55 protein-coding genes (1 of these 55 running past the window's edge) are annotated in these 57671 nt (G+C 51.0%); 39 read left to right on the plus strand and 16 right to left on the minus strand.

Annotated elements, in window-relative coordinates; genetic code table 11:
- The first annotated feature begins 11 nt into the window (after positions 1 to 11).
- Positions 12 to 107, plus strand: a complete 96-nt coding sequence (locus AC1DF0_RS26520; RefSeq protein ID WP_477573710.1) for an IS3 family transposase — start codon at positions 12 to 14, stop codon at positions 105 to 107.
- An 82-nt stretch (positions 108 to 189) separates the two neighbouring features.
- On the opposite strand, the gene AC1DF0_RS26525 is transcribed toward AC1DF0_RS26520, so the two are convergent.
- From AC1DF0_RS26525 to AC1DF0_RS26535, 3 genes are all read right to left on the minus strand, one after another.
- Positions 190 to 837, minus strand: coding sequence for a DUF1054 domain-containing protein (locus AC1DF0_RS26525; RefSeq protein ID WP_442051180.1), 648 nt, complete (start codon positions 835 to 837; stop codon positions 190 to 192).
- Between the two features lie 34 nt (positions 838 to 871).
- On the minus strand, positions 872 to 1549 hold the full coding sequence (locus tag AC1DF0_RS26530; RefSeq protein ID WP_442051181.1) for a response regulator: 678 nt from the start codon (positions 1547 to 1549) through the stop codon (positions 872 to 874).
- Between the two features lie 74 nt (positions 1550 to 1623).
- Positions 1624 to 2754, minus strand: a complete 1131-nt coding sequence (locus AC1DF0_RS26535; protein ID WP_477576293.1) for a sensor histidine kinase — start codon at positions 2752 to 2754, stop codon at positions 1624 to 1626.
- Between the two features lie 262 nt (positions 2755 to 3016).
- On the opposite strand from AC1DF0_RS26535, the gene AC1DF0_RS26540 reads away from it, so the two are divergent.
- The 6 genes from AC1DF0_RS26540 (at position 3017) to gndA (ending at position 10884) form a co-directional block, all read left to right on the plus strand.
- Positions 3017 to 3961 (plus strand): ABC transporter ATP-binding protein, encoded by a 945-nt coding sequence (locus AC1DF0_RS26540; RefSeq protein ID WP_477576295.1) that lies wholly within the window; start codon positions 3017 to 3019, stop codon positions 3959 to 3961.
- Between the two features lie 46 nt (positions 3962 to 4007).
- On the plus strand, positions 4008 to 5174 hold the full coding sequence (locus AC1DF0_RS26545; protein ID WP_477576297.1) for an ABC transporter permease: 1167 nt from the start codon (positions 4008 to 4010) through the stop codon (positions 5172 to 5174).
- A complete protein-coding gene (locus AC1DF0_RS26550; RefSeq protein ID WP_442051185.1) occupies positions 5167 to 6324 on the plus strand; it encodes an ABC transporter permease in 1158 nt (385 codons plus the stop codon). The genes AC1DF0_RS26545 and AC1DF0_RS26550 overlap by 8 nt, the downstream gene beginning before the upstream one ends.
- A gap of 367 nt (positions 6325 to 6691) precedes the next feature.
- Positions 6692 to 8401, plus strand: a complete 1710-nt coding sequence (locus tag AC1DF0_RS26555) for a proline--tRNA ligase (protein WP_477576300.1) — start codon at positions 6692 to 6694, stop codon at positions 8399 to 8401.
- A gap of 188 nt (positions 8402 to 8589) precedes the next feature.
- Entirely contained in the window at positions 8590 to 9186 is a 597-nt protein-coding gene (locus AC1DF0_RS26560) for a hypothetical protein (protein WP_442051187.1), read from the plus strand.
- Between the two features lie 285 nt (positions 9187 to 9471).
- Complete coding sequence (gene gndA, locus AC1DF0_RS26565; RefSeq protein ID WP_337098709.1) at positions 9472 to 10884, plus strand: NADP-dependent phosphogluconate dehydrogenase; 1413 nt, start codon at positions 9472 to 9474, stop codon at positions 10882 to 10884.
- A 25-nt stretch (positions 10885 to 10909) separates the two neighbouring features.
- Here gndA and AC1DF0_RS26570 read toward each other — a convergent pair whose 3' ends face one another.
- Positions 10910 to 11221 (minus strand): hypothetical protein, encoded by a 312-nt coding sequence (locus AC1DF0_RS26570; RefSeq protein WP_442051188.1) that lies wholly within the window; start codon positions 11219 to 11221, stop codon positions 10910 to 10912.
- Between the two features lie 149 nt (positions 11222 to 11370).
- Between AC1DF0_RS26570 and AC1DF0_RS26575 the strand changes: the two genes are divergently transcribed.
- The 9 genes from AC1DF0_RS26575 (at position 11371) to ptsP (ending at position 21302) form a co-directional block, all read left to right on the plus strand.
- A complete protein-coding gene (locus AC1DF0_RS26575; RefSeq protein WP_442051189.1) occupies positions 11371 to 11901 on the plus strand; it encodes a shikimate kinase in 531 nt (176 codons plus the stop codon).
- Positions 11902 to 11937: 36 nt separating this feature from the next.
- A complete protein-coding gene (aroA, locus tag AC1DF0_RS26580) occupies positions 11938 to 13233 on the plus strand; it encodes a 3-phosphoshikimate 1-carboxyvinyltransferase (protein WP_442051190.1) in 1296 nt (431 codons plus the stop codon).
- Positions 13234 to 13296: 63 nt separating this feature from the next.
- Positions 13297 to 13722 (plus strand): CoA-binding protein, encoded by a 426-nt coding sequence (locus AC1DF0_RS26585; RefSeq protein ID WP_442051191.1) that lies wholly within the window; start codon positions 13297 to 13299, stop codon positions 13720 to 13722.
- Positions 13723 to 13865: 143 nt separating this feature from the next.
- Entirely contained in the window at positions 13866 to 14564 is a 699-nt protein-coding gene (locus AC1DF0_RS26590; RefSeq protein WP_442051192.1) for a response regulator transcription factor, read from the plus strand.
- Positions 14561 to 15949, plus strand: coding sequence for an ATP-binding protein (locus AC1DF0_RS26595; RefSeq protein WP_477576305.1), 1389 nt, complete (start codon positions 14561 to 14563; stop codon positions 15947 to 15949). Before AC1DF0_RS26590 ends, AC1DF0_RS26595 begins: the two co-directional genes overlap by 4 nt.
- 66 nt (positions 15950 to 16015) lie before the next feature.
- Positions 16016 to 16621 carry a PepSY domain-containing protein gene (locus tag AC1DF0_RS26600; protein ID WP_477576307.1) on the plus strand — a complete coding sequence of 202 codons (606 nt, stop codon included), beginning with the start codon at positions 16016 to 16018 and terminating at the stop codon, positions 16619 to 16621.
- Positions 16622 to 16744: 123 nt separating this feature from the next.
- Positions 16745 to 17401 carry a PepSY domain-containing protein gene (locus tag AC1DF0_RS26605; protein WP_477576309.1) on the plus strand — a complete coding sequence of 219 codons (657 nt, stop codon included), beginning with the start codon at positions 16745 to 16747 and terminating at the stop codon, positions 17399 to 17401.
- A gap of 275 nt (positions 17402 to 17676) precedes the next feature.
- Entirely contained in the window at positions 17677 to 19563 is a 1887-nt protein-coding gene (locus tag AC1DF0_RS26610) for a glucose PTS transporter subunit IIA (protein ID WP_477576311.1), read from the plus strand.
- Entirely contained in the window at positions 19560 to 21302 is a 1743-nt protein-coding gene (ptsP, locus tag AC1DF0_RS26615; protein ID WP_477576313.1) for a phosphoenolpyruvate--protein phosphotransferase, read from the plus strand. The genes AC1DF0_RS26610 and ptsP overlap by 4 nt, the downstream gene beginning before the upstream one ends.
- On the opposite strand, the gene AC1DF0_RS26620 is transcribed toward ptsP, so the two are convergent.
- A complete protein-coding gene (locus tag AC1DF0_RS26620; RefSeq protein ID WP_475820456.1) occupies positions 21299 to 21829 on the minus strand; it encodes a DJ-1/PfpI/YhbO family deglycase/protease in 531 nt (176 codons plus the stop codon). The two genes, ptsP and AC1DF0_RS26620, sit on opposite strands and share 4 nt — an antisense overlap.
- Positions 21830 to 21891: 62 nt before the next feature.
- Here AC1DF0_RS26620 and AC1DF0_RS26625 point away from each other — a divergent pair, with 62 nt between their 5' ends.
- The 4 genes from AC1DF0_RS26625 to AC1DF0_RS26640 all read left to right on the plus strand — a co-directional run bounded on the left by AC1DF0_RS26625 (position 21892) and on the right by AC1DF0_RS26640 (position 24815).
- Positions 21892 to 22344, plus strand: a complete 453-nt coding sequence (locus AC1DF0_RS26625; protein ID WP_477576315.1) for a VanZ family protein — start codon at positions 21892 to 21894, stop codon at positions 22342 to 22344.
- A 151-nt stretch (positions 22345 to 22495) separates the two neighbouring features.
- Positions 22496 to 22909, plus strand: a complete 414-nt coding sequence (locus AC1DF0_RS26630; RefSeq protein ID WP_442051200.1) for a hypothetical protein — start codon at positions 22496 to 22498, stop codon at positions 22907 to 22909.
- A 197-nt stretch (positions 22910 to 23106) separates the two neighbouring features.
- On the plus strand, positions 23107 to 24111 hold the full coding sequence (gene ccpA, locus AC1DF0_RS26635) for a catabolite control protein A (RefSeq protein WP_442051221.1): 1005 nt from the start codon (positions 23107 to 23109) through the stop codon (positions 24109 to 24111).
- A 5-nt stretch (positions 24112 to 24116) separates the two neighbouring features.
- The gene (locus tag AC1DF0_RS26640) at positions 24117 to 24815 is read left to right on the plus strand and encodes a 5'-methylthioadenosine/adenosylhomocysteine nucleosidase (protein ID WP_442051201.1); all 699 of its coding nucleotides are present in this window, start codon (positions 24117 to 24119) and stop codon (positions 24813 to 24815) included.
- A 155-nt stretch (positions 24816 to 24970) separates the two neighbouring features.
- Here the strand turns inward: AC1DF0_RS26640 and AC1DF0_RS26645 are convergent, their stop codons facing one another.
- Together AC1DF0_RS26645 and AC1DF0_RS26650 are read right to left on the minus strand one after the other, a co-directional pair.
- The gene (locus tag AC1DF0_RS26645) at positions 24971 to 26152 is read right to left on the minus strand and encodes an acetoin utilization protein AcuC (RefSeq protein ID WP_477576318.1); all 1182 of its coding nucleotides are present in this window, start codon (positions 26150 to 26152) and stop codon (positions 24971 to 24973) included.
- A gap of 53 nt (positions 26153 to 26205) precedes the next feature.
- Positions 26206 to 26841 carry a GNAT family N-acetyltransferase gene (locus AC1DF0_RS26650; RefSeq protein WP_477576320.1) on the minus strand — a complete coding sequence of 212 codons (636 nt, stop codon included), beginning with the start codon at positions 26839 to 26841 and terminating at the stop codon, positions 26206 to 26208.
- Between the two features lie 247 nt (positions 26842 to 27088).
- On the opposite strand from AC1DF0_RS26650, the gene acsA reads away from it, so the two are divergent.
- Complete coding sequence (gene acsA, locus AC1DF0_RS26655) at positions 27089 to 28813, plus strand: acetate--CoA ligase (RefSeq protein ID WP_477576322.1); 1725 nt, start codon at positions 27089 to 27091, stop codon at positions 28811 to 28813.
- A 63-nt stretch (positions 28814 to 28876) separates the two neighbouring features.
- Here the strand turns inward: acsA and AC1DF0_RS26660 are convergent, their stop codons facing one another.
- On the minus strand, positions 28877 to 29269 hold the full coding sequence (locus tag AC1DF0_RS26660) for a VOC family protein (RefSeq protein ID WP_442051205.1): 393 nt from the start codon (positions 29267 to 29269) through the stop codon (positions 28877 to 28879).
- A gap of 138 nt (positions 29270 to 29407) precedes the next feature.
- The gene (locus AC1DF0_RS26665; protein ID WP_477576324.1) at positions 29408 to 32479 is read right to left on the minus strand and encodes a transglycosylase domain-containing protein; all 3072 of its coding nucleotides are present in this window, start codon (positions 32477 to 32479) and stop codon (positions 29408 to 29410) included.
- A gap of 301 nt (positions 32480 to 32780) precedes the next feature.
- Here AC1DF0_RS26665 and AC1DF0_RS26670 point away from each other — a divergent pair, with 301 nt between their 5' ends.
- Together AC1DF0_RS26670 and AC1DF0_RS26675 are read left to right on the plus strand one after the other, a co-directional pair.
- Positions 32781 to 33311, plus strand: coding sequence for an NfeD family membrane protein (locus AC1DF0_RS26670; protein ID WP_477576326.1), 531 nt, complete (start codon positions 32781 to 32783; stop codon positions 33309 to 33311).
- Positions 33312 to 33340: 29 nt separating this feature from the next.
- Positions 33341 to 34843, plus strand: coding sequence for a flotillin family protein (locus AC1DF0_RS26675; RefSeq protein WP_477576328.1), 1503 nt, complete (start codon positions 33341 to 33343; stop codon positions 34841 to 34843).
- 119 nt (positions 34844 to 34962) lie between these two features.
- Here the strand turns inward: AC1DF0_RS26675 and AC1DF0_RS26680 are convergent, their stop codons facing one another.
- Positions 34963 to 35094, minus strand: a complete 132-nt coding sequence (locus tag AC1DF0_RS26680; protein ID WP_442051209.1) for a hypothetical protein — start codon at positions 35092 to 35094, stop codon at positions 34963 to 34965.
- A 177-nt stretch (positions 35095 to 35271) separates the two neighbouring features.
- A complete protein-coding gene (rpsD, locus tag AC1DF0_RS26685; protein ID WP_477576331.1) occupies positions 35272 to 35871 on the minus strand; it encodes a 30S ribosomal protein S4 in 600 nt (199 codons plus the stop codon).
- 466 nt (positions 35872 to 36337) lie between these two features.
- On the opposite strand from rpsD, the gene AC1DF0_RS26690 reads away from it, so the two are divergent.
- The 5 genes from AC1DF0_RS26690 to AC1DF0_RS26710 all read left to right on the plus strand — a co-directional run bounded on the left by AC1DF0_RS26690 (position 36338) and on the right by AC1DF0_RS26710 (position 41205).
- Positions 36338 to 38293, plus strand: a complete 1956-nt coding sequence (locus AC1DF0_RS26690) for a sensor domain-containing diguanylate cyclase (protein ID WP_477576333.1) — start codon at positions 36338 to 36340, stop codon at positions 38291 to 38293.
- 224 nt (positions 38294 to 38517) lie between these two features.
- The gene (locus tag AC1DF0_RS26695; protein WP_442051211.1) at positions 38518 to 39153 is read left to right on the plus strand and encodes a hypothetical protein; all 636 of its coding nucleotides are present in this window, start codon (positions 38518 to 38520) and stop codon (positions 39151 to 39153) included.
- 101 nt (positions 39154 to 39254) lie between these two features.
- Positions 39255 to 40376, plus strand: coding sequence for an aminopeptidase (locus AC1DF0_RS26700; protein ID WP_477576335.1), 1122 nt, complete (start codon positions 39255 to 39257; stop codon positions 40374 to 40376).
- 162 nt (positions 40377 to 40538) lie between these two features.
- A complete protein-coding gene (locus AC1DF0_RS26705; RefSeq protein WP_337098736.1) occupies positions 40539 to 40781 on the plus strand; it encodes an HPr family phosphocarrier protein in 243 nt (80 codons plus the stop codon).
- 136 nt (positions 40782 to 40917) lie between these two features.
- Positions 40918 to 41205 carry an Fpa/YlaN family protein gene (locus AC1DF0_RS26710; RefSeq protein WP_307203900.1) on the plus strand — a complete coding sequence of 96 codons (288 nt, stop codon included), beginning with the start codon at positions 40918 to 40920 and terminating at the stop codon, positions 41203 to 41205.
- A 57-nt stretch (positions 41206 to 41262) separates the two neighbouring features.
- Here AC1DF0_RS26710 and cax read toward each other — a convergent pair whose 3' ends face one another.
- A complete protein-coding gene (gene cax / locus AC1DF0_RS26715; RefSeq protein ID WP_475820469.1) occupies positions 41263 to 42321 on the minus strand; it encodes a calcium/proton exchanger in 1059 nt (352 codons plus the stop codon).
- A 180-nt stretch (positions 42322 to 42501) separates the two neighbouring features.
- Here cax and AC1DF0_RS26720 point away from each other — a divergent pair, with 180 nt between their 5' ends.
- Positions 42502 to 42879 carry an Asp23/Gls24 family envelope stress response protein gene (locus tag AC1DF0_RS26720; RefSeq protein WP_337098739.1) on the plus strand — a complete coding sequence of 126 codons (378 nt, stop codon included), beginning with the start codon at positions 42502 to 42504 and terminating at the stop codon, positions 42877 to 42879.
- A 28-nt stretch (positions 42880 to 42907) separates the two neighbouring features.
- Here the strand turns inward: AC1DF0_RS26720 and ftsW are convergent, their stop codons facing one another.
- Both ftsW and AC1DF0_RS26730 read right to left on the minus strand, forming a co-directional pair.
- Positions 42908 to 44110 carry a putative lipid II flippase FtsW gene (gene ftsW / locus AC1DF0_RS26725; RefSeq protein WP_442051215.1) on the minus strand — a complete coding sequence of 401 codons (1203 nt, stop codon included), beginning with the start codon at positions 44108 to 44110 and terminating at the stop codon, positions 42908 to 42910.
- An 11-nt stretch (positions 44111 to 44121) separates the two neighbouring features.
- Positions 44122 to 44466, minus strand: a complete 345-nt coding sequence (locus tag AC1DF0_RS26730; protein WP_442051216.1) for a YugN family protein — start codon at positions 44464 to 44466, stop codon at positions 44122 to 44124.
- A gap of 270 nt (positions 44467 to 44736) precedes the next feature.
- Between AC1DF0_RS26730 and AC1DF0_RS26735 the strand changes: the two genes are divergently transcribed.
- Positions 44737 to 45927: an amidohydrolase gene (locus tag AC1DF0_RS26735; RefSeq protein ID WP_477576339.1), complete on the plus strand. Its 1191-nt coding sequence runs from the start codon at positions 44737 to 44739 to the stop codon at positions 45925 to 45927.
- A gap of 93 nt (positions 45928 to 46020) precedes the next feature.
- The gene (locus tag AC1DF0_RS26740) at positions 46021 to 46461 is read left to right on the plus strand and encodes a CBS domain-containing protein (RefSeq protein WP_442051218.1); all 441 of its coding nucleotides are present in this window, start codon (positions 46021 to 46023) and stop codon (positions 46459 to 46461) included.
- Positions 46462 to 46517: 56 nt separating this feature from the next.
- On the opposite strand, the gene AC1DF0_RS26745 is transcribed toward AC1DF0_RS26740, so the two are convergent.
- Positions 46518 to 47369 (minus strand): thermonuclease family protein, encoded by an 852-nt coding sequence (locus AC1DF0_RS26745; RefSeq protein WP_442051219.1) that lies wholly within the window; start codon positions 47367 to 47369, stop codon positions 46518 to 46520.
- Between the two features lie 160 nt (positions 47370 to 47529).
- Here AC1DF0_RS26745 and AC1DF0_RS26750 point away from each other — a divergent pair, with 160 nt between their 5' ends.
- From AC1DF0_RS26750 to AC1DF0_RS26780, 7 genes are all read left to right on the plus strand, one after another.
- Positions 47530 to 49230 (plus strand): DNA repair helicase XPB, encoded by a 1701-nt coding sequence (locus AC1DF0_RS26750; RefSeq protein WP_477576342.1) that lies wholly within the window; start codon positions 47530 to 47532, stop codon positions 49228 to 49230.
- Positions 49227 to 51278: a helicase-associated domain-containing protein gene (locus AC1DF0_RS26755; RefSeq protein ID WP_477576344.1), complete on the plus strand. Its 2052-nt coding sequence runs from the start codon at positions 49227 to 49229 to the stop codon at positions 51276 to 51278. The genes AC1DF0_RS26750 and AC1DF0_RS26755 overlap by 4 nt, the downstream gene beginning before the upstream one ends.
- 73 nt (positions 51279 to 51351) lie before the next feature.
- Entirely contained in the window at positions 51352 to 51843 is a 492-nt protein-coding gene (locus tag AC1DF0_RS26760) for a YlbF/YmcA family competence regulator (RefSeq protein ID WP_442051579.1), read from the plus strand.
- Between the two features lie 26 nt (positions 51844 to 51869).
- The gene (locus AC1DF0_RS26765; RefSeq protein ID WP_337098748.1) at positions 51870 to 52133 is read left to right on the plus strand and encodes a YlbG family protein; all 264 of its coding nucleotides are present in this window, start codon (positions 51870 to 51872) and stop codon (positions 52131 to 52133) included.
- Between the two features lie 201 nt (positions 52134 to 52334).
- On the plus strand, positions 52335 to 52772 hold the full coding sequence (locus AC1DF0_RS26770; protein ID WP_337098749.1) for a hypothetical protein: 438 nt from the start codon (positions 52335 to 52337) through the stop codon (positions 52770 to 52772).
- Between the two features lie 134 nt (positions 52773 to 52906).
- Positions 52907 to 53818 (plus strand): selenium metabolism-associated LysR family transcriptional regulator, encoded by a 912-nt coding sequence (locus AC1DF0_RS26775; protein WP_442051581.1) that lies wholly within the window; start codon positions 52907 to 52909, stop codon positions 53816 to 53818.
- Positions 53809 to 54678, plus strand: a complete 870-nt coding sequence (locus AC1DF0_RS26780; RefSeq protein ID WP_477576348.1) for a PHP domain-containing protein — start codon at positions 53809 to 53811, stop codon at positions 54676 to 54678. The genes AC1DF0_RS26775 and AC1DF0_RS26780 overlap by 10 nt, the downstream gene beginning before the upstream one ends.
- A gap of 81 nt (positions 54679 to 54759) precedes the next feature.
- On the opposite strand, the gene AC1DF0_RS26785 is transcribed toward AC1DF0_RS26780, so the two are convergent.
- On the minus strand, positions 54760 to 56496 hold the full coding sequence (locus tag AC1DF0_RS26785) for an Rqc2 family fibronectin-binding protein (protein WP_477576350.1): 1737 nt from the start codon (positions 56494 to 56496) through the stop codon (positions 54760 to 54762).
- Positions 56497 to 56696: 200 nt separating this feature from the next.
- Here AC1DF0_RS26785 and AC1DF0_RS26790 point away from each other — a divergent pair, with 200 nt between their 5' ends.
- A protein-coding gene (locus AC1DF0_RS26790) for a calcium-translocating P-type ATPase, SERCA-type (RefSeq protein WP_477576352.1) crosses the window boundary here: on the plus strand, positions 56697 to 57671 show its beginning. It continues 1806 nt past the right edge of the window; 975 of the gene's 2781 nt are visible here — the first part of the coding sequence; the start codon lies at positions 56697 to 56699; its stop codon lies beyond the right edge, outside the window.

Below are 57671 nucleotides of genomic sequence, written 5' to 3' on the forward strand. Positions count from 1 at the left end.
TAAAGAACGATATTGATGATTACATCCACTTTTACAATTACGAACGATTGCAGAAAAAACTAAACGGCCTCAGTCCCCTTGAATTTAGGGCTAAGGCCGCTTCATAGATCTTTATTTTTTGTACTGTCTACTTGACGGGGTGCAGTTCACTAATAGCGCAGGGCGGCCTTTCGTGTATATACAAGCCGTTTATACGAGCGACATGCGGTAAAGAGGCATAAGCGTCTCGAACGTCGAGGAAGCGAATTTCAGCAAAATATCGCCGCTGCGCAGCAACATGTCATCCGCCGGAATGTGGCGGCCGATCAGCAGCTCCGCTTTCTTCACGTCGCGGAACCGGACGAGCGCCTTGTTCCAATCCTCGGCGCTCATATCTCCGGTTCTCGTCGCTTCCTTCATCGTATGGTCAAGAGAGATCATATAGTTGTCAGGCACGGAGGCGATGACGTCATCGAGCTTGTCCAAATAAGCGGTAGCAATCTGCGATTTGTTCGGCACTTCATAGATGAGCGCCAGCCACAGGAACAGATGGTCATCGAACAGGCCTAACTGGAAATGCGGATGAGATTTGTATCCGCGTTTGTTGTTGCAGATGCTGAGCCAAGTATCCTTCGGAGGATTGACCGTGCGTCTGGCGTGTTTCGCGATATGCAGATACATTTCGTCGCCGGCATGGACGGCAAGCTCGCCAGCCAGCCGTTCGCCGATAGCTTGGAATTTCGGCTGAATAAGCTCTTGAATGCCAGCCATGCGTTCCTCCAAGCCTTCCAGTTGAAATACGTCAAAATCCTCTTGCGTGAAGCCGACTAGTCCGGCTGTTGCTGTTTTCGTTGCCATAATATAATTTCTCTCCTCTATGTCTGTGATGGACTTACAAGCCCTGCAAGAGCTTCAAATAATAGATCGCAAGCTGCGTCCGATCCCGCAATTCAAGCTTGTTAAGAATTTCGGAAATGTAATTCTTAATCGTTCCTTCGCTTAGAAAGAGCGACGAAGCAATTTCCTTGTTCGACTGCCCGTCCGCTACGTGACGGACAATCTGGCATTCCGCCACCGTCAAGCCTTGCTCGGCTAAGCTTTTGCTCGCTTGATCGAATAGATAGGATGGCTCAGCCGAAGAACCGCCGCGAGGCGATTCAAGCATGCCAGCCAGTTTGCGGGCAATGTCGGGATGAATGAGCATCGTGCCTTGATGAACGGTCTTAATGCCATTAATAATTAGGCTCGGCGAAACGTTCTTAAGCAGGTAGCCGTTCGCACCATTGCGAATGGCCTGCGCAATATAATCGTCATCGTCGAATGTCGTCAGAATGAGGACGGCAGGCGGATTCGGCAAGGCACGAAGCAGCTTCGTGCCTTCCACGCCGTCGCAGACCGGCATTCGAATATCCATCAACACGACATCAACAGGGTGAACAGCCGCGAATTCGGCGGCTTCTTTGCCGTTTTGACTAACGCCGACGACTTGAAGTTCCTTATCCAGATCCAAAATCACTTGCATGCTTTCCCGAATGAACGGATCGTCATCGACGACAAGAACCTTGATCATCGTATGCACCTCCTTATTTATGGCGCTCGCATATGTAATTCCGTATCACGCCGACGCCTTCCGATTGACGTAACCTACTTCGTTAACAGCGGCAAAATAGTTGTGATGGCAAATTGCTCCGCGGTCGCAACCTCCAGTCTTCCGCCAATGAGGGCGATCCGCTCTCGCATGCCGCGTATGCCAAGTCCGGCTTCTACAGGCTCGCTTGGCAGCATGCCGTCATTCGCAACCGTCAAGGACACGCTGTCGCTCTCGAACCTGAGGTCGACGGTAATGACCGTTGCTTCGCCGTGCCTAACCGCGTTCGTTATCGCTTCTTGCGCGTTCTTGAACAATATAAGCTCCATGCTCGGGTAAATCGGCCTCGGATTGCCGTGCACCTCGAAGCGGACCTCGTAGCCTTGTCCGTCTACCGATTCGGCCATTAACCGATCCAGCGCGTAACGACGCGGTTCGCTATCGCTATCCGAAGCGAGCTTGCGCACGGTTCGGCGCATGCGCTCCATGCTGTCCTGTAATTGATCGCGGATTTGCTCGAGAATGCCGCGGGCTCTATCCGTATCGACGTCAAACAGATGCAGCGCGGCTTCCGACATCATTTTCACGCGAATGAGCCGGTGCCCGAGATCGTCATGGATATCCTTGGCAATTCGATTTCGTTCTTCGGTCTGGGCGTATTGCTCGATTTGGGCGGCGTAATCTTTCATACGGTCTTTGGCGGCATCCAATTGCTCATTGCTAATCGTGAGCGCTTCATACAGCTCTTCGAACTTAAACCTCTTTTTCTCAAAATCATTCGTAACGAAGAGCATGCCCGCGGCCGTTCCCCATAAGACGAGGAGAGAAACAATCAACTCAAGCTCTCTGCCGTACAGTCCGACCGTAAGCGCCGCACAGCCGATGGCCGTCCAAGCCGCGCACTCTCGCACGGTCGCTCCTCTGCGCAATGCCGCAATGAGCGTAGCGAAAGGCAGGAGGTATAAAATTCCGCCGTACGTATAAGAAAACCAGCTAAAGAAGACGAGCTCCGCAATCAGTATCGGTCCTGCTAATCGAGGCATGATGATGTCGGCTTTGCTAATTAAGAGGGCGATCAGTGCGAATGCGGTATACGGGGCGTATGTTCTTGCTTCAATATCTATGATGGTTACAAGTGCCGGTATAGCTATGAGCAAGCTTCGCATTCGGAGCAGTATGACATTCATATGGAATGGTCTCCCGAAACTGAATTTGTTCCCAATCTATGCTTTTTTGACGGCGTTAGCCATATCTGCTTCCATATACTGCGATAGGCGTTTTCTCATTATATCACAGACAGTCAACCTGGTCGCCGGTATCGCAGGCATGCATCATTTTGGCAAAAATGACTTTCGTCACCTCGAACTCATGACTTTGGAGACCTGACTGCATCCAGTTCCTTCCGTATAATCAGAGTTAACAAGGGCGCAAGAGAGAGGATGAACAGACATGAGTTTGGTTTCATTTCGAGATGTGGTCAAAAAATACGATACGAAGGTGACGGTCAATCATTTGTCGCTCGAAATAGGCGAAGGCGAAGTGTTCGGTTTGCTTGGTCCGAACGGAGCGGGCAAAAGCACGACAATTAGCATGCTGGCCGGACTATTGAATGCCACCAGCGGGGACATTACCGTCGGCGGTTACTCGATCGGCAAGCAGCCGCTGGAGGTCAAGCGAAGAATCGGTCTCGTGCCGCAGGAGCTTGCGATCTACGAGACACTGACGGCCAAAGAAAACGTTACTTTCTTCGGAAAGCTGTATGGACTTAGAGGCAAGCTGCTTAAGGAGCGTGTGGCGGAGGCGCTGCAATTCGTCGGATTGCTGGAGAAGGCGGGCGATCAGCCTAAGACGTTCTCCGGCGGCATGAAGCGGCGGCTGAACATCGCTTGCGCGATTATGCATCGGCCGAAGCTCATTATAATGGACGAACCGACGGTCGGCATCGACCCGCAGTCCAGAAATCATATTTTGGATTCGGTGCGCGAGCTTAATAAGCTGGGTTCGACCGTTATCTATACGAGTCATTACATGGAAGAGGTTGAAGCGATCTGCTCGCGCGTAGGGATACTGGATAACGGCAAGCTCATTGCATGCGGAACGAAGGAGGAGCTGAAGCAGCAGGCTGGCCAAGACGAGAAGCTGATCTTCGAGATCGACCGCCAGCTGGGGCAAGCGATGGAAGAGCTGAAGCAGCATCCGGGCGTTCGCCAGATCGATGAGCAAAACAATGGAACGACATTAGAGGTGACGGTCAAGGAGTCGACTTCGATGCTTCAGGATTTGCTGTTCATCCTTCAAAAACACGGCATTACGCTTCGGAAGCTGACGCGGGTCGAGCCGAATTTGGAATCGATGTTCCTGCAAATGACGGGTCGCACGCTGCGGGACGATTAGCGGAAATGCCGAATGCTCGGTTAACAAGCTTGGGAGGGAACGATAAATGCGGATTTGGTGGACAACGGCTTATTACGAGCTGCTTAAATACAGTCGCAAAAAATCATTGATTTTAATATTGATCGTATTGCCGCTTATTCTTATTTATATGCTCGGAAGTGCTTTCGATACGGAGATTAAGCCTGCGAAAGTGATCGTATACAACGGCGATCAGGGAGAGCTGCGGGCGAGCGTGGACGCCTTCTGGGAAAATGATGCCATCAAACCTTACGTTCGGCTTATTGCCGCGGAGGAAGAAGGAGACGTACAGCCGTCCGTGACGGAATCCGAGTCCGACTATGGCATCGTCATTCCGACTGATTACTCCAGTCGTGTTCTTAGCGGCGAGAATGTCTCGTGGCGCACGTATTCGGGAAGGTACGCGGAGAAAAATTTGGCCGTGGAATCGGTCATCAACAGTTACTTGGCGGAGGTCAACAGAGAAGTGGCTGCGCAAGCCGTTCTTGGGCCGGAGGCAGGAAGCGGGCAGGCGGCAGGCGGYGATACGGATTCAAACGAACCGCTCGTAAAGGTCGGCATGCTTGGCGTTGACAGCAACCAAATCTTCCACTCCGTATCCGCGATGCAATATTATGCGGCGACTTACTTGATTATGTTCCTTCTGTATGGCGGCATGCTGGCGGCCATCGAGCTGTTGAACCAGCATAAGAACGGCACGCTGCAGCGCATGTTCACGCTGCCGCTATCTTTCGCCGGGCTAGTTCTCGGCATCATCACGGGCTCCTTCCTCGTTGCGGGGCTGCAGGCTGTTATTATCGTCGTATTCACGACTTACGCATACGGCGTCGACTGGGGCTCGAATTACGTTTGGCTATTCCTCATCAGCTTGCTCACAACGGCTATCGGAGCGGGCATCTCGATTATCATTGCCTCCTTCGCCAAGACGGTCAAGACAACGCAAACGGTGTTCGGTATCGTGGCATTCACCATGACCTTTGTAAGCGGAGGAATGATCGCGGATATTGACGTCATCATCGGAGATGTCTCCAAGTGGACGATTAATCACTGGGCCAATGAGGGGCTCCGGGCGATTATGAACGGTTCAGGTTGGTCCGCTTATAGCCAAGCGGTAACGATTCTGGCTATTATCGCGGTCGCACTATCCGCACTTGCCGTGATCAGATTGCCTAAGGTGGTGAAGCAGGATGCCTAGTATCCATATTGCTCTGCAGTTAATCAGACGGACAATGGGCTCAAGACGGGGGTTATTCCTCAACATGCTGCTTCCGGCTATCATATTATCCGTGTTGACGGGTCTGCTCGGCGCGCAAGGTCAACAAGCCGTTATCGCTGTTGCGAATGCGGATGCCGGCGAGCTAGGCGCTTACGTAAAAGAAGCTTTATCGCGCGAAAAGCTGTATGATGTCCGCGATGTGACAGGGAGTACCGAGGAGGAAATCAAGCAGCAGGTGCTTGATGGAAAAGCCGATGCCGCCGTATTCATTCCGTCGGATTATACAGCCGCTTTGCTCGAGGGCAATCACGTTCCAGCCGTGATGTACCGGATGAATATTCAGCTTTGGAACGCCTCGCTGGCTACGACGCTGGAAGCGGAGACGAAGAAGCTGTCCGCATCCGCCGCGATGGTTGTGGGTACGGTAGGAGTCGATAAGGAGGGGATCATGCCGCTCCTCAAGGAACTATTGGCCGCGCAGGAGAAGCCGCTGGTCACGACGGAGCATGTCGGGACGAAGCTTGGCAATATTTTGTCCAGTCCGATTATGGTCGGTATTCTGCTCATGTTCGTCATGATGCTAGTCAGTCAATCCATCGGGTTCATCATGGAGGACAGAGAGCTTCGCACGATGGCGAGGATGTATACGGCGCCGGTCAGAGCGATCGACATCTCGCTCGGCAACTTTATGGGCAGCATGGCCGTCGGTACGCTGCAGCTTCTTATCGTGCTAAGCTTGACGTACTTTGTGTTCCAATACGATCCTGGCGTTTCGTTCGGCTATATGCTGCTGGTGCTTGAGTTTTTCTTGCTGGCTGCCGTCGGTCTTACGTCGGCTATTGCCGGGCTGGTCAGAGACAGCCGGCAACTTACGCAAATTAATAACCTCGTCATCATGCCAAGCTGCATGGTCAGCGGTTGCTTCTTCCCCTTGTCGATGCTGCCGACGTTCATGCAGAAGCTGGCGAACTTTTTGCCGCAGAAATGGGCTCTTCAAGCAATCGACCGGCTCGGCGGCGGCGGTAGCGTTGCGGATATCGGCTTGCAGCTAGCCATTCTGGTCTTGTTCGCGGCCGTACTCATCGCCTTCGGTTCGGCGGTGCTTAGGCCGAGCAAACAAAGTCTGTAGGCTGAAGTCGGAAGCGTCTTGACTTGTGGCAAGCGAATATTGTAAATTATTCAAAAGCTTATCTTACGATATCACAATAGCATTGACCAAGGTTATGCTGATCGGAACAACGTTCGCGACAGAGAGGAAGCCCGCCGGTTGAAAGGCTTCCGCGAATGGCCGATAGGCTCCCTGCCTTGCGAGCTGCGTTGGCTGCCAGACGATCGTTATGGGAGCTTATCGCCGGAATGTCAACATTCCGTTATTGAATGAAGAACTGCCGTTTTCTTGGGCGGTCAGAATTAGGGTGGTACCGCGAACGCATTCGTCCCTGACGAACGCGTTCTTTTTTTTATGCTCAAAATCCACGAAAATCGGGGGAATTCTCATGCGTCAAAGTAAAATGCTAATGCCTACATTACGTGAAGCGCCGGCTGAGGCGGAAGCAGTCAGCCATCAACTGCTGCTGCGAGCCGGTCTTGTCAGACAGCTTGCCGCCGGCATCTATACGTACTTGCCGCTCGGACGCCGCGTACTGCGGAAGCTGGAGGGAATCGTACGCGAGGAAATGGATAAGGCTGGCGGGCAAGAGGTGCTCATGCCGGCGCTGCAGCCCGCGGAGCTTTGGCGGCAATCCGGTCGTTATGAGGTGTATGGACCGGAGCTTGTCAGGCTGAGAGATCGTCATGATCGGGAATTCGCGCTTGGTCCGACGCATGAAGAGGTTATTACGGCGCTCTTGCGCGGCGAGATCAGTTCGTATCGCCAATTGCCGGCGACACTCTATCAGATTCAGACCAAATTCCGCGATGAGCAGCGTCCGCGCTACGGGCTGCTGCGAGGCAGAGAGTTTTTGATGAAGGACGCTTATTCATTCGATGCAGATTGGGAAGGGCTTCATCGGAGCTACATGGCCATGTATGACGCCTATCACCGCATATTCACGCGCTGCGGTCTCAACTTCCGTGCGGTAGAGGCAGATGCGGGCTCCATTGGGGGCGAAGGGGGCACGCACGAGTTTATGGCTCTCGCCGATATTGGCGAGGATACGATTGCCTCATGTACCTGCTGCAATTATGCGGCCAATCTGGAGAAGGCGGAGTACGGCATCGCACATATGGATGCCGCAGTAGTTGAACCAGAAGCGCCTAAAAGGCTGCATACGCCAGGCATCAAAAAAATCGAGCAGCTTACGGAATCGCTTGGCCATGACGCATCCGTATTCATTAAGACGCTTATCTTCGTAGCGGATGGCAATCCGGTAGCCATTCTCGTACGCGGAGATCACGAGGTGAACGAGATTAAGGTGAAGCAGGCACTGGCCGTTGACTCGCTTGCGCTCGCTGATCAAGAGACTACAGAACGGGTAACAGGCGCGCCTACAGGCTTTGCGGGACCAGTCGGACTGGCGATCCCGGTCTTTGCTGATTTTGCGGTTACGCAAATGGCTGCAGCCATTGTCGGTGCTAACGAAGCGGACTATCACCTTGCCAATATACAGCCGGGCGTTCACTTCAACAGTAAGGCGAGCGGCGATTACCGCAATGCGGCGGAAGGCGACCGATGTCCCCGTTGCGAAGAGGGGCGGCTTCAATTCCATCGAGGTATCGAAATCGGACATGTGTTCAAGCTGGGGACGAAATACAGTGAAGCGATGGAAGCCACTTTCCTCGATGCTTCAGGTAAAGCGCAGTCTCTTATTATGGGCTGTTACGGCATTGGCGTGTCGAGGCTGCTCTCGGCTGTCATCGAGCAGCATGCCGATGATCAAGGCATTGTGTGGCCGGCTTCAATCGCGCCGTACCATGTCCATATCGTGCCTGTGTCGGCAAAGGATGACACTCAGATGGCGCTAGCCTCGCAGCTGGCAGAACKACTTACGGCTGCCGGCATTGAAGTGCTGCTCGACGATCGGGATGAGCGGCCGGGCGTTAAGTTCAAGGATGCCGATCTGATCGGCATTCCGCTGCGCTTGACGGTCGGCAGGCAGGCGGCGAACGGCATCATCGAAGCGAAGCTTAGGACAGAAGCGGCGGCTAAGGAATTGACGATCGAAGAAGCGCTTACAATGGCGTCGTTGCTGAGTGCCGGTCAATAGTTGTACAGATAAGGGACAAACCGCTTAACATAGGCGGACTTGCCCCTTTTTTTTACAAACAGGCGCCCGATTCTATAAAATTAGTCAATAATCCAAGTTGCCATTACATAAGATGGAGTATAAGATAATGGTAAGAACAAATTATCAGATTATTTCGTCAACTATCATGAAGCAAGGGAGGGATTGCCGTGAACAAGAGCTATGAAGTCGAATATTGCAATCTAGAACTGCGATTTGACCGCCGGCAAATCCAAAATCTCATCCGTGATCTGATTCAGGAAGGGTACTCCTTATACTGGAGCGAGACGGAGGGCCAGTTTCTCGTATCCATCCGCACCGGCCGCAAGCTCGTCAAGCTTCGGTTTCAGCGAATGAAGAGTCGGTATAAAATTGTCGGAGATTATATCATTAAGGACGAAAAGTTGTCTGAGTTGATCGAGAAGCTGATTAATGACACGCGTGGACATGCGGTAGTGAAGCGAATCAAAGATCGTCAAATCGTCATTGAGAGCATTATGTTCGGTGAGATTATACGACTCGTGGAGGTGTCAGGTATGGAACATCGCATTATTTATCAAAAGAAGCCTTTCGTGACAATAGAGGAAATGATTAAAGCTTTCCAGTCGAAGAGAGCGGAAGAGCGAGCAATCGTCCTGCGCTACGAGCTTGATTACGAGCTGTCGATGTTGTTCGACGCGCTGCAGGACGGCAATGAGGAGGCGGCAAACGCATCGAAGGGGAAGCTGGCTGTTCTTCGAACAGAAATGTTGCAATTAGAGTTATAGAGATGAAAATTTTTTTCATACTAAAATGCTAAACGATTGAATGCTGCTCCGATGAGGCACAGCGTTTGATCGTTTTTTTGTTGTGCGGCAAGCAAAGGACAAATGCCTGGAAGCCGCGTCACGCTTGATTTTTTGATTAAATAGAAGGGGATCTTTCACGAGCGGTCAATTTTATTAGTAACCAAAAGAAATTTTTTTTCATCCAAACGGTTTTCTTCTGCCAGCAAAAGGAGTAGAATAAAGTCATTGCAAAACAAATAAATAACAAAGGATGGACGAAACCAAATGTCGAAACAGCAAATTGGCGTAATTGGATTGGCAGTAATGGGCAAAAACTTGGCACTCAATATCGAGAGCAGAGGTTTCACGGTATCGGTGTTCAACCGTTCCCGCGAGAAAACAGACGATCTTGTACAAGAAGCAGCAGGCAAAAACCTCGTTCCTACTTATACGATCGAAGAATTCGTTCAATCGCTTGAAGTACCGCGCAAAATCCTGATCATGGTTCAAGCAGGAGCAGGCACAGACGCAACAATCGACTCGCTCGTTCCGCATCTGGAGCAAGGCGACATTATTATAGACGGCGGCAACGCTTATTTCCCTGACACCGTTCGCCGCAGCAAAGACCTTGAAGCCAAAGGCTTCCGCTTCATCGGCACGGGCGTTTCCGGCGGCGAAGAAGGCGCTTTGAAAGGCCCTTCGATCATGCCGGGCGGCCAAAGGTCCGCTTACGAGCTTGTAGAGCCAATCCTTACGGCTATCTCCGCGAAAGTCGGCGAAGACGCATGCTGCACATACATCGGACCAGACGGTGCCGGCCACTACGTGAAGATGGTTCATAACGGCATCGAGTATGGCGATATGCAACTGATCTGCGAAGCTTACGACCTGCTTAAGAACGTTCTTGACGTTAGCGCCGAAGAGCTCCACGAGATCTTCACGGAATGGAATAAAGGCGAGCTCGACAGCTATCTGATCGAGATTACGCGCGACATCTTCTCCAGATACGATGAAGAGACTGGCAAACCAATGGTAGACGTCATTCTTGACTCCGCTGGCCAGAAGGGTACTGGCAAATGGACAAGCCAAAGCTCGCTTGATCTTGGCGTACCTTTGTCGATCATTACGGAATCGGTATTCACACGCTTCCTGTCCGCTATGAAGGAAGAGCGCGTTGCAGCAAGCAAAGTGCTTAGCGGTCCTGCTAAGAAGCCTTTCCAAGGCGACAGAGCGGCATTCATCGAATCCGTTCGCAAAGCATTGTTCGCATCCAAAATTTGCTCGTACGCGCAAGGCTTCGCACAAATGCGCGCTGCTTCCGAAGAGTACGGCTGGGATCTTCGCTACGGCGACATCGCAATGATCTTCCGCGGCGGCTGCATCATCCGTGCTCGCTTCCTGCAAAACATCAAGGACGCATATGATCTTGATCCAGGCCTTCGCAACCTGCTCCTTGATCCTTACTTCAAGGAAATCGTCGAGTCGTACCAAGGCGCATGGCGTGAAGTTGTATCGATCGCAGTTGCTAACGGCGTACCGGTACCGGCTTTCGCAAGCGCGATCGCATACTTCGACAGCTACCGCACGGAGCGTCTGCCAGCTAACCTGCTGCAAGCGCAACGCGACTACTTCGGAGCGCATACGTTCAAACGCATCGACAAAGAAGGCACGTTCCACTACAACTGGATTCAATCCTAATCGTCAGCGCCCGCGCTGCGATCGATTACCTTGCTTTGTTCGAGTTGATGCCGTATGAGGCTTCCCTGAGCCAATCGCGTAATCGATCGGCTTCTTGATCGCAGTAATGCTTGCGGTTAATGAGGGACATAGCCACTTCGGCAAAGTAATGAAAGTTCTGTAACAAGCGTGGCTGCGAGAGATCCATTAAGGCGGGATCCTCGTCAGCCACCTTTTTTTTGATATATTGAAGCATCCATACGACATCTGAGCGGCATAACGGATGGTCGGGATCCATTATGCGGTCGATATGCGATTCGGTTCGGTGCGGCGGAGGTAAATCCAGCTTGCTATTCATCTCTAGCTTCACTCCTGTCCGGAAGTTATGCATCTTTAACATCCATACGGCATATGCAACTTTTTTATACCCTAGTATTCAAAAAAAATGATATGATGTTGTGGAATATGTGCGAAGATACAATGGTTATAAAGGGTGGATCAGCTACAATGGAACGGCAGCTTGGCAACAAATTGATTTTGGTCGGCTTTATGGGGACGGGTAAATCAACCGTCAGCAAACTGCTCGCCGGCCGCCTAGAATGGGAACGCGTTGATGTCGACGAGCAGATCGTAAGCAGAGCAGGACAAGCGATTTCGGATATCTTCGCCGAGAGCGGGGAAGAAGGCTTCCGGGATATCGAGTCGGATGTGCTTGCGAGCATACTGGCAGATGAGGCTTCATCGGTTGTAGCTACTGGCGGCGGAGCTGTGCTTCGCGAAGCGAATCGCAACCTGATGCTGGCATCGGGACTCGTCGTTGCTCTTAAGGCGGATGCTGCCCAGATTATTGACAGAGTTCAATCGGACGACGCTCGTCCGCTGCTTCAAGGAGATGCCGCAAGCCGGGTGAATACGCTGCTCGAGCAGCGGAAGCATGCGTATGACTTTGCGCATATCACCGTGGATACGACAAGCTTGACGGCAGACGAGGTTGTAGCCGCTATAATGGAACGTTGGGGCAACGGCAAGCAGCAGTAGAGGATACTATTATAGTAAAAGGAGATCATACGAACTATGGACGTGTTAGTGACACCTACTCCAAAGCTACAAGGGGAAATTCAAGCGCTTTCCTCCAAAAACTATACGACGCGCTACTTGCTGGTAGCCGCGCTTGCTGAAGGAACAAGCACGATTTATTATCCCGCGCATAGTGAGGACAGCGATGCGATGCGCCGCTGTATCCGCGATCTTGGCGCTATCGTGGAAGAGGATGACGAGAAAATCGTCATTACCGGCTTCGGCCGCAATCCGAAGCCTGCCGAGCAGCTTGATGTAGGCAATGCGGGAGCGGTGCTTCGTTTCTTGATGGCAATCGCGGCGCTATGCCCTGACGTTACGTTTATTAACCGATACCCGGACTCGCTCGGCAAGCGTCCGCACGATGATCTGATCGAATCGCTGAGCTCGATGGGCGTTAAGATTGATCATAACGAAGGCAAGCTGCCGATTCGCATTCAAGGCGGCAAGCCGAAGGGCGGCCACATTCAAGTATCCGGCAATATTAGCTCGCAGTTCCTTAGCGCGTTGCTATTCCTTACTCCATTGCTTGAGGAAGACAGCGAGATTGAAGTGCTTCATGACTTGAAGTCGAAAGTCGTTGTAGGCCAGACGCTGGAAGTGTTGGAGCAGGCAGGAATCGTTATCCATGCCGACGAGGACTACATGCGCTTCCGCGTTCCCGGCAACCAAAGCTATGCGGCGAAGACGTACTCCGTGCAAGGCGACTACCCGGGCTCGGCTGCGATTCTGGCTGCTGCTGCGGTTACGGAATCCGACGTGATCGTACATCGTCTCGAAGAGCGCAGCAAGCAGGGCGAGCGCGCAGTCGTGGATGTACTTAAGATGATGGAGACTCCTCTGACTCATGAGAACGGCATCGTTCATGTGAAGGGCAACGGCAAGCTGAAGGCCGTTGAATTCGATGGTGACCACGCAACCGACGCTGTACTTGCGATGGTAGCGGCTGCCGTATTCGCAGAAGGCACATCGCGCTTCTATAATGTAGAGAACTTAAGATACAAGGAATGCGACCGCATAACCGACTACTTGAATGAGCTGCGTAAAGCAGGAGCGAACGTCGAGGAGCGTCAAGCGGAAATTATCGTGCACGGACGTCCCGAAGGCGTTGAGGGCGGCGTGGAGATTAATGCGCATTACGACCATCGCGTAATTATGGCGCTTACGATTGTAGGCTTGCGCTCGAAAGAGCCGATCCGCATTCGTGACGCGCATCATGTCGCTAAGTCTTATCCGATTTACTTCGACCATCTGAAGGCGCTTGGCGCGAACGTAGAATGGATTGAAGCGTAAAGGGCGCAAGAATTCGGTTATTCGAACTTACAGCAATTCAATATGATGAATTGAGGTGCGGCAATGGCCTATCAACATCCGTCTCGCGAGGAAATCAAGTCGATTCTGAAGGGAAGTACAACAATTGCAGTTGTCGGGCTGTCCGATAAGCCTGACCGTGTATCGTATATGGTATCCGAGGCGATGCAAGCCAAAGGGTATACGATTATTCCGGTGAACCCGAACGCGGAATCGATTCTCGGTCAGAAGAGCTATGCTAGTCTTAAAGAGATTCCCGTGCCCGTCGATATCGTGAACGTCTTCAGACGGAGCGAGCATACGCCGCCAGTGGCTGAAGAAGCCGTTGCGATCGGGGCGAAGACGTTGTGGCTGCAGCTTGGCATCGCAAGCGAGGAAGCAGCTTCCATTGCAGAAGCAGGCGGCCTGAATGTCATTATGGATCGTTGCATTAAGGTAGAGGATTCCATCCTTCTTCCAGACGGCAAATAATAATACGGTACAAAGAGCTTTTTAACCGCACTTCGGTTAAAAAGCTTTTTTGTTGTGTCCTTACCGGACCGGCAGGTTAGACGAGCACGACTCTTTCCGCTATGCTTATAAAATAAAATAGTAATGCTGGGAGGGAATTGCCAGTGAGCGATACGATACTGATTGTAGAGGACGAGCGCCGGATCGCCCGTTTGCTGCAAATCGAGCTCGAGAGCGAAGGGTACGGGGTAAGGCTTGCGCCAGATGGCGTGGAGGGCTGGGCAGAATATAAGGCAGGGGGAATCGCCCTCATTTTGCTCGATGTGATGCTTCCAGGGATTAGCGGAATTGACCTGCTGCAGCGTATTCGCGCTGTGGATGCAAACACTCCCGTCATTATGCTCACTGCCAAGAGCGCATTATCGGATAAAGTAACCGGTCTTGATCTGGGCGCTAATGATTATATGACGAAGCCGTTCGAGATGGAGGAGCTGCTCGCCCGCATTCGCGCAGCCTTGCGCAAAGCTGCCGGGCAAGTCACGGGGGACCAGCAGCCCGGCCAGTGGATGACGGCGTCCGATCTCCGGTTGAACGAAAGCACGCGCGAGGTGGAGCGGGCCGGGCAGTCGATTACACTTACTCAGCGGGAGTTCGACCTGCTAGCCTATTTGCTTCGCAACAAAAAACTGGTCTTAAGCAGAGATCAGCTGCTCGCCGAGGTATGGGGTTATGATTATGCGGGCAATACGAATGTCGTGGATGTTTATATCCGCTATGTACGCAAAAAAATAGACGAAGGCTATGATACGGAGCTTATCCATACGGTGCGGGGCATCGGCTATTGCATTAAGGACGCGACATGAAGCTGCGAAGCAAAATACATCTGTATTCGTCGGTATTGTTCACGGTGCTGCTGCTGCTTGCCAATGCAACGGTATACACCATGTTCTCTTCCATGATGCTGGAGCGCGAGCTGAACAATCTCGCGGCGGAAACCCGCCAGGCGGCAACTGCATTACGTCAGGCAGACCACAATGCTGCATTAGTGGAGCTGCTTCGCGCATACGTGCCGCTTAACGGCATGCTTAGGTGGGTGCCTGAAGGGGCGGACGGCGGCGGAACGCTCGTTACTTCAGCCTCGGAAACAGATTTAAGCCGCCAAGCGGCTGTATATTCCAGCGAGCAGAAGCAGCATCGATTGAATATCGCGGGCAAAAGCTACGGCTTCGTGTCCATTCCGGTTATCGGAGGGGATGGGGCGGTTGCGAACGTGCAGGCGACGGCGAGTCTCGAGGAGCTTAAGGAGCTCCTGCGGATATTGCGGCTTGTGCTGATCAGCGTTTCGGCAGCGGTGCTGATACCTGTGCTCGTTTCCAGCGTCGTATTAGGCAAGGTGCTGATGCGTCCTATTTCTGCTATGACGAGAACGATGCGTCAAATTGCCCGCAGCGGCGAGTTCGTCAAGCTGAAGCAGCAGGGACGCTCCCGCGACGAGCTCGTGGAAATGGGAGAAACGTTCAATGAGATGATCGGGCTGCTGGAGGAAAGCTTTGCGAAGCAGGAGCAATTCGTGTCTAACGCTTCGCACGAGCTGAAGACGCCGTTAACGATTATCGAAAGCTACGCCAGTCTGCTCAAGCGAAGAGGACTTGATCGGCCGGAGCTGTTCGAGGAATCGATTGAAGCGATCCATTCCGAAGCCGTGCGAATGAAAGGGATGACGGAACAGCTGCTGCTGCTCGCGACGTCCCGGCGGGAGTGGAAGGTGGAACGGGAGCCGCTGGAGCTGCTGCCGTTCGCCGAGCAGACCGCCGAGTTTTTCCGCAGCGCATATAAGCGCGATGTCCGGGTGGCAGCGCTGGATCTTGCTGACGTGACGGTTAGCACGGATCAAGACATGCTTAAGCAGATTCTTTTCATTTTGTTGGACAACGCTCGCAAATACAGCAGCGAGATGATTCAACTTGAGGTGGGACGCGTGCAGAATGCCGGGTATATACGAGTGAGGGATCATGGAATCGGGATTCCTGCAGAAGATCTCAAGCAAGTATTCGAGCGCTTCTATCGCGTCGATAAAGCCCGCAGCCGTGATCAGGAGCCGGTGGGCGGCGCAGGGCTCGGCTTGTCGCTTGGCAGGGAGCTTGCGCACGCCATTAGCGCCGAGCTTGTGCTGGAGAGCGTGCCTAGCATTGGCACGACGGCAACAATCGTCATTCCTATCGAGGCGTCAGGCGGTCGTTCTCAGTAAATTGTAAGAAAAGGGAGCTAGAATAGACGGTATAAAGGAATAGGAATGACTGGAGGGATGGATTGCATGAATTACGCAAAATGGCGGCTCGGTGCAGCGGCAGCAGCCGTCATCGTTATTGTTGCCGCTGGAGTTATTTATTTGGTGGTCCGGGCCGATAGCTCGCCCGAACTTACGCTAGCTGCGGCCGAGGAGGAGGTACTCGGACAATATTCGGGTGAGATCGTTGGAAGCAAACCGTTAGGCGAAGGGTACGCGATCCAGCTCCGATCAACGCAAGGTTTGTATGAGCTGACAGTCGAGCCGGCGGGTATTGCCGCTATTCGAACGTTGGAACGCTACGGCATCGAAGAGGGGGGCGCGTCTCCGGAACCGGGTTCGCCCGAACCGTCGCTTTCGCCTCCGCCAACGGCGACGCCTAAGCCGACTCCTCCTCCACCTGCAAGCAGTCCGTCAACCAATCCGTCCATTCTGATTACCGAGCAGAAGGCAACCGAGCTGGCTCTGGGCAAAATTCCTGGCAGGGTCAAGGATATCGACATGGAGCAAGAGGGCGGAAAGTGGTACTATTTCGTGGAAATCGAAAACAAAGACGGACGTGAAGCGGACGTACAGCTGAATGCCGCTTCCGGTAAGGTCGTATCTGTAACTTGGGACGACGATGACGACTAGCTTTATCATCAAATTCTAATGTTTCTGTAATGGTTCTCTTAGATTGCGGGTGTAAGTTATAGATGTAGCAGCAAGAGCCGGCAACGGTTCGCAATCAGAGAATGGTAAAGGAGATGTTAGAGTATGATGAATAGAAAAATCTGGATGATCGGATTGGGACTTATCGTGGTGCTAGGAGGGGCGAGCGCGGCCGTGGCTGCCGAAGGGGCAACTTCCTATATCGGCAAGACCAAGGCGAAGCAAATCGTCTTAAACGCAGCTCCAGGGACCGTGACGGATATTGAATTGGAGCGTGAACGCAACACGGTGTACTACGAGGTGGACATCGACCGCAAGGACACCTTCCAGGAAGTGGATGTCCATGTAGATGCGGCAACCGGTAAAGTGCTGAAGGTTAAAAACGATGACGATGATGCTCCGCGTACTACGGTTGCACCAACAACGTCGCCGACAACAGCACCGTCAACAGCACCGTCAACAGCACCGACAAGTGCTCCGTCAGCCGAATCGGCATCGACGACGATTACGAAAGAACAAGCCGGCAAGCTGGCTCAGCAGAAGGTGAAAGGCGAAGTCATCCGGGTGGAGACAGATTGGGATGACGGCATCAAGAAATTTGAAGTCAAGCTAAGAACAGCTGCAGGAAGGGCAGAAGTGGACATTGCAGCCGCAACAGGCAAGGTACTGGATGTCGATTACGATAATGATGATGACGACAATGACGATGACGATGATTACGATTCTGATGATGACAAGCATGATGACGACGATCGTGATTAATCCCATGGATCAAGCGCGAGTACCGAGGCTGACGAAACCTCAGGTGCTTGCGTTTTTTTTGACGTATAGGAAAGTATATGATTTTGCACATACGTTCTCTATACGTTTCGACGAAGCGTTGGCGTCCATAGATAGGACGCCGCTAGGAATGATTTCAAACAGCTAGACTAAAGAGAGGCGGGTTTTGTTTTGACAAAACGGACATATGCGCTTAACATCGTAATAGACATTTTGGTTCCATATCACAATAGACGCAAACGGTTAGGGGGTGCGTAATGATCTCCATTGGGAGCTTTCAACAGCTCGGCAGAGCGATCATGCTGCCGATGGTTGTGCTGCCTGCGGCAGCTATATTTTTAAGCTTAAGCACGCTGCCATGGGATATGGTCGGGATGCCCGGCATGTCCGGCTATTTGCAAGCGGCGAGCGAAGCTGTATTTATGTTTTTGCCTTACATATTTGCCGTCGGCATCGCGCTGGGCATGACAGGCAATGCGTTGTCGGCCGGTATGGCTGCCCTTGTTGGGATGTTTATTTACGAAGGGATTACGGGCTCCGTAGAAGCGCAGATTGAGCCGACCGTGCTCATCGGCACCCTTATAGGCGTGGCATCGGGTTTAAGCCATGCACAGTTCAAAAATCTTAAGCTGCCTGAGTACATACAGTTTTTTGGCGGTCCTCGGTTCGTACCGCTGTTCGTCAGCTTTATTTCGCTTCTGTTCTCAATAGGAATGGTCGGTGTAGCTCCTTATTTGCAGCAGTTACTGATTGATCTTGGCGACATCGTTGCCTCAGGCGGCGGATTCGGCGTGTTCTTGTACGGCTTCGTTCATCGAATACTCGTCGTATTCGGCCTGCACCATCTCGTCAGCCATGTGTTCTGGTTCCAGATTGGCGGCTATGAGACAGCAACAGGCGAGATGGTCTATGGCGATTTGCCGCGTTTCTTCGCCGGCGATCCAACGGCCGGATCATTCATGGCGGGTATGTACCCTACGATGATGTTCGCATTGCCTGCGATTGCGTTCGCGATCATTCATGAAGCGCGCGAGGATTTGAAACCGAAAATCCGCAAAACGTTTATGTATGCGGCATTGTCTTCTTTCTTGACAGGGGTTACCGAGCCTGTCGAATTCGCTTTCTTATTCGTAGCGCCGTACTTGTACGTCGTTCATGCGATTCTGTCGGGCGTTATTATGTGGGTAACGTATGAGTTAGGCATTAAACACGGCTTTTCGTTCTCGGGCGGCGCGATCGATTACCTTATTAATGAACATTTGGCTACGCGCGGGTGGCTGCTCATTCCGATTGGCATCGTCGTTGGTTTGGTTTATTATTTTCTGTTCCGCTGGGCGATTCGGAGATTCCGCATTCCAACGCCGGGACGCGAGGAAGGGTCGCAGCTCGATGAATGGGCAGGCGATATTCCTTACCGCGCGCCGCTCATTCTCCAAGCGATCGGCGGCAAGCAAAATATCGTGCAAATGGAGTCCTGCATTACTCGCCTGCGGCTTAAAGTATCAAACGAGAGGCTAATAGATACGAACGCACTGCGCAATCTCGGCGCGGCAGGCGTTATCAAGCTTGGAGGCGGGCATGTTCAAGTCGTCTTCGGGACCTATTCCGAGCTTATACGCGAGGAAATGAACAAGACGATCCAGCGCGATCAGGCGCAAATCTTGTTCAATTCCCCGATGCAGGGCAGAATGATTCCGCTCGAGGAAGTGCCCGATCCAATCTTCGCCGGCAAGCTTGTCGGACAAGGGGTGGCCTTCATTCCCGACCGAGGGGAGCTCGTATCGCCGGTCAAGGGTGTCGTCATTCACATTTATCCGACGATGCACGCCATAGGCATCAAGACTGGGGAAGGACTTGAGGTGCTGCTTCATATCGGTATCGATACGTCGAAGCTTGCTGGCAAGTCGTACTTCAACGCTGTCGTGAAAGAAGGGGACGAGGTTACGCCGGGCATGCTGCTTATCCGCTTCGATCTGCAGCGCGTTAAGAAGGAGAGCAAGTCGCTTGCAACTCCAATGGTCATTACGAACTCCGATCTCGTACACTCCTGGCGCTTTGCGCCGTTCAAAGYGGTGAAGAAAGGTCAGTCTTCGGTGATGTCGGTTGTACTTAAAGAGAGAAATGGTGGAGGGGAAGCACAATGATTCAAGGAATAGGAGCGTCAGCTGGCATTGCGATCGGGAGAGCGTTCGTGCTGCCTAATTGGGAGTGGGAGCTTCCGGAGCAAAAAATTGACGTTGCCGATTTTGCGCGGGAGTTCGAGCGTGTATATGAAGGCATTCGGACGTCCAAAGTCGAAATCGAGCAAATCAAGGATGAGCTTCGAGAGGTTGTCGGTTCGGAGGAGACGCATATATTTGACGCGCATCTCGCTATTTTGGACGATCCTGTATTCATGAATGAAATTCAAGGCATCATCCAGCGCCAATACAAGGCGGCTGAAGTTGCTGTGAAGGAAGCGATCGATCATTTCGTGACGATGTTCGATCTGCTGGACGATGAATATATGAAGGAACGCGCGCTGGACATTAAGGATGTCGGCAACCGGCTGCTCAAGCACTTGTTAGGCGCACCGGAAATTACGCTTCCTTCCGACACGCAGCCATTTATTCTGATAGCGAAGGAGCTGTCCCCTTCACAGCTCGCTCATATTAATCCACAGCATGTGCTTGGCATTGTGACGCTGCAAGGCAGCACGACTTCCCATTCTGCCATAATGGCGCGAGCGCTAGGCGTTCCGCTAGTCGTTGGCGTCGAGATCTCTTTAGAGGAGCCGCTTCAGACCGGTCAGACAATCATAATCGACGGTAGTGACGGCAAAGTATTCATGGAGCCGACGCAACAAATTATTGAGACCTACACGCAGCTGCACAGCCGGCAGAAGGAGGCGAAGAAGAAGCTTCATAACATTGCTGGACATCGCCCGATGACGCCGGACGGCAAGACGCTGGAGCTTGCTGCTAACATCAGCTCCCTCAAGGAGCTGGAGATTGCGATGGCAAGCGGGGCGCATGGCGTTGGTTTGTTCCGAACCGAATTTCTATACATGGACCGCAATCGATTCCCAAGAGAAGATGAGCAGTTCGACGTATATAAAGGTGTAGCCGAGAAGTTGGCAGGAGATGCGCTCGTCATTCGAACGCTCGATATCGGCGGCGACAAGCAGCTTGATTATTTCGAGCTTCCGGAAGAGGACAATCCGTTCCTTGGCTATCGTGCGATTCGTATATCGCTTGATCGGCAGGACTTGTTCAAGACACAGCTTCGAGCGATTCTTCGAGCGAGCCATTACGGTCAGGTGAAGCTGATGTACCCGCTTATTTCCTCGGTCGACGAAGTAAGAGCGGCGAATGCCATACTGGAACAAGCGAAGCGGGAGCTGGAGCAGGAAGACATCCCATACGATAAAGAAATTAAGATCGGGATTATGATTGAGGTTCCTGCAGCGGTCATGATAGCCGACATGCTCGCGAAGGAGGTTGACTTCTTCAGCATCGGAACGAATGATCTCGTTCAATTCACGTTAGCGGTCGATCGGATGAACGAGGAAATTTCACATCTGTATGAGCCATTCCATCCTGCGCTGCTTCGAATGCTGATGTTGACTGTAGACGCGGCAAAGCGCAATGGAATCAAAGTAGGCGTATGCGGTGAACTGGCGGGGGATTTGCGGGCGCTGCCGATATGGCTAAGCCTAGATGTCGAGGAACTGAGCATGTCCTCGCACTCGATCTTGCCTGTGAAGGAGAGACTGCTCAGCACGACGCAGAATGAGAGCCGCGAGGTGCTCCATCAGGTGCTGGAATGCCGCACAAGCAATGAGATTATTGGTGTGCTGACTCGTTTCATGGAACGTGTGGACGTAAAGACAGCGAATGGTTAACCCATTCGCTGCTCTAATGCGTCTACGAAAGCCTTTGCGTATTCCGGCAGATCCGGCGGACGTCTGGCCGATATGAGATTGCCATCGACAACGACGGCTTCATCATACCAGGTCGCGCCTGCGTTCTCCATATCGTCGCGAATGCCCGGAGTCGACGTGACTTTGCGTCCTTCGAGTATTTTGGCAGAGATGAGCACCCAGCCGGCGTGGCAGATTTGTCCGATCGGCTTATTTTGCGCATTTAGCTCTTGTACAAGCTGGAGCACCTTCGGATAACGGCGGAGCTTATCCGGCGCCCATCCGCCAGGAACGAGCAAGCCGATGATATCTTCGCTGCTCACCTCATCGAACGAGAGGTCGGCAACAGCGGGAACGCCATACTTGCCGATATGCTTCTTGCCCTTCTCGGGTCCAGCATAGAGCACCGTTGCTCCGGCTTCACGGGCGCGATATACCGGATACCACAATTCCAAATCTTCAAATTCATCATCCAGCAAGCAAATGACCGTCTTATTATGTAAGGACATTTCGATTTTCCCCTCCAACGTGTACGTTTAACCATCTCTATTATTGTAGCGAAGGAGTTTCAATGAAGCAAACAGAACAAATAATGATGCAGACTCAACGGCGTATTTCCATTTATCGATTTATTCCCGCTTTCCTTTGGATGGCGATTATCTTTATATTATCCTCACGAACAGGCGAACAGCTGGATACCGTGCTTCCGCTGTTTCAGAAGCTGTTTCCATTCATGGATAATTTCAATTGGGGTCACTTTGTTTCCTACTTTTTGCTTGCCATGCTGCTCGACTATGGTTTTGGACGCCGCTCGGAGCTTTTATCCTACAAGCTGCTCGTGATCTTATTATGCGGCTTATACGGCATTACGGATGAGTATCATCAGTCATTCGTTGGAGGCCGGATGCTTGATCCGCATGACCTAAGGAACGACCTAATTGGAGCAACTATATGGGTTGTTATCGGGTTACTGCCGCCCGTGAAGCGGTTAAGATCGAAGTTGTCCAGAGCGAATAGTCAATAGGCTGGCGATTAACGCTTGTTGCCTGCTGTAGTAAAAATTACATAGACGACACAAGAAGGATTTTTTGCGAAAAAGGTCGAATTACCTATCTATCTCTTTGTGCCTAGATTTCTACTTAGGCTCAAGCTGCCATGAGAAGGAGTGGACCACTTTGCAAAAGCGGTGTCATTGCGGCGACATTATGACGATGAAGCTGCGAACAGTTATATTTTCCGGAAAAGTAGAAATTGATAACGTTCCGATATTCTCCTGCACGATATGCAACCGGAGCGAGGTTATTCCCGAGGTTAAGCCCGATTTGACTGGACTAATCGCCCAGCTAGGGGCAGAACCCGATAAGCAAACGTTTTTGTTTAACGAATGCAATGAATGGGCAAGTTTGTTAGTAGAAGCGAAATCCTATAAGCAGCATACGGATCGCAGCGCGGTCGAGCGCCTCTTCGAGGAGCGCGTCAATCAATTGCTAGATCTATATTTGCTTGCGCAAACGCTGAAGGACGAAGCATGGATTCAAGATTTGGATAAGCGGTTGAAACAGCTTAGCCGCCGCACGCTTCTTACATAACGGTACAACGACTGCACTTTTAGCCAGATCTACCCGGGTGGGCGATGTGTAATTAAATCGTTCATACGGCTATTTTACTTACACCGTAAGCGTAAACGATAAGCGTTAACATTGCGAAAAGTAATATTTTGTCGTATCATTACTGTAATATGCGGCGTACGTAACAATAAAAATCTGAGCTAATGGAGAGAAGGACCGTGACTGTAACCATTTATGATGTAGCAAGAGAAGCAGGAGTATCCATGGCAACGGTTTCTCGGGTTGTGAACAACAATCCTAACGTAAAGCCTGCAACACGCAAGAAGGTATATGAGGCGATTGAACGGCTAGGATATCGTCCGAATGCGGTCGCACGCGGATTGGCAAGCAAGAAGACGACAACGGTAGGCGTCGTCATCCCCGATATATCGAATGCTTTGTATGCAGAGGTAGCGAGGGGCATAGAAGATATAGCTAATATGTATCATTATAATATTATTTTGGCTAATGCGGACAAGAAGAAGGACAAGGAGATTCGCGTTATCAATACGCTGCTAGAGAAGCAAGTCGACGGTTTGCTGTTTCTAGGAGCGCCTGTAACCGAAGAGCACTTGCAAGCGTTCAAGACGGCCAATGTGCCAATCGTGCTATGCGCGACTACGGATGAGAGCGGACAAGTTCCATCGGTAGACATTAATCACGAGAACGCTGCTTTCGACGCAGTCATGAGCTTGGTTGGGAAAGGCCACAAGCGCATTGCGATGATTAGCGGAACGCTGCAAGACCCGGCTAACGGCTATGCTCGTTTCCAAGGATATAAGCGCGCGCTGGAAACTTCCGGCATTCCATATGACGATTCACTCGTTCGAATCGGCAACTATCGTTATGAGTCCGGTGCTGACGCAATGAAATATTTCATTGAGCTTTCTGAACGTCCTACGGCCGTATTTTCAGCTACGGATGAGATGGCGATCGGCGCTATTCATGCGATTCAAGATGCGGGACTGAAAGTGCCTAACGACTTCTCCGTTATTAGCGTGGACAATAGCCGTATGGCTTCAATGGTAAGACCGCAGCTAACAGCTGTAGCTCAGCCTATGTATGATATTGGCGCAGTATCGATGCGTTTGCTTACGAAGCTGATGAAGAAAGAAAACGTGGAACAATCTCAAGTGGTTTTGCCTCATGAAATGGTTGTGCGTCAATCAGTTGGAGGAATTTAATAGAAATGCCGTTTAACAAAATCGGAATTATTGGCGCTATGGTTGAAGAAATTGAATTGCTGCATAAGCATACGGAAGTAGCTTCCGAGGTGACGAAGGCAGGGATTACGTATTACGAGGGCAAACTGCACGGCAAGGAAGTTATCTTCTGCAAGTCGGGTGTAGGTAAAGTGAATGCCGCCGTATGTACGCAAATTTTGCTTGATCTCGGTGCAGACTGTGTGTTGTTCACAGGCGTTGCAGGCGCGGTTGATCCCAGGCTTAACATCGGCGATATCGTCGTATCGACAACCAGCATTCAGCACGATATGGATTGYTCGCCGCTTGGCTTTGCTAGGGGCACGATACCTTTCCATAACCGTTCGGAGTTTCCTGCCGACGACAGATTGATCGAGCTTGCTGTATCGGCTAGCGATCGTCATTTCCCAGGCCGCAGTCTAAAGGGAATCGTATTGTCTGGCGATCAGTTCATTGCAAGCCGCGAGGCGGTCAAGCTGCTGCATGAGACGTTCGATGGCGCATGTGCAGAGATGGAAGGCGCGTCCGTTGCGCAAGTTTGCGACATGAATGGGATCCCATATGTCGTCATTCGTTCCATGTCGGACAAGGCCGATGGATCTGCTCATGTGAATTTTGCGCAATTTACGATTCAAGCCGCCAATAACTCGTACCAGATCATTGATGAGATGGTCAAGCATATGTAATTATTATGATTAGACACATAAGCACCCGCCAGTTGATCGCTTTCGATCGACCGGCGGGTGCTTTTTAATTATCTCCCTTAGAGCTGTATCAGCCTTTTGATTGGAATTTCTAAATTGCATGAGATACAGGCAAAACATAATTCTATTAAATAGTTCTACAAATCCTGAATGGCAATTTGCTGCGTCACGCGATTTTTGAGTGTAATTTCTTCACGTCGCGGAATAGGCGGGATGTGCGTCAGATCATCCAACCAGTGTGAAGGAAGCTCATGCGGACATGAAGATGACCAGTGCTCCAGCCAATCCGCTGGCAGTTGCGGCATTGTAAGAGTGTCTTGGAGCTCTGTCGTTACAGGATGCTCGGTCATCGTCAGCCACACGAGCGCCCAAGCTCTTGGAACGACACGCCATATATCGTAACCTCCGCCGCCAAGCGCAACCCACTTGCCGTTCGTATAATCATGCGCGAGCTCATGAATGATGGCCGGGATTTCCCGATAGATGCGCATGCTGCAATGCATATGGGAGAGAGGATCATAGGCGTGAGCGTCGCAGCCATGCTGGCTGATGATGACATCCGGCTTATGAGCGGCAATGACTTTGCGAAGCGTCACATTAAAGCTCTCCAGCCATGAGTCATCTTCGGTATAGGGCTCGAGCGGCACATTGAAGCAAGCGCCAAAACCGCTATCCGCGCCTTTCTCATGAACGAAGCCCGTTCCCGGGAACAGGAAACGCCCGGTTTCGTGAATCGAATAGGTGCATACGTCCTGATCGGCATAGAATACCCACTGTACGCCGTCGCCATGATGGACGTCCGTATCGATGTAGAGCACTCTTGCGCCGTATGTACGGCGTATATGTTCGATTGCGATGGCGGCGTCATTGTAGACACAGAAGCCCGATGCGCGCTCAGGGAAGGCGTGATGCAAGCCTCCAGCGAGGTGGAACGCATGAAGCGACTGTCCGCTCATGACGGCATCAGCAGCGGCTACGGAGCCGCTAACGATCGCAGAAGCGGCTTGATGAATGCCGGCAAAGAACGGGGTGTCTTCGGTTTGCAGACCGTATTTCTCGGCAAGCGTGTCGCTATGATCGACAGATGCGCTTAATTTCGTAACGGCGTCCACGTAATCCTGCCTATGCACTAACGCAAGAAGCTCCTCATTTGCGCTTAGATGGGGCTGCCTGATTTGATCGTCCGTCAACGCGCCCATTCGTCTCAGCAGATCAATCGTCAATGTAAGACGCATCGGATCAAAGGGATGCTCCTCTCCGAATTTATAGTTCTCGGAACCCGGATGGTGAAAAAATATTGCGTTTGCTTTTGAAGACATTCCCCTTATAGCCTCCTAGAAAGGTTAAGCCTATATCTTAAGCTCTAACCGTGTTAGTACATGAATCGCTGACGGAACCGGACGCGGTCGAATTGTTCAACGGAGCTTAGCGGCACTTCCTTGCCGATCTTCACCATTAGACAGTTAGCAGGGTGGGAGCAAATCTCGGGATCATCCGTTGCGAACCAGATCATGCCTACCGACTTCATCAGCTTCTCCATCATATTGCGATATTCCCATACATTAAGCTTCGTACCCTCTAAGTCCCAATGCCAATAATATTCGGTTGTAAATACAATCATATTGTCCAGCTGTTCTTCAGCAAAAGCGATATTTATCATCTTCTTGCCGAGTCCATACGAGCGGTAATCGTCAGCAACCTCAATCGCGCCGAGCTCGATTAGGTCGTTCATCCCGCCCTCAGACCAGCGCTCAAGCTCATCTGCATAATGGAATGTTACATAACCGACAATTGTATCTGCTTCCCGTACGAGTATAATTCGTCCCTCGTCAAGCGCTGCGATTTCTACCAAAGCCTCATGCTGGTCGCGCGGCCTTCTGAACGCGTCAAGCGCAGGATGCATAACGAGCTGTGCAACTTGCTCAGGCGGTACAGGACCTTCAATGACAAGCTCACGATTGCCAGGCAGCTCGATACGCTCATGCTGCAACCGTTTTCGATGTTCCAAAGCAAATCCCCCTTTCGTCTACTCATGCAGCCCGTGCTCAAGGCGATGCTCTATTAATGGTTATAACAAACATTGCGGGAAATGAAAAGCATAGTCGAGATGAAAAAGGTTATGCTATAATAGTTGTGGCGGTTAAATGCCATACGAATCGTTTAGGTTAGTCGGCTTGTTTGCCTGCAAGAATAGACTACTTTATGAAAGCGTATTCTATGGTAGCAATAGACAGATTTGATGGGAGAGTGATAGAATGATCAACTTGCATCAAGAGCGTATTCCAGCAACGGCGACAAATGCGAATTTGACGAACTATGAGGATGCGGCAGCTAACTTTAAATGGGAACAAATCGAAAGTCAATTCAGCTGGTATTCAACTGGCAAAGTAAACATGGGTTATGAAACGATAGATCGTCATGTGGAGCAGGGCAAAGGAAGCAAAATCGCGCTTCACTACAGCGACAACGACCGCGATGAGTCCTACACGTATGAGGATCTTAGCAAGCAGTCGAATCGATTCGCGAATGTGCTTCGGAAGCATGGCATAACGAAAGGCGAGCGTGTATTTATTTTCATGCCTAGAACGCCTGAATTATATTTCAGCGTGCTCGGCGCGCTGAAGGTGGGTGCAATCGTTGGACCGCTGTTCGAAGCATTTATGGAGACAGCTGTAAAAGATAGACTGCAAGACAGCGAAGCAACGGCAATCGTTACGACTCCTTCCTTGCTTGGACGGATCAAACGCGAGGAGCTGCCTGCGCTTAAACATATTTTCGTATTCGGCAACGACGTACAAACGGAAGACGGCATACTGGATTTTGCCGCTGAGATGAGCCAAGCCTCGGAGGAAGCTGAGATCGAATGGCTTGATCGAGAAGATGGTCTGATCCTGCATTATACATCCGGATCAACCGGCAAGCCGAAGGGTGTATGTCATGTTCAGAACGCAATGATTCAGCATTATTATACGGGTAAGATCGTACTTGATTTGAAAGAAGACGATGTCTATTGGTGTACAGCGGATCCAGGCTGGGTAACGGGCACTTCGTACGGCATCTTCGCTCCGTGGTTGAATGGCGCTACAATCGTCATTCGCGGCGGCCGCTTCAGCCCTGGCGACTGGTACGGCGTCATTCAGAAGTATGGCGTAACCGTATGGTATAGCGCTCCGACGGCCTTCCGGATGCTTATGGGGGCTGGCGATGACGTCGTAACACAATACGATCTATCCAGCCTGCGTCATGTCTTGAGCGTTGGCGAGCCGCTTAATCCAGAGGTTGTCCGCTGGGGGATGAAAGTATACGGCCAGCGTATTCATGATACGTGGTGGATGACGGAAACAGGCGGTCAGCTAATCTGCAACTACCCGAGCATGGATATTAAGCCTGGCTCCATGGGCAAGCCAATTCCAGGTGTATCAGCCGCGATCATTGACGACAACGGCAATGAAGTGCCGCCGTATCGCATGGGTAATCTGGCTATACGCACGCCATGGCCTTCGATGATGCGCAAGATTTGGAACAACCCGTCCAAATACGAGGAATACTTCCGCTTGGAAGGCTGGTATGTATCAGGAGACTCCGCTTATATGGACGAAGACGGTTACTTCTGGTTCCAAGGACGGATTGATGACGTTATTAATACGTCCGGCGAGCGGGTAGGACCTTTCGAGGTCGAGAGCAAGCTGGTCGAGCACCCAGCGGTAGCGGAGGCAGGCGTAATTGGTAAGCCTGACCCGATGCGCGGCGAGATTATTAAAGCGTTTATCGCCTTGCGCGAAGGTTACGTCGCTTCCGAAGAGCTTAAGAAAGAAATCTCGCAATTCGTTAAGGTTGGCTTGTCCGCTCACGCGGCTCCGCGCGAGATTGAGTTCAAGGATAAGCTTCCGAAGACGCGAAGCGGCAAGATTATGCGCCGTGTGCTGAAGGCTTGGGAGCTCAACTTGCCGACTGGCGATTTATCTACAATAGAGGACTAATCTTATAATGAACGAAGGCGGTGCAGGAAAGATCCTGCGCCGCCTTCATTTGTTCTGTACAGTTTACCGCTGGAACAGCTCGATCCGCTCGTTGTCAGGGCCGCTGACGAAGAAGTAGCGGTAACCATTCGGCAAAGTCGTAATATCCTCATCAACGAATGGAACTTCCAGCAGCTTCAGACGCTCGAACTCCGCCTCAATATCGTCCACCTTGACCGCAAAGTGATGCACCTTGCCTTCGATCGGCAGATCGCCGTTGTAGCCTTGAATGAGCTCCAGATCGGTTTCGTCCGAATGTCCGAACCCCAGGAATGCAAGCTGGATTACGCCATTTGTATGCGGGACGCGGCCCTTCTCCTCAAATCCGATTACTTCCGTATAGAATCGGATGGAGGCTTCGATATCTTTAACCATTACGCCTACATGATCGATACGTTTATTAGTCAAAACAACCATTCCTTTCATTTGTTATTCGAATTAATTCTGCTCTATGTTAACGATCTATTTCTCAGCTGTCAAGTCGGGATTGTATAATTAAAGTAAAAACGGTATCCCGCTGCAAGCCAATGGCTGAGGGGATACCGTTTCTTATCGCTAATTAACAACGATGATTTGAGAAGGTGCGGATTGGCCGCTTGCGTTCTCAGAGGTTACGTAGAATGCGCCAGTTACGAGTACATCGATATACTCGAACTGCGATTCGCTAGTGGAGCCGATTAAGGAATACTGTCCGTTGTTGCCCGGACTATGGTAGATATGGTACTGCGTAACTTGATCCGATACGGAGTTCGGCGTCCAGCTAAGCGTGACGCTAACTTCGTTCTTGTTAGCTTGCAAGCCTTCCGGAGCAGCCGGAGCATTGCCGCTAGGCTGCTCTGTACCGCCGCCAGGCTCTTCGCCGCCTTCCCCAGGGCCAGTAGGCAGCTCAGGAATGACTGGGGCGTCACCGTAATGAACCATCAAGCTAGGCTGAGATTCGTTGCCTACGACATCGACAGAGGTAACATAGAAGCTGTAGCTATGCGCGTTCGACGCGTATAGCTTCGCCTTGTACTCGTTGCCGGCAGGTATCGATTCGCCCTCTTTCGTAGGCGCGTTACCGTCAATTGCTTTGTACACACGGTAGCCGACAACATCCTTCGCTGCACTATCGGTGAACGTTAGAATGAGCACGCCGTCGGCTTGATTTAGCCTTACATTGCTCGGAGGCGGAGGCGCTGCGCCATCGTCTACACGAGGATCGGGTTTGGATGGCGCGTCATTAGCCGCATCCTTCGGCAAGTAGACCGACATCGGCCGTCTGCTCTTCGCAGGAAGCTTCGCTTGCGCTGCGTTGATCTCATCCATTAGCGCATCAAGCGGTTTCTTGCGCTTGACAACGATTTGCTCCTTCAGCATATCGAGCGGAGTAGCCGGATTCGGCACATAGTTGACGCCTTCATAGGTTATGAAAGCCATCTTCACAAGTGATTCGTCAACCGCCTTCGGCACATATTTTTTGTTGAACCAGTCGGTTACAAGCATGCCTGCTTCTTTCGTCAATTGAGAAGGAAGCAATCCGCTTGCGCTGGATACAGTAGCCTTCACAATGCCGTCCGGTTTATTGAACTTATCCGTAACGAGCAGCTCAGGTTTCTTTTCTACAAGCTGATCCATAATCTTTGCCCAGATTGCCCGAGCGCGTTTCTTGCCTTCGGTCGAGAGAGAGTTGATCTGCTCCTCGTAGCCCGCCCATACGCCGAGCGTAACGTCCGGCGAGAAGCCCATGAACCATACATCGCCGTAGCTTTGCGTTGAGCCTGTTTTGCCGGCAATCGGAATGTCGCCGTAATGCTCGAACTGAGAGGTCAGACCATGACCTGAGCCCGATGGGCTGGAAATGACGGTCGACAGCATATCTGTAATAAGGAACGCGCTTTGCTCGGAGAATACGCGTTCAGGCTTTGCCTCGTGCTCATAGACGATTTTACCTTCGGCATCGGTAATTTTCTCGATCATGTATGAATCATTGTATATGCCGTTGTTCGGGATAGAGCCGTAAGCGTTCGTAAGCTCCTCCACCGAGACACCGACGCTGAGACCGCCGATTACGCCTGTCTGAGCGCCAGCGTCCTCCGGCTGAAGCGTAGTAATGCCAAGCTTCTTGACGAACGCCCAAGCGTTCTCGATCTTAAGCTCTTCGTTAAATATTTTTAGCGCTGGTATGTTCATCGATTTGTTAAGCGCTTCACGCGCCGTTACAAGTCCGGAGAACTTCTTATCGACGTTCATCGGGATATGGAAGCCCTTTTGATAGTCTTTCATGACGATCGGCGAGTCATCGATAATGCTGGCCGGTTGAATAATGCCTTGCTCAATCGCAGGCAGGTAAGCAGCGATCGTCTTCATCGTTGAACCCGGCTGGCGAGTCATTTGAGTAGCGTAGTTCATTTGCTCTTCATAAAAATCGCGACCTTCAAGCATGCCGAGAATGGCGCCAGTCTTATGATCCAGCATGACGGCAGCAACTTGTTCAAGGCCTTTCTCTTCGCTATAAGGCGTGAAGTTCTCCTCATTGGAGCCGATCTCGCGCATAAACTTGTAAATATCTTTATCAATCGTGGTGTATACTTTGTACCCGCCGCGAAGCAGATGATCTCTTGCTTCTTCAAGCAATTGCGGGTTTTCCTTCAGGTCTGCCTTCGTCAAGTCCGGGTCTTGCTGCATGAGCATAATTTCCGCGGCTTGGCGCTCGGCTTCCAGCATGAGATATGGATAAGTCGTATAAGCTTTCTCGCTTGGCGCAGCAAGCGTCTTGCGAACGTCGAAGGCGAGCGCTTCGTCATATTGCTGCTGATCGATGCGTCCAGTCTCGAGCATGCGGCGAAGCACCATTTGCTGGCGCTCGATGGCTAGCTTGATGCCTTCTTCGTTGTATTGCCCTTTGCCCGTGTATGCCGTATAAGCGGACGGGCGCTGCGGCAAGCCTGCGAGATAGGCGGCCTGCGCGATATTAATTTGATTCAGATCGGTAATGTTGAATATCCCTTTGGCTGCAGCCTTAATCCCGAATACTTGATAACCGCTCGAACCGTTGCCGAAAGGCATCTTGTTCAAGTAAGCGGCCAATATTTCCGGTTTCGTCAAATATCTTTCCATACGGAGAGACAAGAAGATTTCTTTGATCTTCCGGCTGTCGGTTTTGTCCAAGCTCAGAAATACGCGTCGTGCGAGCTGCTGCGTCAGCGTACTGCCGCCTGTCTGTGTTTCCTCGTTCAGAAGCTTCTGCTTGACCGCACGGCCGAGGCCGTTAATATCTACGCCGTAATGCTCGAAGAAGTTGTTGTCTTCAATAGCGAGCAGGGCGTCTATTACTTGCGGAGGCAGATCCTCATATTCGACGATCATACGGTCTTCGTCGGTACGAAGCTGCCCGACAAGCGAATCATCATTAAAATAAACATAACCGGTGAGCGAGTTCTCCCCGACTCTCTCCTCGATGACGGTACGGGGCCGGACCTCTTCGTTTTTGACGAGAGCAGCCACATAGCCGGTTACGGCTCCGCCTGCTAACAAGCCGATGAATATGCCGAAATATACCATCCATTTTACAGTTATAAAAGTTACGATTCCGAATGTTCGCCATTTGCTTCGTTTCGTTGGCGCCGGCTGACGATCTTCTTGCATCTTTTTAATTCCCCCTCCAAAATAGCAAGTCCATTATAACATAAAACACCAATAGAAGCAGGTACTAACCGTATGGTCATATATATTCGTTATCTCATTGACGTATCGGGGGGCTAAAATGTTTTGCTTAAACGTGAAATTCAGCAATAATCAGCCTGAGACCGTAAAAACTGCTGTAAACGGAGCAATTTACAACTTTTTTGCTTATTTTTCGACGATTTTGAAACATATTGGGGTTTATGGCGTAATACATATTGGGGAATGGTTGGAAAATATGGTTATAGAAAGAGGGTGAGGGAAAGTGGAAACGCTGTACTTAGCCTGTCTGATCGGCGGCATTCTGTATGCGATCGTCAGCGTCATATTCGGAGATTGGCTTAGCCTGGCTTTGGACGGCGTGCTTGATTTTCTATCGTTTGACGGCCATTCATGGCTGCAGCCAACCGCACTTGTTGGAAGCATTACCGTATTTGGCGGCGCCGGCATCATGCTTACCAGATATACTTCGCTAAGTATAGGCGTCGTATTGGCGCTTGCGTTGCTCATTGCTTTAGCCGCTGGCGTCGGCGTGTTCTTTCTATATGTTCGACCGATGGAGCGAAGCGAGAATTCCATAGCTTTCTCAATGAATGCTTTGTCGGGCTCGCTCGCAGAGGTGCTTGTCTCAATCCCCGATAAAGGATATGGCGAAGTGCTCGTTAAAGTAGGGGCGGGGTTTACGAATCAGATCGCGGCGAGCTATGAAGGCGTCCMGATAACTGCCGGTTCCCGTGTCGTCGTCGTCGAAGTGAAAGACCGTACATTATTTGTATCCGAAGTGGACTTATCCTAAATCCAAGCACGAGAGAGGAGTCATTCGATATGCCGGAACATTTGTTAATACCGATCATTGTTGTTGGAGTGCTTGTTGTGCTGGGGCTTGCCTTCTGGGCTCGTTATCGAACCGTTAGTCCCGATGAGGCAATGCTGGTTACGGGGTCATTCTTAGGCAGCCGTAATGCGCTGACCGATGACTCTGGAAGGAAAGTAAAAATCATTCGCGGCGGAGGCGCCTTCATCCTGCCGATCTTCCAGAAGGCTGAGTTTCTGTCTTTGCTTTCGCATAAGCTGGACGTATCAACCCCGGAGGTGTATACGGAGCAAGGCGTTCCTGTTATGGCCGACGGTGTCGCGATTATTAAAATCGGCGGAGCTGTAGAGGATGTTGCAACCGCTGCCGAGCAGTTTCTAGGCAAGCCGACCGAAGCGCTCAAGGGCGAGGCCCAAGAGGTGCTGGAGGGGCATTTGCGAGCGATTCTAGGATCGATGACGGTGGAGGAAGTGTATCGCAACCGCGATAAGTTCGCCCAAGAGGTACAGGGAGTAGCCGCCAAGGATCTTAAGAAAATGGGGCTGCAGATCGTATCATTCACGATCAAGGACTTGCGCGACAAGCATGGTTATCTGGATGCGCTGGGTAAGCCGAGAATTGCAGCGGTGAAGCGTGATGCGGAGATAGCGGAGGCGGAAGCGGTCCGCGATGCGCGTATTCAGAAGGCTTTAGCGGCCGAGGCGGGGCAGAAAGCAGAACTGCTGCGCGATACGAATATTGCCGAAGCGGAGAAGGACAAGGAGATGAAGGTGGCTTCGTTCAAGCGCGATCAGGATACGGCGAAAGCCGAAGCCGATCAAGCCTATTCGATTCAAGAGGCACGTGCCAAGCAAAGCGTCGTCGAGGAGCAGATGAAGGTCGAGCTCGTCCGAAAGGAACGCGAGATCGATCTCGAAGCGAAGGAAATATTGCGCCGCGAGAAGCAATACGACGCGGAAGTGAAGAAGAAGGCGGATGCCGACAGATACGCCGTAGAGCAGGCAGCGGAAGCGGACAAAGCGAAGCGGTTGCGCGAGGCGGACGCGGTGCAATACCGCATTGAAGCCGAGGCGAAAGCGCTCGCCGCGCAGAAGCGGCTGGACGGTCTTGCGGTAGCCGAAGCAGAGCGAGCCAAAGGTACGGCGGAAGCAGACGTAATAAGGCTGCGCGGACTGGCTGAAGCAGAAGCGAAGGAGAAGCTTGCTGAAGCGTTCGAGAAGTTTGGCGAGGCAGCGGTTCTTGATATCATCGTGAAAATGTTGCCAGAGCTCGCTAGTCAGATCGCGGCACCGATTGGGGCGATCGATACGCTCACTGTCGTAGATACCGGCAAAGGGGAAGGCGCAGCGCGTCTAAGCAATTATGTAACCGATCTAATGGCAACCGCTCCCGAAATGCTTAAGAGTGTGTCCGGCATCGATGTGAACGGGTTGATCAGAGGGCTCACCTCACGAGCGGCAGCGTCAACTTTGCCTGCCTCATCTGCGCTAAGCCGAATGACTGAGCAAGATTAATCGTATTTAATGGAAATATAAAAAGCGTAGAAGCCCGCTTGGCGAGCCTCTTCGCTTTTTGTATAATGATGTGGGGTAATGTCTGATTGTGCATGACGGCAACCGTACGGAGCATTCAGTTAGTAGCCGTAACCGCCGCCGCAGCCACCGCCGCTAAAGATTCCACAGCTACATGCAATAATCACGAGCAGAATAAAGAGAACCAAAATTGTACCAAGGTTGTTGAAAGCACCACCTACGTGTCCGGACATTATACAATGCACCTCCTTACGTGTTGAGTACTCTTTACTGTATGAATGTCTTGTGCCGATTGATTGGGTATTTGTTACGGGAGGCTATCGTTTATATACAAATTGGGCGGGGAGCAGGAGTAGCTGAAACAAAGAAAAGCCGTATGAATGCAGCTGCATTCATACGGCTTCGTCTTATTAACGGCTGTAGAACTCGACGATTTGTTTCTCGTCGATGTCTTGGGACAGCTCGCCGCGGTCTGGCAGGCGAACGTACTTGCCTTCCATTGCTTKCTCGCTGAACTCAAGGTAGTTAGGAAGGTGATGACGGCCTTCCATAGCTTCTTTAACAGCTTTCAGGCTGCGGCTGCGCTCGCGCAAGCCGATTACGTCGCCAACAGCAACCGTGTAGGAAGCGATGTCGACTTTTTTGCCATTAACTGTTACGTGACCGTGAGCTACCAATTGGCGCGCTCCAGCACGGGAGTTGGAAAGTGCAAGACGGTATACAAGGTTGTCAAGACGGCTTTCAAGGAGAGCCATGAAGTTTTCGCCGGCTTTACCTTTCATGTTTGCCGCTTTGTCAAACAAGTTGCGGAATTGCTTTTCGTTCAAACCGTACATGTGGCGAAGCTTTTGTTTCTCTTGCAATTGAACGCCATAACCGCTCATTTTTTTGCGTTGGTTAGGGCCGTGTTGACCCGGAGGGAAGTTGCGTTTCAATTCTTTTCCTGTACCGCTCAAAGAAATGCCTAGGCGGCGGCTTAGTTTAAATTTAGGTCCTGTATAACGTGACATGCGTCGTGTTAACTCCTTCATCAAATAAATTTTGAGAATGGGGTTGTGTTTCGCCGTTTACGTCCAATGTCCGAGCTCGCTCGTCCCTGATCTGCACTTCAGCCGCTGGCCTATCAGTGTACGTAATCATTGAGGGTGACACAAAACCGTACGCCCATGTATTCAACAATAAATATTATATGAAATTCACCCAGAATGTCAAGCTGTACTTCATAAAATTAAAACTTTGTAATAAGCATCTAAAGTCCTATAAATTTTGGGGAGAGTAGTGCAAAAATATCAAAAATGAAGTAAGATAATAATTATTACAAGAAGGAATTATTGGTTGCCGCACCGGATTTAGGTCGGCTCTTGAAATGCCTTCTGCTTATTGAATAAGCTACGGTATAAGCTGAGCTTAACTTTATGCCTATCATATAATGTAACCTCATCTCCTGGCTATACAGACGGAAGGGTTGGGTGCCGTATGGTTAATCGGATTAACAGCGATGCTGCTTATAGTGAATCGTTAACGGAAGATCGCGCATCAACAAGTACTGAAGCCGTTTGGTTTGCCAGCGAAGATATTACGGAAGCGGACGAGCCCTATTTGCCGCCTTTACTTAACGACAGCTTTCACCAGTGGATCAACGAGGCGGAAGGACTCCCTTTGTTCCAGTCTGGTGAATTTTCATTATTCGGTACTGATTGCCAGCGTATTGCTGTTACCGGGAAACTCAGCATTGATCGGCCGGATGGTTTAACCGCTATAGTGAATACCGTTATTTCCTCCGTGTTCGAACAGAGGTTGACGGTTGCAATGAACTTGGACAAACTGCATGTGGTTGGCGTTCCGGTGAGGAAGCGTACGGAGGATCTGGTGTTCTCGGTCTTATGTTATGTGACCGAAGCGGAAGCAGATGCCTCATCAGCGCACCATGCGCAGAATGTTGAGATATGCGCTTATCATTTCCGAAGTTGCTTCTACAGAAGGTTCGAGCAGCTTTATGTTCAGGATCTGCTCGTGCAACAGAAGCAGACGGAGAAGGAAGCAAAGCGAAGAGATGCGCTGTTTCTTGCCGCGAAGCGGCTTTATGATCAGATCGATGTATCGTCGGTGCTGTCAGAGATGCTGAGCAGTCTTGAACAGCTCTATCCAAACTCAGAGGTTCATCTTTACTTATCGCAGGACCATCTCAATGGAGACGAGCGTGTGAAGCCTCTCGTATTCAAGAATGCGGCGCATGATCTCGTTGCGAAAGCGTTCCTGGACGGACAATCCGCAAGCGAGCACGATCGTGACGGCACGATTCGCCTGGCGGTTCCGATGACGGGCAAACAAGCAGCATATGGCGTCTTATGTATGACGATTGGACCGGGCAAATGGGACGAGGCAGACCTTCCGGCGTTTCTGCTGCTCGCCGACACGGCTGGTTCGGCGTTCGAGAACGCCAAGCTATACGAGCAGTCCAATCTGCTCATTAACGAGCTGAGGCTTATTAATGAGCTCACGAAGCGTCTTAATCAGTCGCTGCGCCTCAAAGAAATATTTCAATTCGCGACAAGCGAATTGCTTACGATATTCGATGCCGATTATTGCTGCGTTCTGCAGATGAATAAGGAGAAGGATCAGTTCGTCGTTATGTCGAGCAACTTTCCGGCACTGGCGAGCGAGCATTTCTCGCCGGAATACGGGTTCTGCGGCATGGTATACAGGACAAGAGAACCGCTCATCATATCCGATTATTGGCATACGAGAGTCGTGACGTCGAAGCTGATGGACAATACGGGTTCGCGTTCGCTTATCGCTGCGCCGATTATGGTGGATGGCGAAGTGGTAGGCGTTATTCTAGTCACGCATAAGGTGCCGAACTTCTTCTCGTATGATAATTATAAGCTGCTGCAAGTGATGAGCACGCATATAGGTCTTGCCGTTACGAATGCCTCCTTGCATGCCGAGGTGCGTCGAATGGTCATTACTGACAATTTGACTGGTCTGCATGCGCGTCATTATTTGAATGAGCAAATTCAGAACCGCCAGCGGAAGGACCCGTTCGGAGCACTTATTCTCGTCGACATTGATTACTTTAAGAAAGTGAACGATACGTTCGGCCATCAAGTAGGGGACCAAATATTGATCCAAGTGAGCAATATTATTAACGCATCGATCAGGCAAGGCGATATAGCAGCCCGTTGGGGCGGAGAGGAGCTCGCGGTGTATTTGCCGGGCATTAGAGCGGAGCAAGCATATCGGATTGCCGAGCGCATACGGATGCATGTCGAAGCGGAGACCGATCCGGTCGTCACCGTATCCTGCGGCGTATCGGAATGGACGTTCGAGAACGAGAAAATTAGCGTGGAATCGTTGTTTTATCGTGCGGACATGGCGCTGTACGAAGCGAAGAACAACGGAAGAAACTGCATTTTTGTCGGACAGAATTAAAGGGTCGTGACATATACAGATTAGCGTAATTCGTTAGGGAGCGTCGTTATCGGCGCTCTTTTCTTTTGTTTTCTCTTCGGCATGAGGAATAAGACGGGGATACGTGTGGGGAGTCTACGTAGAAGGTCTGTAATGCGGAAGGAGAGCTTATGAGAGACAAACCTAAGATGAGTGCCGCTTGTATCTTAATATGCGCCAGCATCGCTTTAGGGGGCTGTGGCGGCATGAATGTGCAGAGAGAGCCTGAGCGGTGGCTGTCGTTATCTTATTCGGGTCTTGCGGCTATGGATCAATATGCATTCACAGGGTCAATGGACATGAGCTTGGACGGGGGAATGCCAGTCAGCCCGCAGACATTCCAAGGAAAAGTCACCGATCATAAACAGTTAACGCTCCAAACGAACAGCGGTGATCAGCTCCATATTAACCCAGCCCATGTTCTGGAGTCGCTTACGCAATCCGACAACATAAAAATCGTTGTAAGCGATTCGTCCGACCCAGATACGATTACGCTGCTAATTGCCGAGGACGCCGCTTCAGCAAAGGAGAAATGGGAGCAGCGTCTTAGGCAGCAGCTTGAGGCGCTTGTGGTGAATGAGCCGCCTGACTCTGCGCCTTATAAGAAAGAGTGGGAGCAGGAGGCCGAGCATTCTCGCAAGCAGCTAGAAGCGATGCTGAGCTCGCTGAGTACGAAGACGAGCTATGAGCTCGTTATTGACGAGAACCGGCTGCTTCCGCTAAGGCTGGATGAGCAGACGGAATTTCTGTATGAATATGGCGGTAAGAAGGCTTCCGAGGCGCGCCATACAACTATCCGATTTTACGCCTTCGATGGAGCCTCAAGCGCAGCCGTTCAATGACATTGAACCGTAAGAATGGCGACAGCCGTTTCACCTTATGGTACGATATTAGGGATGGCACTAATTAAGCAATTGAACACTTAAAGGAGATGAACGAACGTATGCGCGATCCAAGAATTCAGAAACTTGCACAAAATCTAGTCTGTTACTCCATTGACGTACAGCCTGGCGAAAATGTGTTGATCGATATAATCGGTTCTGAGCGTGAGCTTGCCAAAAGCTTGATCGAGGAGGTGGCTAAGCGCGGCGGCAGACCGTTCATCGAGACGAGCGACCGCTCGGTACTGCGGACAATGCTTCATCATGCAACAAAAGAGCAGCTTGAACTATGGGCAGCGCTCGATCTGGAGCGCATGAAAAATATGCAGGGTTACATTGCCGTTCGCTCCGGCGAGAACGCGAATGAGCTTTCCGATGTTCCAGAAGAGAAAATGCGCTTATATGAGCAAATTTATCGTAACCCCGTACATATGGAGCAACGTGTTAAGAAGACGAAATGGGTTATTTTGCGCTATCCGAATCCGTCCATGGCGCAGCTTGCTAACATGAGCACAGAAGCGTTCGAGAACTTTTATTTTGACGTATGCAATCTTGACTATGCGAATATGGATAAGGCGCAGGATCCGCTGCAAGCGCTGATGAAGAGGACGGACCGTGTCCATATTGTCGCGCCAGGCACCGATCTTGCGTTCTCAATCAAGGGCATAGGAGCGAAGAAATGCTCCGGACATCGGAACATTCCTGACGGCGAAGTGTTCTCTGCCCCTGTTCGCGATTCCGTACAGGGAACGATTACGTACAACGCGCCAAGCGTGTATTCCGGCGTTTCGTTCCAGAATATTTCCTTTACGTTCGAGAATGGCAAGATCGTCAAAGCTGAGAGCAATGATACGAAACGTCTGAACGAAATATTGGATGCAGATGAAGGAGCTAGATATATCGGGGAGTTCGCGATCGGCTTCAATCCGTACATTTTGCATCCGATGAACGACATCCTGTTCGACGAGAAAATCGCCGGCAGCTTGCATTTCACTCCGGGTCAAGCGTATGAAGAGACGGACAATGGCAATCGTTCGTCTGTGCACTGGGATTTGGTACTCATTCAGAGACCGGAATACGGCGGCGGTGAAATTTATTTCGATGACGTATTGATTCGCAAAGACGGTCGATTCGTTATTCCAGAGCTTGAAGCGCTCAATCCGGAGAACCTTAAAGGGGAGTAATAATAGCTTCTAACTCCAAATATTATGTGTTCTAACGGGGGATCTCAGGCTATGAAAATTGGAAAATAAAGCGTTTTTCATTTTTCCTCTTGATGGATGTGAGATTTCGGGTTATCATGGTGTCAAAGGTAAGCTTTACTAAAATAACTGGAGGGATCTCCCATGTCCAATAATGCTGCAATAGTTGAAATTTCCCAAACGGCTGGCCAATTCCGCTCATCCATCGTTCTACAAGCCGAGAGTAAATATATCGATGTAAAGAGCATTCTCGGACTATTCACGACGCTTGTGGGAGGCCACGCTTACGAGCTTCACGTTCACGGACCTGACGCTGAAGAAGCGAAGGCTGCAATGGCAGCTGTATTCGCTAAGCATAACCTTAATGTATCTGTAATTACGGAATAATTGTACGATTGTTTCCAACTGGAGCACTCCTCGCTTTTGCGTAGGAGTGCTTTTCTGTTTTGTCCTTGTATATTCGTCCTTTTTCGTCTAATATAAAGGTATAGAAGACGGCGGTACGCGCACAGGGGGGAAAACGATGTCTTCACCGGAAATAACTGTTCAATTGCATGAGAAAGCGCTTCGTCTCCTTCAGGAAGATGCGAGTAAAATAGAAAAGTTGATCGAAGTTCAGATGGAGAACTTGACGACTCGTCAATGTCCGCTGTACGAGGAAGTTCTAGATACGCAAATGTACGGTTTCTCGAGAGAGGTCGACTTTGCCGTTCGCGCCGGATTAATTGCCGAGCTGGCCGGGAAAGAAATCGTCAGCAGGCTTGAGAGAAATCTTGCCATGCTGTATGAAGCGTTAGATCGCAAAGAGTAGTCCCCCGATTCGGGAGACTACTCCTTTTTTTTGCCTATGTGATTGTCATGCGCAACGTTAGACGAGATAGAACGCAATCCCTAGTATGACGTATACCATAAGCAGAAGTACACCTTCGTACCAGTTCGTATTGCCGTCCCTGGAGACAGACTTGGCGATAAAGACCGATACGCCGATTGCGGTTAGCTCGATTGGGGTGAATACGATATCCATCGTATTGCCGAATAGCGTACTGACGATAATGAGCACTGGAGCAACGAACAAAGCGATCTGCAAGCTGCTGCCGATGGCGATCTCCACGGCTGCCCCGATCTTGTTCTTCATTGCGAGAATGACCGCAGCGCTGTGCTCAGCCGCGTTGCCGACGATGGCAATGACGAATGCCCCGATGAACAGTTCTGACAGTCCGAAGCGCTCCGAGAACGTATCCAGCGTATGTACGAGCCATTCGCTGACGAATGCGACCATTACGGTAGCCAGTACGAGGAAGAGGATTGATTTCATTTTCGACCAAGCAGGCTCTTCGCCGTGATCGGCATTCATATCCACGTCGGCAAGCATATCCTTGTGCGTAACCATCGAGAAGAGAAGCCAAAGCACATACGAGATTATGAGAATGCCTGCTACCGCAAGGCTTAGGAATTGGTCCTTATCGAAGGTGAACTTCTCGGATACGACGAATACAGCCGGGACGAACAGACCGATGACGGCCATAATCATGAGCGTAGAGTTATGATCGGCGAGCCGGTTGTTGAACCGCTGCTCCTTGTACTTCAAACCGCCAAGCAAAATACTAAGTCCAAGCACAAGCAACAGGTTGCCGATAATAGCGCCCGTCAAGCTTGCCTTCACCATATCGAACAAACCTTCCTTGACGAGGAAGATGGCGATAATGAGTTCGGCCGCATTGCCGAACGTGGCGTTCAGAAAGCCGCCAAGACGTTGCCCTGCATAGTGTGCGACGCTTTCCGTAGCTTTGCCGAGGAAGCCCGCCACAAATATAATCGCAATCGCGGATATGACGAACTGCACCGTCATGTCCCAATGAGCGTAATGGCCTACTGCGCTGAGAACGAACATGACAATAAGCCCCGAGAAAAACAACTTCTGATTCAATAGCTCCACCTCTTCTTGACTGTGCTGAAATCCTGTTAATAATATAGCGAAAAAAAAGGGAGAAGTAAACTTTTACCAATATAATAACATTCGCGGGTATATTCAAAGCTTAGCCTCCTTGATTACATCGTATCCATCTATTACAATGTTCATATATGGCAAAAACGAGGAGTGAATCACATGACCGAAGACCTTCAAACAGGTATTATTCGTATTTCTGATGATGTAGTGGCTACGATAGCGGGACTTGCGGCACTTGAGACACCGGGCATTGCAGCGATGTCGGGCGGCATCTCGGAAGGTTTGGCTAAACGTCTAAGCGGCAAAAACGTTCAAAAAGGCGTTTCCGTCGAGGTTGGCCAAGTTGAAGCAGCAATCGATCTTCGGATTATCGTTCACTATGGCATTCCGATTCAAGAGGTATGCCGTCAGCTTCAACTGAACGTACGTGAATCGGTTGAGAATATGACGGGGTTACATGTTGTCGAGGTGAACGTGAAGGTCGAGGGCGTCGCGTTCAAAGAGGAAGAGCTTGAAGAGGCTCAAAGACTTAAATAAAGCTTTCCATAATAAAACGGTATCCATCTTAGCGGATGGATACCGTTTTTTGGCTTGAGCGAGTTGTAGCAGTTGTACTGCGGGAGGTACTCGCTTTCTCGCTTCGATTCGATTCTCTCGATATGCTGAGCAGGACGCCCATACTCATCAGACAGACGAGTAAGGAAGAGCCGCCATAGCTAATGAATGGCAAGGTTACTCCTGTAAGCGGGATAGCACCGGTTACGCCTCCAACGTTGATAAAGGCTTGAATGGCGAGCAGACCAATGATCCCGACGCCAACGACTGTACCGTATTCATCCGAGCATCGCAACGCTATGATAAGACCGCGCCATAGGAAGCATAAGTAGAAGAGAAGGAACAGCGTGCCGCCGATAAATCCGAATTCTTCGCCAATGACAGCAAAGATGAAGTCATTGTATGCGTATTGCAAGTAATGAAGCTTCTGTACGCTCTCACCGAATCCGGCGCCGCTGATGCCGCCATGACCGAACGCTTGAAGCGAGGATACAAGCTGCCAGCCCGAATCTTGCGCATCGGCTAGCGGATCCGCATAAGAGGTGAAACGATCGATCCGATATTCCCACTTCTTGGGTTCCATCGCCATCGAAATGCTGAATACGACGGTGACAAGAAGCACAACGGCAAGTCCCGATGTCGCTGCCTGCTTCAAGTTCGCTCCCCCTGCGAAAATCATTACGATCGCGCAGGAAGCAAGTACGAGACAAGAGCCGAGATCGGGCTGCATCATGATAATGCCGCACACGGCGCCGACAATAATGATAACCGGAAGCAGCCCCTTCTTGAAGTCGCGGAACTTGTCACCCTTCTTCGAGATAAGCGCTCCAAGGTACAGAATGACGGCAAGCTTGGCCGGTTCCGTAGGTTGTATCGTAAAGCCGGCGATGTTAATCCAGCTCTTGGCTCCGTTAATATCGGGCGCTATGAAAGGCACGAGAATGAGCAGAGCCATTACAGGTAAGAAGTATAGCAAGAATAGCTTCTTGTAAACCTGGTAGCGAATGTTCATGCTGAACAGCATGGCGAATACGCCAAGGCCAGCCCACATGAGCTGGCGTTTTGTGTAGTGAAGCGCGTCGTTTTCTTCAACGAGCGCAATGCTGGAGCTTGCGCTGTAGACCATGACAAGTCCGAAGCCGACGAGCAGAAGCGTCATTACGAGAAGCAGAAAGTCTGGTCTTCCACGGCCACCGTTCTGCGGTTGCTTCATAAATCGACCGCCTAAGCCAACAGTTGTTTCAATTGCTCGATGCGTTGCGTTGCCGTGTTCATGATCGCTTGCGGAATCGGCGATTCATATTCCATTCCGTGCGGGAAAGTAGCTCGTCCAATATAGACAGCCTCGATAGCGAGCACAGCATGCGGCGATTCCAGCTTGCCTTCAACTGCGCGCGTGTTGATGCGCAGGAAGTATTCGTTGCCGTTCACGTGATCCTCAAGCTTCAAATCGTATGTAGCGCGATAGTATTCCCATTGCCAACGAACAAAGCCAACTTTCTCGGCGGATTCGTCCAAATGGTACAGTTCGCTCTTAACACCGTTTAATCCGGTATTTTCAATAATCATGGTAGTTCCTCCTAAAGGTTTTGTTGAAGCAAACCTGGCTCTGCAAGCTACTGCTTCCAATCATCAGACATAAGTTGTCCATTCTTTACTCATGATAGTATGTTTCCCCAGCTAGCGCAACCCTTACTCCTTAGTCATCATTACCTTAATAGTGACATTTTTGAGAACAGTAGCGGAAGGTATAGCGGCTCGTTTAATAAGCTTCCTTAAAGCTGCGATTATCTGTTAAAATAGATGAAAAAAGTTCGTGCGGAGAGGGAGATTCGAGATATGCACAATTACAAAGAAATAGAGCATGCGATGCAGCGTCTCTATCCCGACATGGTACGGTGGCGCAGACATCTTCATCAGTTTCCGGAATTATCCTTTCACGAGAGAGTAACGTCGCAATGGATTGCGACCAGACTTGCAGAGTTTGGCTGCACAGTGCGGAGCGACGTAGGCGGACATGGATTGATCGTTACGATAAAGGGAGATAAGCCCGGCCCCGTAGTGGCGCTACGGGCAGATATAGACGCATTGCCGATTCAGGATGAGAAGGAATGCGCATACGCATCGAAGGTGCCGAATGTGATGCATGCGTGCGGACATGACGGCCATACGGCCGCTTTGCTGGCCGTAGCCGCTTATTATTCGGCGAATCGCGATCAGATTGCCGGTGAACGCCGCTTACTGTTCCAGCCTGCCGAGGAACAGACGCCTGGCGGAGCGAAGCCGATGATCGAAGACGGGGCGCTTGATGGTGTAGATGCAATTTACGGCGTACATCTATGGACACCGATTCCCTATGGAATAGTTGCGTCGAGACCTGGGGCGTTCATGGCGGCTGCGGATGAATTCGTTATCGATATTATCGGTCGCGGAGGTCATGGCGGACTGCCGCACCAAACGATTGACTCGATCGTTGTCGGTTCGGCGATCGTGCAAGCCGCGCAGACGATCGTGAGCCGCAGCGTTAATCCGCTGCACCCGGCTGTCGTATCGATCGGATCGTTCCAAGCCGGAACGACGAACAATATTGTGGCGGAGAGATGCCGCATGAAAGGCACGGTAAGAACGTTCGACGAGCATACGAGAACGCTTATACACGAGCGCCTGGAGTCCGTGATCCGGCATATTTGCGAGATGCACGGAGCGAAGTATGAATATCATATGCGCATCGGCTACCCGCCGGTCGTCAATGACGACAAGGAAGCGGAACGCTTCTTCCAAGTAGGCGCAACCTTATTCGGCGAAGAGTCGGTTCAGCGTTCAGAGCCGCTAACCGTTGCCGAGGACTTCTCTTATTATTTGAACGAGGTGCCGGGCTGCTTCATGTTTGTTGGCGCTGGCAATGAGGAATGCGGAGCAACGTTTTCGCATCACCATCCAAGATTCGATATCGACGAGCGGGCGATGAGCAAATCGGCTTCGCTGCTAATTGGCATGGCAGAGCATTATGCAAGTGAATTTGCAGGTTAATCATAAACATCCCGTTATCTGGACTTCGTATGAACGCAGCGGCCGAAGGGCAAGCTAATCGCCGATGCACGTTCAAGGAAGGATGATAAAGGAATGAGTAATCATACAGTCGAACAATTAATGTCAACGAATTGTGTTACTGCGACGCTGCTCGATAACGTCTACGAGCTTGCGGTGAAGATGAAGCAACATGATATCGGATTTATACCGATTGTTAATGGAAATAAGCTGATCGGTGTCGTAACGGACCGGGATTTGGTCGTGCGAGGATATGCCGAGAAAAACCCAGGCTCGGAAGCTGTAGAGACGGTGATGACGCCTTCTCCAATCACGATCGAGCCTTCGTCTTCCGCTGACGATGCGGCGGCATTAATGGCGGAGCATCAGATTAGAAGGCTGCCGGTCGTTCAGGAAGGGATGCTCGTTGGCGTAATCGCCATAGGCGATCTAGCTGTAAGGGATATTTATGCCAATGAAGCCGAGGCTGCTCTTAGCGCTATTTCCGAGCACAGCCATAGCGGTCATCTGCATTAAATATTAAAAGGCTGGCGGGGGCATTGAATATGCCTCTTGCCAGCCTTTCTTTTGCACTACTTATCTTCCCACACGGTGACAAGCTCATTACTCGCGTTGTACAGTTCGCCGGGATCCGTCTCGCTATTGCTCCACACGCTTTCCTTGCCCCAACGCAGCGTTTTGTCAGGCAACAGCTCATTGCCGCTATTAGAAGAGATCGTAACCTTCTCGCCTGCGGCCAGCATGTATTTCTCGAATTCATACGTTTGATTGCCGCGGACGCTCACGAGCTTCCAACCGGCTAGCTCTATGTCCTGTCCGGATTCGTTGCTTATCGTTGCAAGTTCGTCTTGCTTATCGACGGTAAGCAAGATTCCGGTTTGTTCAGCTGTCTTGACCGGATAGGCATTTTTGAATTTCTCGCGATCGGTTCCCCAAAGGCCTAGCTCCGCTTGTTTCGCGGTTTGCTCGATCTGCTTGTACACGTTCTCAAGCTTGACGTTCGGCTCGACGATCATAACCTTGGCAAGCCCTTCCTTAAGCAGCAGCTCATTCAATATTCGTCCGTCTTTCAGCTCAACCACGGCCAAGGTTCGTTCGTACTTGTCCATCTGCTCTTTATCGAAAGTAAGCCTAACCTCTGCAGACTCCGTTAACACTTGCTTCGTATATATGGATGCCTCGCTGCCGAAAGGTTCCTCAGGTCTACTCGAATCCTCATGGGCAATTTCCGGAGTATTTACATAGAGCAGTCGGATGGTACGGTTGTCGTCTCCGACATTTATTTTGAAGGTATCGCCGTCGATGTAATCGGATACGGAATACCATACGTTCGTTTGTAGTTTCTGAGGGGTTGTTGTTGCCCAAGAGCAGCTGGCTAACGTCAAGCAGCCAAGCAGAAGCAACGTTATTCCTATTCGTTTCACCTTCGCATACCTCCAATCAGTCGTAATGATGAAGCCTATTTCAATTAATATACCACAAAATACGACCAAGAATCGCAATTCATTGGTCACGGTATGGCATAAAATCATAAAAAACCTTTCATACTGACAGAAGAAGGACTCTGTTTGAGGAGGGAAATCGATGCTGGAGCAATCAGAAGGAGCGATAATCGTCCAATCCGATTTGACGATATTGCTGGATGAGGAGAGTAGTGGCGCGGAGCAGGCAAGAGAAAAGCTGCTGCTGTTTGCCGAAGCCGTGAAGCAGGCTGGAACGCTTCATACCTATCGGATTACGGCTTTGTCTTTGTGGAATGCTGCGGCTGCCGGTTATAGTGCGGAGGAGCTCATTGGCTGGCTTAACGCATTTGGACGTTATGACTTGCCCTTCGCTGCGGAATCATCCATTCGCAGGCTGATCGGAAGGTACGGCAAGCTGACGTTGACAGCTGATCAAGACGTGCTGCTGCTTAGGGGAGACAAGGAATTGATGGAAGAACTTGCTGCTCAGTCGGCCATAGATAAGTGGGTTGCCAAGCGCCTTTCAGAGGAGACTTGGCAGCTATCCGATGCTTGCCGGGGAGAATTGAAGCAGGAGCTCACGAGGCTTGGATATCCGATTATTGACCTGGCCGGCTATCATACGGGAGAAGCGCTTGCCGTGAAGCTGAGAGATGTAACGCTGCAGGGGAAAGTTTTCGGACTTCGGCCATATCAGAGGCTGGCGGCTGAGCAATTCTATCGTGACGGTACGGCGCAGGGGGGCAGCGGCGTTGTCGTTCTGCCTTGCGGCGCAGGGAAGACGATTGTCGGTATTGCCGCGCTTGCGAAGCTGAGCAGCGCCACGCTTATTCTTACATCTAATTCAACGTCCGTTAAGCAATGGAAGGATGAGTTGATCGACAAAACGACGCTGAGCGATAACGAAGTCGGTCAGTATTGCGGGGCATTGAAGCAGGTGCGTCCCGTCACGATTGCAACCTATAATATTTTGACCCATCGAAAGTCGAAGGATGAGCCCTTCTCACATATGAAGCTGTTCTCGGAGCGGGATTGGGGACTCATTATTTACGACGAGGTGCATCTGCTTCCCGCGCCGGTGTTCCGGATGACGGCGGACATTCAAGCTACAAGGAGACTCGGCCTAACGGCTACGCTCGTGCGCGAGGATGGCTGCGCGGAGGACGTATATTCGCTTATTGGGCAGAAGCAGTTCGATCTGCAATGGAAAGCAGCCGAACGGGACGATTATATAGCTGCCGTCACCTGTGCAGAGATAAGAGTACCTCTGACGCCAGCCTATGAGGATGAATATAACATCGCGGGAGCACGTTCGCGCTTGCGCCTTGCAGCGGAAAATCCAGGCAAGATGGAAGCGTTGAAGAAGCTTTTGGGAGAGCACGCAGGCAAGCCGACGCTTATAATCGGCCAATATTTGAAACAGCTGCGTGACGTATCGCAGAAGCTTAATGCTCCTTTACTCACAGGGGAAGTGCCGCATGTCGAGCGGCAGAAGCTCTATGATCGGTTCAAGTCGGGCGAAATTGGGGTGCTGATCGTATCCAAGGTGGCCAACTTTGCCGTTGATTTGCCGGACGCGGCAGTTGCGATCCAACTGTCGGGCAGCTTCGGGTCCAGACAGGAGGAGGCGCAGCGCATTGGAAGGCTGCTGCGTCCCAAGGCAGCCACGAACGAGGCTTGGTTTTATACGATCGTTACCGATCACACGAAAGAAACGGAATTCGCGTTGAAACGTCAGTTGTTCATGCTGGAACAAGGCTATACCTATGATCGACTGCTGCTCTCTGATCTGGATGCCAATAAGGAGGCTGTAAACCAGTGAAGCTGAGCGAGTTGTCCAAGAAGTTAACGAAACAGCAACAAATGGACTTCATTAATCATCGCGTCTGGTCGGACGCTAATCGAAGGCGGATGGACTGGGCGGAAGCTGCTTCGAATCTTCAAGCAGTAGGGGAGGCTGCGGATAAGCTGTCTTCTCATGCCGCGATGCTGCTTACAGAAATGATCAGGGCATTCGGGGCAGAGCCGATAACCGAGGAGCGTCTTATAAGAGAAGTGCGGAGGCGAACGATGATGTCGGGCGCGGAATGCGATATGGCACAGGCGGAGCTGGAGCAAGCCGGCATTCTGTTCGCTGTCGTTAAAGTATGGGGCGAGCGGATATGCTTCCTGCCTAGAGACAGCTTCCTGCCATGGCAGCAATCGTTGTTTCCGGCCGAAGTGCAGCAGGTCTCGTCTAGCGATATGCTGTTATCAGGCGCAGTGACGGCAATGCCGGTCAACAAATCGCTTGGCAAGCAGTTAATGGATGCGCTGGCTGCGATGGGGCAAAGCAGTATGTCGTTGACAGCAAAAGGCGTATTAGCGAAAAAAACAGTTGCCGCTATCGTGCAGAAGGCGGTGTTCGAGGAGCATACGTTGATGGCCTCCGGATTAAGCTGGTCTAAGCGAGAGCACTATTCCTTGAAGGCGGCATTCCTATTAGAAGCAGCAGCGGCATTCAATTTGATTCGAATCGATAATGATATGGTCCGATGGAGCGAGGATCGTCTAGCCGCTTGGCTATGGCAAGACGAAGAAGAACGAGAATGGCGTCTGCTGCAATGGTGCTTGGATCTGCTGCTGCCCGTGGATACCGCATCCGCGCATCTTGTTTCTGCCCTATGTGCGCTGGAAGTCGGCAAATGGTATCGAACCGATGATATTCGAGGTTTGCAGATTCAATGGAAGCTGGATAAGGAAGCGGGAGGGAAGACGCTTGATTGGCCGACGCTGCTGCTAGCATTCGGATGGATGGAAGCAGCCCAAGCAACGTCAAGCGGAAAGACAACGGAGTTTATTAGATGGAAGCTGAACGCAAATGCAAGGAATATAGATGCAGTGGAGGGATCTGCTGCTAGTGTCAATTATGGTGATCGCCAGCTGCGTGTGCAGCAGAATGGTGAAATCATCGTAGAGCCTGGCTGCCGCTTGGCGGTTCATTGGGAGCTCGCGCTTATCGCCGAGCTGGTCGCTGATGAAACGGTTGCTATATATCGATTGACAGCAAGCTCCGTGACGCGTGCCCTGGAGTTCGGGCGAACGAAGCTGTCAATGATCTCATGGCTGGAGCAGCAGAGCGGACAATCGGCGCTGCCCGAAACCGTCGGTGTGATGCTGGAGGAGTGGACGAGCAGAGCTTGCCGCACTTGGTTCGAAGAAGTAACGCTGCTGCGATGCGATAATAAGCAGATGGCAGATTGGGTTCGTATGAGCAGTGAGCTTGCTCCGATGCTTTTGCATGAAATCGGCTCAACCGATTTCATAGTTGATTCATCACTAGTCCCTGATATCAGAAAGCTGTTGCAGCGTGCCGGTTATCCGGCGCAGAAGGCGCTGCGCTCGAAGGAGACAGCAGCATCTTACGTATCAGCCTTGTATCCTGTTATTAGCGAGGCGGTATCCGGTTCGGATAAGGAAGCCGAAGCGGATGATGCTGAAGCAAGACGCACTGGCACGTATTCGTTCCTATACGAGCCGAGCACGCTCGCGCACTTTGAGCTCGCGAGCGCTAAGGTACGACTGAACGATCAATTGCATTCGCGGGAGCAGACTGTGCCTGCAATGTGGACGAAGCAGCTGCGCGCATACCATCATTCCACGCGCAAGGAGCTTATTGAGAGAGCGYTAGCCTGGCAATCTCCTCTTCAGCTTCGGATGGATAACGAGCTGCATTCATTCGTTCCTGAACGTCTCGAGCAGCAAGGTGGAGACTGGGCAGTTGTGGGCATACTCAGAAATGATAAGGCGACGGATCATAAGCCGATAAGGCTGACACCGGATATGTGGGACGAGATGAGGATCGTTATTCCTGGCCGTCCATATCCATAATAATCTCTACCTATTGGCTAAGCGGTTATGATATGATAGTGTAGAAGTAAGCAAGTGGAAAAGAGGTGGACGAATGCCAACTGTCGAAGGGGTGCAGGAGACTCTGTATGAGCAGCCCGAAAGCGGCGTGTCTTCGCTCGATATGGCGTCGCTGCTGCTTTGTGCCTATGAATTAGGTGATTGGATCAATGAATCGGCGGAAGTTGCCGAATATTTATATTGGAAGTCGGCTGTGAATGCCGATGAGCAAGTGAAGCAAATGTCCAGGCAGTTCGCGAAAGCGAAGGAGCTGTTCGAGGAATGCGAGCGCTTCGGAAGATTCCATCCGGATTATAATGCCGCTAAGGACAAAGTAAAGTTGATCGAGCGGAGCTTAGGCGATATTGAGAGCGTACGCAATTTCAAGCTTGCCGAGCAGGCAGTCGACGAAATGTTGTATGAAGTGTCGCGTATGATCGCCGAATCGGTATCCGAGAATATCAAAGTGCCTAGCAACGAGAAAGCGTCTGGCGGCGGCTGCGGAAGCGGCGGCTCTTGCAGTTGCGGAAGCGGTGGCTGCGGTTAATATATGAAGCAGGAGGTAAGCGAGCGATGCTGCCGGAGAGAACAGGTTATATCGTATGGGTAAGTGATTTGAAGGCGGCAAGGTCGCTGGAGCGTTTCGGAACGGTTCATTATATGTCGCGCAAGATGCATTACGTAGTGATGTACATGAATGCCGACCGTGCAGAGGAAGCGGTGCGCCAGATGGATAGATTGCCTTATGTCCGCAAGATCGAGCGCTCCTACCGCAATGAGATCAAGACGGAATACAGCAAGGATAGCGAAGATAAGACAAGATCCTATAGCCTGTAAGCGGATGAGGTATAAGTAGAATAGAACGCGTCTAGCATCTTAAAGTTGCTAGACGCGTTCTTTTTTGTTAGGGTAGATTTACATATAATTACATATATGTATCGTCTTTAATTTAATGTTGAAAAATCGGACGAGCGTGTTAGAATGGAATTAAATTCATAGTAAAAAAGCCCTGGTTCGTTAGGAGGAGTAGGTTGCGTAATGAAGGATAAAATGACGAGAAGATGGAATACATATGAGTCGTTTTATGTCGGTCTTGGCGATAAAAAAGTAGCTGATATCGTAATTACGAATCACGCCAAAAGCCGCTGGATCGACCGTATTGAGAGTGAGAAGACCGGATTTGAAGATATTGCCGAGTATTTGTGGGAATGTCTTAAGAACGGACGGATCGAGCCGTACTACCGCAACGAGCAGGACGTTTATTTGATTGATGACGATTTAGTATTTGTGGCCGAATTCGCAGATTCCTTCACAGAAACCGATATTACGGGCCGCCCGCTGCAGAAGATGATTGTTGTGACGTTTCTAGGACGCATGTCGGAGACAATCGAGCTGCGTGACCTTAAGTCCTATTACTCATGGCTGCGTCATTCGCGCCGCATGACTTTAGTGAAGAACAGCAGAAAGCGCAAGTAATGGCAACAACATAGATGTACAGCCCTCAGGCATGCGATCTTTTATGGATTGCATGCTTTTTTTGCATATACGATACGACTATGCAAACGCTTTGTAGTATAATAACGGGAATACAAAGGAAGGATGACTTACCAATGGCGCTTAATTTTCATCAATTGCATATTTTCTTTACGGTTGCGGAGAGGGGCAGCTTCTCGGCAGCGGCACAGGCGCTGCATATGACCCAGCCGGCCGTGACGATGCAGGTGCAGTCGCTTGAGGATTACTTCGGGACGAAGCTGCTGCAGCGTTCGACCAAGCGAATCGATCTGACCGAGGCGGGCCGAGCGCTTATGCCTTACGCGGAGCGCAGCATTGATTTGATACGAGATACCGATCAGGCGATGTCAGCCTTCACGAAGCAGTTGAAAGGAAGACTGCAGCTAGGCTCAAGCTTAACGATCGGAGAGTATATATTGCCGAGGCTGCTAGGGCCGTTCGGTCAGGAATATCCGCATATAGCAATCAGCATGAAGGTTATGAATACCTCTCAAATAATGGAAGATATTTTGAATCATCAATTAAATTTCGGCCTAATCGAAGCGCCTGTTAATCATCCCGATATGCATATGGAAGCGGTGATGAGCGACGAGCTGCGGCTTATCGTCTCGAAAGATCATCCGCTTGCGGACCGAGAGTCGGTAGCGCTTGAGGAGGTCATGGAGTATGCGTTCGTCTTGCGAGAGCAGGGATCGGGAACGCGGATTGTCATGGAAGAGCAATTGAAGCGGAAGAAGATTGATCCGGCAAGCATGAAGATCGTAATGGAGCTCGGGAGCACAGGTGCAGTGAAGTCGGCGGTGGAAGCGGGTCTTGGCATCTCGTTCCTCTCTGCGTCGTCAGTCAAGCACGAGGTAGCGCTTGGACTTATCCGGATGATAAAAATTCCTGATGCCAACTTCCAGCGGCAATTTTATTCGATCTATTTGAAATCGGCGCTGCTGCCGATCTCAGCGGTTACTTTTTTGACGTTTCTGAGAGAGAGGGACTTGCAGCAATGGTTATAAAAGATGGGTTAGCTGATCTTCATACACATACGACGGCATCGGACGGCCTGCATTCGCCATCGGAAATTGTTCAGTTCGCTAAGGCTGCTGGACTGGCTGCTGTCGCGATAACTGATCATGATACAGTGGCTGGAGTAGACGAAGCGCTGACTGAAGGCGAGCGTCTTGGCATAACGGTCGTGCCGGGCGTGGAAGTAAGCACCGTCGCAAGCGGCAACGATATTCATATTCTCGGCTACTTCACGAATGGATCGGATGCAAAGTGGCTCGCAAGGCTGGAGAGCTTAAGAGATGTCCGTAATCGCAGGAATGAAATGATCGTTAATCGGCTGAATGAGCTCGGTGTAGACATTACGATGGACGATGTGCGTGAAGCAGCACGGTCCAAGCAGGCTTCAAGCGAGGCCTCCGTAAAGGCGTTCAGCATTGGACGGCCGCATATTGCGGAGGTGCTCCTTCGCTTAGGTGTCGTCACTTCGATAAGCGAGGCGTTCGATAAGTATTTGGGGAGCGGTGCTGCCGCCTATGTCAATCCACCGCGGCCTACGCCATTCGATGCGGTCGATTGGATACGTGAAGCCGGCGGGACGAGTGTTATCGCACATCCAGGTTTGTATGGGGACGATGAGCTTGTTGAAGCTATTGTGAAGCACGGCGTGAACGGAATCGAAGTGTTTCACTATGATCACGGCGAGAAGGAAAAGTCTCGGTATGCTGCAATGGCGGCTCAATATAACCTGATCGTTACAGGCGGCTCGGACTTTCACGGCTCTCGGCAAGGGAAAGTATTCCATGGCGCGGTCGGCAGCCGTACAGTAGATGCAGGCACGATTGCATATTTGCGTCGACCGAACGTATGAAGGGTCCATAACGCCAAAAAAATCACGGCAGCTTGTTCAGTAGAACAAGTCCGTGATTTTTTTTGCGATGATGGTGGAAGGTTAGCTGCTTACGGATACCAGGCTCTTGATCCGCTCTTCATCCGGCGTAATAAACAGCGTCTTCTGATTATCGTAAATGACGAAGCCCGGCTTAGCGCCATTCGGCTTGCGGACATGACGGATGAACGTGTAGTCGACCGGAATCAAGCTTGAGTCTCGCGCTTGGCTATAATGCGCCGCAAGCATTGCCGCTTCCTCAAGTGTCGCATTGCCGAAGTCTCCGCCCCGAATGACGACATGGGAACCGGGAATATCCTTTGTATGCAGCCAAGTGTCGGACGGAGAAGCTAGACGGTTCGTTAAAAATTCGTTTTGCGTGTTGTTTTTGCCAACGTATACTTCTACGCCCTCAGAAGAAGTGTAGCGCAGCAGCGTAGGCTTAAGCGATTTTTTCTTCTTAGGGCCTCGCCGACCGCGTTCCTTCATATAACCTTGCTCTACGAGCTCATCGCGTATCTCTTCAATGTCGGTAATGGCCGCATTATCGAGCTGTTGGAGCAGCGATTCGAAGTATTCAATCTCCTTCTGGGCGATCTCCATTTGCTCGGCGACGATCGTGAGACTGTTCTTATGTTTCGTATAACGTCTAAAGTAGCGCTGAGCATTGTCTGAAGGGGTGAGCTGCGGATCAAGCTCGATCGTAACGACGGCTTGCTCCTCGTCATAGAAGTTGACAAGCTCGATTGTCGTATCGCCCCGCTTTATCTGATGCATATAAGCGGTCAGCAGTTCGCCGAGCACTCTATATTTCTCCGCATCCTTCGCTTCTACGAGCGTATCTTCCAGCTTCGTGATCTTTGAGATGTTCTTCGCTTTCTCATTCTGTACGAAGCGGATCAGATCGGCTGCGCGTTGCTTGACAGTATCCCGCTGCGCCTTGTCCCCAAAGAACGCCTGCAGACATTCGCTAACGGCCGGATAGGAGGCCAGGGCACCGTTAATATGAGTTAGTTCGGTAACGGAGAAATACATTTTGCCGCTATTTTCATCGGTTTTGATGACGGGGGAGTATCGGTGCGCTCTCATCTCACCTATAAACGACTCGAAGCTGCGCCATATTGCGCCCGTGTCCTCCGCCTCTGTTCCAGCGCGATAAGCGATTTCCTTGGCGATAAGCGGGCTTAATCCGCTGAATGCTTCAACAAGCCGTTTGCCTGCTGCCGAGCCTTCCGTTGTATGTTCGTACGCTTCTCGGAATTGTTCCTCGCTGTCAATGACGAACGGATTTGTCTTGCTTTGGTCAGGTGGCGGTGTATAGTTGCTGCCCGGCATGACGATCCGATAGCTGCTAATCGAGGGCGTGACATGATGAATGCCGTCGTGAATCGTTTGTGTGGCAGGGTCCACTAAGATGATATTGCTATGACGGCCCATTATTTCGATAATAATCGTCTTGACAGAAATATCGCCGAGCTCGTCCCGATGCTTCACATCGATATGAATGACACGCTCGTTATCGATTTGGCGAATGCCTTCTATAATGCCGGATTCACAATATTTGCGGAGCAGCATGCAGAACATCGGCGCTTCCATCGGATTCAAGTAGCTTGAAGTCGTCCAGTGTACCCTCGGATATGTCGGATTCGCCGACAGCAGCAGCTTGCCTTGCACGCCCGCACCTCTGATGCTGAGTACAAGCTCATGCTCGGTTGGTTGATGGATCTTATGTATACGCGCTCCTATGCAGCGTTGCAGGTCATGGGTTATTGCTCTGGTGACAATACCGTCTAAAGCCATAGCTGTTATTCCTCTCTTCCTTCGCGTAAGTCTTCTCCTATCATGCCATAGTTAAGCCAAAAACTTAAGTCCCTTTTGGGATAATTTCCAGGATGTCCGAATACATTTACCCTAGAAAGGCTGTCCGAAGGGCCGGCGTCGGCCATTACGCTGCTTCGCTTGCAGCGGGTAGCGGGTACAATATGGGAGGGAGTTATACCATGGAACAAAAGAATTGGCATCAAATGGGGACAAGCGAGCTTGTCGACATGCTGTCCATCTCCCCTGAGAAGGGGCTGACCGCGTCCGAAGCGGCGCAGAGGCTGGAGGAGAACGGGCGCAATGAGCTGTCTGAGGGAAAACGCGTTTCTCCGATCATTCTATTTCTAAATCAATTCAAAGACTTTATGGTGCTTGTGTTAATGGGCGCAACGCTTATATCGGGGCTGCTCGGCGAGTACCTGGACGCTATTACGATTATCGCCATTATTGTCATTAATGCGGTTCTCGGATTTGTGCAGGAATTTCGGGCGGAACGTTMGCTGCGCGCGCTTAAGGAGTTATCTGCCCCGGCAGCCAAGGCGATGCGCGGAGGCGAATGGGTTACGATACCGGCTAAGGAGCTTGTCGTTGGCGATATCGTCAGTCTGGAGAGCGGGGACCGTATTCCGGCCGACCTGCGGTTGATCGAAGCAAACAGCTGTTATGCGGAGGAGTCGGCGCTCACCGGCGAATCGGTCCCTGTCGGCAAGCATGCCGGCGCGATCGATGACGATGAGCTGCCGCTGGGCGATCAGCGCAATATCGGCTTCATGGGCACGATGCTGACGCGCGGAACGGCCAAAGGCGTTGTCGTCCGAACGGGCATGAATACCGAAATGGGCAAAATCGCCGATTTGATCCAGCAGACGGAGTCGATGGAGACGCCGCTGCAGCATCGGCTGGAGCAGCTTGGGAAGCTGCTTATCATCGTCGCCATAGGGCTAACGATTATGGTTGTCGTTGCAGGCATTTTGCACGGTCAAGAGCCTTACGGCATGTTCCTTGCAGGCGTCAGTCTTGCAGTCGCAGCTATTCCTGAAGGACTGCCGGCCATCGTGACGATTGCGCTTGCTCTTGGCGTACAGCGGATGATAAAGCGAAAGGCGATCGTGCGCAAGCTGCCTTCCGTTGAGACGCTTGGCTGCGCCTCTGTC

It is taken from the genome of Paenibacillus sp. 05T425, from assembly GCF_056396205.1.

What these genes read in the sequence shown, in the direction of transcription:
- AC1DF0_RS26785 (WP_477576350.1), bottom strand. Translation starts at nt 56,496, where the DNA reads ATGGCTTTAGACGGTATTGTCACCAGAGCAATAACCCATGACCTGCAA.
- AC1DF0_RS26660 (WP_442051205.1), bottom strand. Translation starts at nt 29,269, where the DNA reads ATGGTTGTTTTGACTAATAAACGTATCGATCATGTAGGCGTAATGGTT.
- AC1DF0_RS26645 (WP_477576318.1), bottom strand. Translation starts at nt 26,152, where the DNA reads ATGTCTTCAAAAGCAAACGCAATATTTTTTCACCATCCGGGTTCCGAG.
- AC1DF0_RS26700 (WP_477576335.1), top strand. Translation starts at nt 39,255, where the DNA reads ATGCGCGATCCAAGAATTCAGAAACTTGCACAAAATCTAGTCTGTTAC.
- AC1DF0_RS26535 (WP_477576293.1), bottom strand. Translation starts at nt 2,754, where the DNA reads ATGAATGTCATACTGCTCCGAATGCGAAGCTTGCTCATAGCTATACCG.
- AC1DF0_RS26770 (WP_337098749.1), top strand. Translation starts at nt 52,335, where the DNA reads ATGAAGGATAAAATGACGAGAAGATGGAATACATATGAGTCGTTTTAT.
- AC1DF0_RS26605 (WP_477576309.1), top strand. Translation starts at nt 16,745, where the DNA reads ATGATGAATAGAAAAATCTGGATGATCGGATTGGGACTTATCGTGGTG.
- AC1DF0_RS26775 (WP_442051581.1), top strand. Translation starts at nt 52,907, where the DNA reads ATGGCGCTTAATTTTCATCAATTGCATATTTTCTTTACGGTTGCGGAG.
- aroA (WP_442051190.1), top strand. Translation starts at nt 11,938, where the DNA reads ATGGACGTGTTAGTGACACCTACTCCAAAGCTACAAGGGGAAATTCAA.
- AC1DF0_RS26760 (WP_442051579.1), top strand. Translation starts at nt 51,352, where the DNA reads ATGCCAACTGTCGAAGGGGTGCAGGAGACTCTGTATGAGCAGCCCGAA.
- AC1DF0_RS26550 (WP_442051185.1), top strand. Translation starts at nt 5,167, where the DNA reads ATGCCTAGTATCCATATTGCTCTGCAGTTAATCAGACGGACAATGGGC.
- AC1DF0_RS26530 (WP_442051181.1), bottom strand. Translation starts at nt 1,549, where the DNA reads ATGATCAAGGTTCTTGTCGTCGATGACGATCCGTTCATTCGGGAAAGC.
- AC1DF0_RS26730 (WP_442051216.1), bottom strand. Translation starts at nt 44,466, where the DNA reads ATGATTATTGAAAATACCGGATTAAACGGTGTTAAGAGCGAACTGTAC.
- AC1DF0_RS26525 (WP_442051180.1), bottom strand. Translation starts at nt 837, where the DNA reads ATGGCAACGAAAACAGCAACAGCCGGACTAGTCGGCTTCACGCAAGAG.
- AC1DF0_RS26620 (WP_475820456.1), bottom strand. Translation starts at nt 21,829, where the DNA reads ATGTCCTTACATAATAAGACGGTCATTTGCTTGCTGGATGATGAATTT.
- AC1DF0_RS26585 (WP_442051191.1), top strand. Translation starts at nt 13,297, where the DNA reads ATGGCCTATCAACATCCGTCTCGCGAGGAAATCAAGTCGATTCTGAAG.
- AC1DF0_RS26740 (WP_442051218.1), top strand. Translation starts at nt 46,021, where the DNA reads ATGAGTAATCATACAGTCGAACAATTAATGTCAACGAATTGTGTTACT.
- AC1DF0_RS26675 (WP_477576328.1), top strand. Translation starts at nt 33,341, where the DNA reads ATGCCGGAACATTTGTTAATACCGATCATTGTTGTTGGAGTGCTTGTT.
- gndA (WP_337098709.1), top strand. Translation starts at nt 9,472, where the DNA reads ATGTCGAAACAGCAAATTGGCGTAATTGGATTGGCAGTAATGGGCAAA.
- ptsP (WP_477576313.1), top strand. Translation starts at nt 19,560, where the DNA reads ATGATTCAAGGAATAGGAGCGTCAGCTGGCATTGCGATCGGGAGAGCG.
- AC1DF0_RS26625 (WP_477576315.1), top strand. Translation starts at nt 21,892, where the DNA reads ATGAAGCAAACAGAACAAATAATGATGCAGACTCAACGGCGTATTTCC.
- acsA (WP_477576322.1), top strand. Translation starts at nt 27,089, where the DNA reads ATGATCAACTTGCATCAAGAGCGTATTCCAGCAACGGCGACAAATGCG.
- AC1DF0_RS26600 (WP_477576307.1), top strand. Translation starts at nt 16,016, where the DNA reads ATGAATTACGCAAAATGGCGGCTCGGTGCAGCGGCAGCAGCCGTCATC.
- AC1DF0_RS26575 (WP_442051189.1), top strand. Translation starts at nt 11,371, where the DNA reads ATGGAACGGCAGCTTGGCAACAAATTGATTTTGGTCGGCTTTATGGGG.
- AC1DF0_RS26780 (WP_477576348.1), top strand. Translation starts at nt 53,809, where the DNA reads ATGGTTATAAAAGATGGGTTAGCTGATCTTCATACACATACGACGGCA.
- AC1DF0_RS26570 (WP_442051188.1), bottom strand. Translation starts at nt 11,221, where the DNA reads ATGAATAGCAAGCTGGATTTACCTCCGCCGCACCGAACCGAATCGCAT.
- AC1DF0_RS26720 (WP_337098739.1), top strand. Translation starts at nt 42,502, where the DNA reads ATGACCGAAGACCTTCAAACAGGTATTATTCGTATTTCTGATGATGTA.
- ftsW (WP_442051215.1), bottom strand. Translation starts at nt 44,110, where the DNA reads ATGAAGCAACCGCAGAACGGTGGCCGTGGAAGACCAGACTTTCTGCTT.
- AC1DF0_RS26710 (WP_307203900.1), top strand. Translation starts at nt 40,918, where the DNA reads ATGTCTTCACCGGAAATAACTGTTCAATTGCATGAGAAAGCGCTTCGT.
- AC1DF0_RS26595 (WP_477576305.1), top strand. Translation starts at nt 14,561, where the DNA reads ATGAAGCTGCGAAGCAAAATACATCTGTATTCGTCGGTATTGTTCACG.
- AC1DF0_RS26705 (WP_337098736.1), top strand. Translation starts at nt 40,539, where the DNA reads ATGTCCAATAATGCTGCAATAGTTGAAATTTCCCAAACGGCTGGCCAA.
- AC1DF0_RS26750 (WP_477576342.1), top strand. Translation starts at nt 47,530, where the DNA reads ATGCTGGAGCAATCAGAAGGAGCGATAATCGTCCAATCCGATTTGACG.
- AC1DF0_RS26680 (WP_442051209.1), bottom strand. Translation starts at nt 35,094, where the DNA reads ATGTCCGGACACGTAGGTGGTGCTTTCAACAACCTTGGTACAATTTTG.
- AC1DF0_RS26665 (WP_477576324.1), bottom strand. Translation starts at nt 32,479, where the DNA reads ATGCAAGAAGATCGTCAGCCGGCGCCAACGAAACGAAGCAAATGGCGA.
- AC1DF0_RS26695 (WP_442051211.1), top strand. Translation starts at nt 38,518, where the DNA reads ATGAATGTGCAGAGAGAGCCTGAGCGGTGGCTGTCGTTATCTTATTCG.
- AC1DF0_RS26690 (WP_477576333.1), top strand. Translation starts at nt 36,338, where the DNA reads ATGGTTAATCGGATTAACAGCGATGCTGCTTATAGTGAATCGTTAACG.
- AC1DF0_RS26735 (WP_477576339.1), top strand. Translation starts at nt 44,737, where the DNA reads ATGCACAATTACAAAGAAATAGAGCATGCGATGCAGCGTCTCTATCCC.
- AC1DF0_RS26540 (WP_477576295.1), top strand. Translation starts at nt 3,017, where the DNA reads ATGAGTTTGGTTTCATTTCGAGATGTGGTCAAAAAATACGATACGAAG.
- AC1DF0_RS26765 (WP_337098748.1), top strand. Translation starts at nt 51,870, where the DNA reads ATGCTGCCGGAGAGAACAGGTTATATCGTATGGGTAAGTGATTTGAAG.